We start from the raw sequence: 57,671 nt of genomic DNA, 5'->3' as shown, positions 1-57,671 counted from the left end.
ACGCCATTCAACTGCGTCGTAACTTTGAAAATAGTGAAGAGTTATACATTCCAGAGATAATTCCTGACTTTAGTAATGAAACTGTCATGGTTTCTGAGCGAATATACGGCATTCAAGTTTCTGATATTAAAGGTTTAGCGGCCAACGGCACTAATATGAAGTTGCTTGCTGAACGCGGGGTGAGCGTGTTCTTTACCCAAGTGTTCCGCGACAGTTTTTTCCATGCCGATATGCACCCGGGCAATGTCTTTGTTAATCCCGCGCATCCTGACAATCCACAATGGATTGGCTTAGATTGTGGTATTGTCGGTACCTTAAACAGTGAAGATAAACGTTATTTAGCCGAAAACTTCTTAGCTTTTTTCAACCGAGATTACCGCCGAGTGGCACAATTGCACGTTGATTCTGGTTGGGTTCCACGTGAAACCAACATCGATGAATTTGAGTTTGCTATTCGCGTGGTCTGTGAGCCAATTTTTGCCAAGCCATTGTGCGAAATCTCATTTGGTCATGTGTTGCTAAACTTGTTTAACACGGCTCGTCGCTTCAATATGGAAGTGCAGCCGCAATTGGTCTTGTTGCAAAAAACGCTATTGTATGTCGAAGGGTTAGGGCGTCAGCTTTATCCTCAATTGGACTTGTGGCAAACCGCTAAACCATTTTTAGAAAAATGGATGATGAACCAAGTTGGGCCGCAAGCGTTTATCCGTGCAGTAAAAGAGCGAGCTCCGCTTTGGGCTGAAAAATTACCTGAATTGCCAGAGCTGCTTTACGATAGCCTCAAACAAGGTAAAGCAATGAACCAAAGGTTGGATCAGTTGTACCAAGGTTATCGAGCCAGTAAGCGTCAACAGGCAACAGGAAAGTTTTTATTTGGTATTGGCGCCACTTTGGTCGTATGCTCGGCGATATTAGTGACCAGTGCTTATCAGCCGTTTGCAATAACCAGTGCGATTGCAGGTGTTGTATTTTGGCTACTCAGTTGGAGTGCTTACCGTCGTTAAGCGGTCTTTTATTTGAAATCAATTTGTTGAGAAATTCCTGAGGTGTAGAGAATGGGTGGTATCAGTATTTGGCAACTTCTAATTATTGCCGTGATTGTTGTATTACTATTTGGAACCAAGAAACTGCGTGGTATCGGTAGCGATCTCGGTGGTGCGGTTAAGGGGTTCAAAAAGGCGATGAGCGATGAAGAGCCAGCCAAGAAAGACGCAGATTTTGAACCTAAAAATATAGAGCAGCAGAAGACAGAAGCGACTGCTGAGACTAAAAAAGATAAAGAGCAGGCCTAACACGTGTTTGATATCGGTTTTTGGGAGCTGGTATTAATATCGGTTGTCGCGTTGGTCGTTCTTGGCCCTGAGCGTTTACCTCATGCTATTCGCAGTGTGGCAAAATTTGTTAGCACAGCAAAGAACATGGCGAACAGTGTCAAAGATGAATTAGCACATGAGCTCAAAATTCAAGAGCTGCAAGAAAACTTGCGTAAAGCAGAGCAAATGGGAATGGAAAATTTATCTCCAGAGCTGAAATCTTCTGTGGATCAGCTCAAGCAGGCTGCGCAAGATGTACAACGCCCTTATGCGAACTCATCGCCCTCTGAAACAAAAACAGAGCACGATGAACAAAGTGTTGAAGTGATTCCCGCTACAACGATTTCGTCGCCTGAAACGGCCGATAAGAAAGCCGACTCATCTCTGTAGGAGGAGTTATTGTTACCACTGTAACTCCTCCTCTTATGCTCTATTTATACGAGGTTCGATATGTCTTCCGTTGAGCAGACACAGCCTTTAATCAGTCACTTGCTAGAACTACGCGATCGTTTATTGCGTTCAATAGCTGCGGTGATCGTGATTTTTATCGGCTTAGTCTATTTCTCTAGCGACATCTACGATTTTGTCTCCAAACCATTGGTTGAGCGTTTGCCTGAAGGGGCGACGATGATTGCGACCGATGTTGCCTCGCCCTTTTTCACGCCACTCAAACTTACTTTGATCGCGTCCGCTTTTCTCGCGGTGCCTTTTATCCTTTATCAAATCTGGGCCTTTGTCGCTCCAGGTTTGTATAAGCATGAACGCCGTTTAGTCATGCCATTGATGTTTTCAAGCTCATTGTTGTTCTATTGCGGTGTGGCGTTTGCGTACTTTGTGGTATTTCCGCTGGTGTTTGGCTTTTTTACGGCCATCTCTTTAGGCGGTGTTGAGTTTGCAACGGACATTGCCAGTTATCTCGATTTTGTGCTTGCGCTCTTTTTCGCTTTTGGTATCGCCTTTGAGGTTCCCGTCGCCATCATTTTACTGTGTTGGACGGGGGCGACGACGCCGAAAACCTTGAGTGAGAAAAGGCCTTATATCGTGGTTGGGGCATTTGTGGTGGGTATGTTACTGACGCCGCCTGATATGGTGTCGCAAACCTTGCTCGCCATTCCGATGTGTTTATTGTTTGAGGTTGGACTTTTCTTTGCTCGTTTTTATGTGCGCAAAGATGAGGAAGAGCCGGAAGATGAAAGTCATTAATACATGAAAAAAGCGGCGAATAGCCGCTTTTTTTGTACCTATGATAGTGGACTATTTAATCTTCAAAAGATAACCGCACTGAGAGCATCGATAGACTTCCTTGATACCCAGAAGTTTTTGCCAGAAGGTTCGATGTTGACGTTGTAAGTGATTACCATGTTCACACATATTAGCCACGTTTATGTATTAAAATTTTGCCGCATACTATAGTGTTTGTGTGATTATTTTTGTGATATAGATCACGCTGATGTGTATGTCATTCTATCTATAGTTCTATAAATTATAATTTAAACAGTGAGTTAGCATTAGTGTTTGTAATGTTATTCACCTCAACCAACGAGAGTTCGGTGAGTTCTGCGATGCGTTTGGCAACTAGCGTTGTGTAAGCTGGTTCGTTGCGCTTACCTCTGTGAGGGACAGGGGCTAAATAGGGACAATCTGTTTCTAGCAGAACAAAGTTCATATCGAGATGCGGTAATACTTTATCCATACCGCCATTTTTAAACGTTGATACACCACCAATCCCAAGATGAAACCCTAGCTCATTAATGGCTTTAGCTTCTTCAAGCGTGCCGCCAAAACAGTGGAATACACCGCTAAGTGAGCCATCTTGCTCTTTTTCCAGCAGTTGTAGAGTTTGAGTGATGGAATCACGGGTGTGGATGACAACAGGCAAATCGCGCTCTTTGGCCCAATTAAGTTGAGTGACGAAAGCCATCTCTTGTTCGGCCTGAAAGGTTTTGTCCCAATATAGATCAATGCCAATTTCACCAATGGCGATAAAGGGGTGTTTATCTAGCCAAGATTCGATAACCGCTAGCGTTTGCTTCACATTTCCATCCACATAGCATGGGTGCAGCCCCATCATCGTTCGGCAAAGTTCAGGGTAAGCCGCTTCTGTTTTAAGCATAGGCTCAATGGAGGCAAGATCGATATTGGGCAACAAAATAGCCTCAATGCCTTGCGCCTTAGCGCGTTGCACGACCTCATCTCGATCGTGATCAAATTCAGCGGCATAAATGTGAGCGTGAGTGTCAATCATGGTGTGTCTCGATAAACAGAGAATGGGAGAGCAGTATACGGAAGTGTGAGCCTGAGGTCATTTTTCTGATTTTTGTCGATTGGCGCTAGCGTCAAAAAGCGAGAGTGATATGATTTCGCCACACTTGAGCGATAGCGGTAGTGAAGAAAGAATGCTTTCTCACACCGCGTATAAACAAGGAGAAGAGAGTGTCAGTATCCATTCAAGGTCAGTTCCCAGGGCGTCGCATGCGTCGCTTACGCAAGCATGATTTTAGCCGCCGTTTGATGGCTGAGAATCAGTTATCGGTTAATGATTTAATTTATCCCATGTTTATTTTGATGGGTAAAGATCGCCGCGAGCCAGTGGAGTCTATGCCTGGTATTGAGCGTCTCTCTATCGACTTAATGCTCGAAGAAGCGCTGTATTTGGCTAATCTCGGCGTGCCAGCCATCGCACTTTTTCCAGTGGTTAACCAAGATGCTAAAAGTTTGTGTGCTGCTGAAGCGCATAATCCTGACGGCTTAGTGCAACGTGCGGTGAAATTATTAAAAGAGCATATACCACAAATGGGTGTCATTACCGACGTCGCGCTGGATCCTTTCACGACCCATGGCCAAGATGGCATCATCGATGAAAGTGGCTATGTGATGAATGATGAGACCACCGAGGTGTTGATCAAACAAGCGCTGTCTCACGCTGCAGCCGGTGCCGATGTGGTTGCCCCTTCCGATATGATGGATGGACGAATTGGTAAGATCCGCGAAGCGCTTGAAGAGGCGGGTTTTATTCATACACAGATCATGGCTTACTCTGCGAAATACGCGTCATGTTATTACGGCCCATTCCGCGATGCGGTTGGTTCCTCTTCGAACCTGAAAGGGGGAGACAAGAAAAACTATCAGATGGATCCGGCCAACAGCGATGAAGCCATTCACGAAGTGGCGATGGATATCAATGAAGGGGCTGACATGGTGATGGTGAAGCCCGGCATGCCATACCTTGATGTGGTGCGCCGCGTGAAATCTGAATTACAAGTTCCTACGTTTGCGTATCAAGTGTCTGGCGAATATGCGATGCATAAAGCGGCCATTTTAAATGGTTGGCTTAAAGAACGTGAAACCGTAATGGAGTCATTATTGTGCTTTAAACGCGCTGGGGCAGACGGCATTTTAACCTATTTTGCTAAAGACGTTGCGCAGTGGCTGGCAGAAGATAACGCCAAAACGGCACAATATTTACATCAAGCTAACTAAGTTGTGAATTTAGGCAGGGGAGCGAATTTTTCTATCTATTTGAAAATCAATTAAAAAAAGATTTCATGAAATAGATGGGTAGGTGTTTTTAGCATGATTAGAAAATAAATGAGATTTTTTCTCATTTAGGGGTTGATAATTAAATGAGAATCATTATTATTAACCATGTCTTAGGGAATGGCGAAGTTCACAAGGACGTCGAGTTTACGATTAACGAATTGCTAGGTGTTAAAAGTAACAAGACAAATTGGCGACGAACTTGCGCAAGTTCTTTTTGACACGACATTGCTCACATTGCTTCCAGTGTAATTTATAGCTTTATCGTAAGGCTGAATGAATCACTTCACTTAGTTTTACCTGTTTTTGCTAGGCGACATCCTCGGGTGTCGCTTTTTTTATCGCTCATTTTCAAGAGGATGCTTTTGTTGTGAATAAAAGGCCATCGATAGTCTTTTCCACAATCAATGATCGTAAAAAGATCATGATAGGAATGTTCGATCTTTGTTTTATTCATTTATAAACAATAAGTTAATGTCATTGTTTTCCTCGTTAATCACTGTTTAATAACCAGTGGATAAAAACTATGAACAGAGTTATCCACAGAATGTCATTTGCGGTGGTGGACAAATCAGCAAAATGTTTCGTTGCTCAAGGTGCATTGGCGTGGAATCCTCAAGACAGTCATGGCATCCTTAGTCATTACATTTCGTACTCGCTTTGGATTGCAAAAGACTATGGCTCGCATACCTGACAACCCGTTCATTCTGATTGATGGCTCTTCTTACCTTTACCGTGCATTTCATGCCTACCCAGGCACCATGAGTAATGGCGAAATTCCAACTAATGCTGTCTATGGCGTGGTCAATATGCTCCGTAGCATGATGCGCCAGTTTTCCGCTGAGCGTATGGTGGTTATTTTTGACGCGAAAGGAAAAACCTTCCGCGATGATATGTACCCACAATACAAAGCTAACCGTCCACCAATGCCTGATGATCTACGTTGTCAGATTGAGCCGTTGCACAATGTTATCCGTGCGATGGGGCTACCGCTGATATCGATTGAAGGTGTCGAAGCCGATGACGTGATTGGTACGCTAGCCTCTCAAGCATCACAAGCCGGCATGCCAGTGCTGATCAGCACTGGTGATAAAGACATGGCACAGCTGGTGGACGAGAATGTCACCTTGATCAATACCATGACGAATGTGGTACTTGACCGTGAAGGGGTGATTGAAAAATTCGGTATCCCTCCTGAGCTTATCATCGATTATCTGGCCTTGATGGGCGATAAAGTCGATAACATTCCTGGTGTACCGGGTGTCGGTGAGAAAACAGCGATTGCGTTACTACAAGGCATTGGCAGCCTAGAGCAAATTTACGATAACCTCGATAAAATTGCGCAATTGGGTTTTCGCGGCTCTAAAACCATGGCGCAAAAACTGGCGGATAACCGTGAAAACGCTTTTCTCTCTTACCAATTGGCCACCATCAAGCTGGATGTCGCTTTGGAAGAGAAACCAGAGACCTTGTGCAAAACCCAGCCCAATATTGATGAGTTGATTAAGCTTTATGGTCAGCTCACGTTTAAATCTTGGTTAACAGAATTGCTGGATGGTGGTAATGGGGTGATTGACGCTGATGAAAAAGTGGGTGCGGTAAACACTTCTTCTTCACAAGCAAGGGAGATGGATACAACCGCCGCCACGATTGATCGCAGCCAATATCAAACCATTTTAGATGAAGAGACGTTTAATGCTTGGTTAGAAAAACTGAAAGCGGCAGAAGTGTTTGCGTTTGATACGGAAACCGACAGTCTCGATTATATGGTAGCGAATTTAGTTGGCCTCTCTTTTGCAATCGAAGAGGGCGTTGCAGCGTATGTTCCTGTTGCGCATGACTATCTTGATGCACCAAAGCAACTGGACCGTGATTGGGTACTCGCCCAACTTAAACCCATTTTAGAAGATGAAAGCCAAGCCAAAGTGGGGCAGAACCTAAAATACGATGCCAGCATTGTTGCGCGTTACGGTATCAATATGAAAGGCATCAAGCACGATACGATGCTCGCATCTTATGTGTACAACAGCGTCGGTGGCAAACATGATATGGACAGTTTGGCGCTACGATTCTTGCAACACAGCTGTATTTCATTTGAACAGGTGGCGGGCAAAGGTAAAAACCAGCTGACCTTCAACCAAATTGAACTTGAGCAAGCGGCACCGTACGCTGCGGAAGATGCTGATGTGACTTTGCGACTTCATCACCGTTTGATGAGTCATATTGAGCAAGATGAGAAGCTCAATCGCATCTACCAACAAATAGAAGTACCTCTTGTTCCCGTGTTGTCACGTATGGAACGTACTGGCGTGATGATTGATGATATGTTGCTTGGCGCGCAATCGCATGAAATCGCTGCTCGTTTAGAGCAACTAGAACAACAAGCGTTTGATATCGCGGGTCAACCTTTCAACCTAAGCTCACCAAAACAGCTGCAAACCATTTTGTTTGAACAGATGGGGCTACCGGTGATTAAGAAAACGCCAACAGGTACACCTTCCACCAATGAAGAAGTACTGCAAGAGCTGGCACTCGACGGTTATCCTCTGCCTAAAGTGATCATTGAACATCGTGGTTTAGCTAAGTTGAAATCAACCTATACCGATAAACTGCCTAAAATGATCAACCCAACCACAGGGCGAGTGCATACCTCGTATCACCAAGCTGTAACCGCCACTGGTCGTTTGTCTTCAACCGATCCAAATTTGCAAAACATTCCGATCCGTAACGAAGAAGGACGCCGGATCCGTCAAGCCTTTATCGCTCCTCATGGCTGGAAAATTCTGGCCATCGATTACTCGCAAATTGAGCTGCGGATTATGGCGCACTTGTCCGGCGATAAAGCGCTGCTTGAAGCATTCCAGCAAGGGAAAGATATCCATGCAGCGACCGCGGCTGAAATTCTTGGAGTGAGTATTGAGCAAGTCAGCAGTGAGCAGCGTCGCCGTGCGAAAGCGGTTAACTTTGGTTTGATTTACGGGATGAGCGCCTTTGGTTTAGCCAAGCAGCTCGGCATTCCTCGTTATGAAGCTCAAGAATATATGGATAAATACTTTGAGCGTTATCCTGGCGTGATGCAATACATGGAAGATACACGCTCTACGGCTAGTGAACTTGGCTATGTTGAAACTTTATTTGGTCGCCGTTTGCATCTGCCTGAAATTAAATCGCGTAATGGGATGCGCCGCAAAGCCGCTGAACGTGCCGCGATCAATGCTCCAATGCAAGGTACGGCGGCAGATATCATCAAAAAAGCGATGCTATTAGTCGATGCTTGGATTGAGGAGCATGGACAGGGACGCGTTAAACTCTTGATGCAAGTGCACGATGAACTGGTGTTTGAGGTGCAAGAGACGGCTTTAGCCGAAATTGAAATTAAAGTACAACAATTGATGGAATCAGCGGCAACGCTAGCGGTGCCATTGGTCGCGGATACTGGTCATGGAGACAACTGGGATCAGGCGCATTAGTTGTTTTTTAAGCAAAATTAGCTAATTTATATGAGCCGACGCACAAATGTCGGCTTTTTTATGGCCTAGAAACAAGTGTTCTTGATTTTAAACTTTGTGTTGTTTAACAAAATTTTCATGAAAAAAAACTACAAAAATAGTTTTCATTTCTGACCATTTGTTATACATTAACTCTCGTAGGGTACAGAGGTAAGATGTTCTATCTTTCAGACCTTTTGTTTCACGTTATTGGATTAGGCTGATTCAGCCGCCCCAGTCAGTATTTGACTGGGGCGTTTTTTATTGGGCCAAAGAAAATATCCATCACTGTTTTTTACGAGAATTTAGGTGATAAAAACACACTATTCTATTGCTGAGTAGTTACTTTATTTCTTTTATAAACACCCAATTCTGTAACTGGCTAACAGTCACACTTTGATTATTTCTAATGAGAAATCAAGTTCGCCTCAAACACAAAGAATATGTTTAAATATCATTAGTATTCATTATGTTATGTTGATTTTATTGGGATGAGCCAGAGGAGTGTTCTGTGGGTGAGTGAATTGATGACTCTTTGACCTATTGAAAAGTTGGAGGGATTAAGGAATGCTTAGCAAAACAATAATAAATTACCTCCTACTTCTCTCCCGTTGCCCCACCAGGATGGTGGGGATTTTTCTCTTTGCCGTTCGCATTTGGATTTAAAGCCTATAAAAAAGCCCCACGATTAGGTAGGGCTCTGTTGGAGTCACGATGTTTAGTGTTCTTCAGAATGGTCTGGATTCTCTTCTATCTCTTCTAAGTGAGTTGAGTCACACTCATCCATCTCTTCCACTGCTTGTTGCTCGGCTAAATGTGTGAGTGCGGGTGCAAACCACGTATCTAATTTGTTACGCAGCACATCGACGCCTAAGCCTTTCAATGATGAAAAAGCATCGACAGTGACATCGCCGCCAAAAGAGCGTGCCTCTTCACGAATTTTTAACACTTGAGCTTTACGTGCGCCACTTTTTAGCTTGTCCGCTTTAGTCAGTAGTACTAGTACTGGGATGTAGCAATCGACAGCCCAAGAAATCAATTGTTGGTCGAGATCTTTCATCGGATGGCGAATGTCCATTAGCACAACCAGCCCTTTTAAGCTCTTGCGCTTTTGTAGGTATTCACCTAATGATTTTTGCCATTTTTTCTTTAGTTCCAAAGGAACTTGAGCAAAACCATAGCCCGGTAAATCCACAATATGACAACCTTCAGTGACTTTAAATAGGTTGATCAGTTGGGTTCGACCCGGAGTTTTACTGGTTTTAGCCAAGCTCTTCTGATTCGTTAAGCGATTCAACGAACTCGACTTACCTGCATTGGAGCGTCCTGCAAACGCAATTTCGATCCCTTCATCATCAGGTAGATGACGAATGTCAGGCGCACTGGTAATGAAATGCGTGTTTTGATAATGAATTTTTACGCTCACTGTTAACTCCATCTCGACTTTGTGTAGTCGATTGATTACTTTTTTGTGAAATTGTGTAAAATAACCGTGCTCGGCATAAGGTCGCCTATTGTACCATGAGTCGCCACTGAGAGTGAGTAGCAACTGCAAAGTGGTACTGGAAGCTTGATAATTATAAATGGAATGTCATGAAGAAATTAGCGCTAATCTTGAGTCTTTTAGCCAGCTGCTCAGTGTGGGCCCAAGGCAGCATTGAAGCTGGTAAAGCAAAATCCCAAACGTGTGTTGCCTGTCACAGTGCTGATGGCAATAGTCTACTTACAATCTATCCTAAAATTGCTGGTCAGCATGAGAAATACATAGAGAAGCAATTGCATGATCTCAAGCTAGGAATGACAAGCGGTGGCAAACAAGGTCGTTACGATCCCGTAATGAGTGCCATGGCGATGCCTCTTAGCGACGAAGATATAGCTGATCTTGCAGCGTATTTTGCATCACAAACTATTTCAGCGAACTCAACGCCTGAAGACGTTGCAGTGAAAGGAAAAGCACTTTATAGCGCAGGTGATGCAGAGCGTGGTTTAACCGCTTGTATTGCGTGTCATGGTCCGCGTGGTAATGGTACTGAGCTTTCAGGTTTCCCTAAAATTTCTGGTCAGCATGCTGACTACATCAAAGCTCAACTGCAAAAATTCCGCGATGACGCTCGTAATAATGATATGAATGCCATGATGCGTGATGTCGCGAAAAAGCTCAGCGACACTGACATCGAAATACTTTCTAAATACGTTGGCGGCCTTCACTAAACCCTACACCGTTCGAGCACTGTTGTTTGAAAACGCCTTAGCACTGAGCTAGGGCGTTTTCTTTTGTGCTGAAGAAAACGTAATTTTTTGCTCAATGATCGGCTTACCTATCGCTTTTTTTATCTTTTTTTGCCTAGCTGGTGAAAAAATACGCGCTGACTCTCCACTCTAATGCCACTTTCTGGTATGTTGCGCATCCCTGTTTGAGGATGTTACATGCACATTTGCCCATTATGTTTTAGTGAACAAATAGTTCCTTATTTTGCCGATAAAGTTCGCCCTTATCTGCAGTGCCAACACTGTGCACTTGTGTTTGTTAGCCCTGAACATCGTCTTGACGAAAAAGCGGAAAAAGCATTTTATGATTTGCATGAAAATAACCCGCAGGATAGGGGTTATCGTCAGTTTTTGTCACGCGTTTGTGCGCCGATGTTGGAGAGGCTTTCTCCGGCATCTAACGGGTTAGATTTTGGTTGTGGGCCGGGGCCAACCTTATCCATTATGTTGGAAGAGGCTGGGCACACAATGTCGTTATACGATATCTTTTTTCATCCAGATGAAAAGGTGTTGCAGGCGACCTATGATTTTATGACTGCCACTGAAGTGATTGAGCATTTACATAAGCCGCACCAAGTTTGGCAGCAATGGTTAAATTTAGTTAAGCCAGGAGGCTGGATTGGGTTAATGACCAAACTAGTCAAAGACGTGGAGGCGTTTGCTGGGTGGCACTACAAAAATGATCTCACACATGTGATCTTTTTTAGTCGTGAAACCTTCCAGTACTTGGCCAAGCGGGATGAGCTTGAACTTGAATTTATTGGTAATGATGTAATTTTACTGAGGAAACCCCAGTAATGAGCCGTAGTAAAAAATCGAGAAAGCCGGGTTCAGCCGGTGAAGGCGACGTGATTGTCACGCGTAATCGCAGTGAGGCAGATGTTGAAGGCCGTTTGCGTAAGCGAGTTAAAAAACAGAAAGGTCTGAAAGCGGGTAGCCGCCATTCCGATGGTTCAGATCAGCAGCAGCGAGAAGCCGCTAAAGCGCGCGATCCACGTTTAGGCAGCAAGAAAAAAATTCCTCTGGTGGTTGAGCCAGCGAAGAAAATGACCAAGCAAGAGCGTCGTTTGTCGGCTGAGCAAGAGCTCGAAATGCTGGAAAATGATGCGCAATTGAACGTGTTGCTCGATCGTATTGATAATGGCGAAAACCTAGGTGCTGGCTTACAAAAATACGTTGATGAGAAACTCGATCGTATTGAAGCACTGATGAAGCAACTTGGTCTGTATGCTGAAGAGCAAGAAGATGTTTTCGAGCCAATCGTGACTGGCGGTAGTGCCAAAAAATCACGTTCAGATGATGATTTATTATCAGATTTTGAAGGCTTCGACCTAAATGATTTAAAAGGATAGAAAGTGCCATGAATGTAACCTTGTTAGCCATTGCTGGTGGAATCATTATTCTCGGCTTAGCGTCTTACGCTGGTTACCTTCTGCTGCAACTGAAAAAGCAAAAGGATTTGCAGCTTCAACATCAAACATTGGCCATTGAAAAACGCAATGCAAATATTTTTGATAGCGTAAATACGCTTTGCATGGCTGGGATTCAAGGCCAATGTGATCTCTCCGAGATCAGCATCCGTGTCTACTGCATTATGGATTATGTTCAAGGCGAACAGAGAATCGACTTTGATAGTTCGTATCCCGCTATTTCCGAACTGTATTATATAGTGAAGGATATGCCGCGTGGCGAAGAGCGCAGCCAACTCGCTAAACAAGAGCGAATGAAGCATAACTTAGTGCGCCAAAAGGCGGAGGCCCGTTTAATGGATGCGATTGTTGAAGAGTTAAAAGTTCTGCAAAAACGCATTGCCCCTTTGAATAGTCAAATTCCGATTCAAATGATGTAATGGCTCGACTGCCTCTTTCGAGTGAGTGATCGCGTTAGCAGTTTAGAACATTTATACACAAATTTCGTTTTGTCACCCGACGTCCATCATTGTCATGTGGCAAAATAGCCCGTCAAAGTTTCGAACGGAAAGCACAGCATGTCTTCGCAAGTCGTACCCAGCCAACAGATCGTATGGGATCAAGCTGTTTTAGATAAGTATAACTATTCAGGCCCGCGTTATACCTCTTATCCTACAGCACTTGAATTCCATGAAGCATTTACTATTGCCGATTATGATATGGCGTGTGCCCAATACCCTGACAGGCCACTTTCGCTTTATATTCATATCCCGTTTTGTCACAAACTTTGTTACTACTGTGGTTGTAATAAGGTGATTACCCGTCATTCGCATAAAGCCGACGACTATTTGGATGTGCTCGAACATGAGATTCGCCAACGAGCCTCTTTGCTGCATGACCGTAGAGTCACACAACTGCATTTCGGTGGCGGCACACCAACCTTTTTAACTCAATTGCAAATTAGCCGTTTAATGGCCATTTTGCGTGGTGAGTTCCGCTTTGAAAATGACGCAGAAATCAGTATTGAAGTTGATCCGCGTGAAATTGAGTTAGAGATGCTTGATCACCTGCGCAGCGAAGGATTTAACCGCCTGAGCATCGGCGTACAAGATTTCAACAAAGAAGTGCAAAAGCTGGTGAACCGCGAGCAAGATGAAACCTTTATTTTTGCTATGGCGGAACGAGCTAAACAACTGGGTTTTCGCTCAACCAACCTTGATCTCATATACGGCTTGCCTAAGCAGACTAAAGGCTCTTTTGCTAAAACATTAGCGCAAGTGTTGGAGATGAAGCCGGGGCGATTGTCGGTATTTAACTACGCGCACATGCCGCAGCTGTTTGCTGCGCAGCGTAAGATTAAAGATGAAGATCTACCTACGGCGGAAGAAAAACTGGCCATATTACAAGACACGATCGCGACCTTAACGGGTGCTGGTTATCAGTTCATTGGCATGGACCATTTTGCTCTGCCCAATGATGAGTTGGCCGTCGCGCAGCGTGAAGGCATTTTACATCGCAATTTTCAAGGTTATACCACGCAAGGTAACTGCGACTTAGTTGGCTTTGGTGTCTCAGCCATTTCAATGATTGGGGATGCGTATGCGCAGAACCAAAAAGAGCTGAAAAAATACTATGAGCAAGTTAATGAGTTACGTCATGCACTCTGGAAAGGGGTGGCACTGGATAGTGATGACTTACTTCGTCGCGAAGTGATCAAGCAGCTTATCTGCAATTTCAAACTGGATAAAAGCCAAATTGAAGCACAGTTTAACGTGACGTTTAATCACTACTTCAAGCAAGATCTTGAGTTACTACAAACTTTTATTGATGATGAGTTAGTGGAAGTCGATGAAAAAGAGATCCGCGTTACTTTGCGCGGGCGGTTGTTGATCCGCAACATCTGCATGTGCTTTGATAAATACTTGCGTGTTCGTGCTCGTCAGCAACAATTTTCGCGGGTAATTTAACGCCCTTACCATGAATCAAAAAGCCACTGCTCGTCAGTGGCTTTTTCTTTGAAAAGAGGGATGAGTTATGGCGTCAGGTATTTATTCGCTGCAACATCCCACAATGCTTTGATTAATGGGTTATCAAGCTGTGAGCGTTTGCAGCACACACCGAGCTGAAATGGTTTTACGGGGGCTAATTTAAGGCGCTGGATCTTATCTCTCACCGGGCTATTGTTGATCACTACATCCGGCGCAATGCCGATACCGCAACCGAGCGCGACCATGCTGACAATCGCTTCATGCCCTGAGCTCTGCGCGTAAATATTGGGTTTGATCTTCATTTTTTTAAACCATGCATTGGCTCTATCTCTTGCCGTTCCTGCTTCAGGAACAATAAAAGGGACAACTGACCAATCGGGTGTGTCATTTTGCAGTTGTTCGATAAAGCTACTGATCCCGAGCGGCGCGATCACCGATAAGGGTATTTCACCAATCGTTTCAAATTCAACGCGAGCTGGTAGCTGTTCGGGCATGGCCGAAATGGCAATATCCGCTTCATCATTCAAAATCTTATCAATCGCTTGAGCAGGATCGCCAGTCAAGAGTTTGAACTCAATATACGGATGGCGAACTCGAAAATCGGACAGTAACTGAGGCAGGTGACTATAGCTGGCGGTAACTGAGCAAAACAAACGAATTTCCCCTTGTAATACGCTGTTTTGGTTTTTCATTTGTACGTTATATTGCTGCCACTCTGTAATGATTTTGAGTGCAACAGGAACCAGTTTACTGCCTGCTGGCGTTAGCTCAACGCTACGATTATCACGCACAAATAAGCTTTGGCTAGTTTCTTCTTCCAGCTTCTGGATCTGCCGGCTGAGCGCGGATGGGCTGATGTGCATCGCGGCGGCGGTCTTACTGAAGTTTTTACTCTCACACAGATGGATAAACATCTGCAGGTTTTTAATGTTCATAAGTTAATCACATCACGTTGCATAAATTGCAATAACTAATTGTGAATATATCACTTTAAGCAACTTGATGTCTGCTTTAGTATCAGTTTATTCGGTTCTAGAAACCGACCTGATGGAAAGAATCTTTAAAGGAGAGCGCTAACATGGCTAACTATTTCAATACCCTAAATCTACGCCAACAACTTGACCAACTTGGTCGTTGCCGCTTTATGGATCGCTCTGAGTTTGAAAGCGAAGCCGAGTACCTCAAAGGTAAGAAAGTGGTGATTGTCGGTTGTGGTGCACAAGGTTTAAACCAAGGCCTGAATTTACGAGACTCTGGCCTTGATGTCTCTTATGCATTGCGTCAAGCAGCGATCGACGAACAGCGTCAGTCCTATAAAAATGCTAAAGAGAACGGTTTTGAAGTGGGTAGCTATGAAACGCTCATCCCTCAAGCAGACTTGGTCATTAACCTAACGCCAGATAAACAGCACAGCAATGTTGTCGAAACCATCATGCCGCTGATGAAAAAAGGTGCAGCATTAGGGTATTCTCACGGTTTCAACGTGGTTGAAGAAGGGATGCAGATCCGTAAAGACATCACGGTTGTGATGGTGGCGCCTAAGTGCCCGGGAACCGAAGTGCGTGAAGAGTATAAGCGTGGTTTCGGCGTGCCGACTTTGCTTGCTGTTCACCCAGAAAATGACCCTCAAGGTGAAGGTTGGGATATCGCAAAAGCTTGGGCGGCGGGAACGGGCGGTCATCGTGCTGGCTGTTTGGAATCCTCTTTCGTTGCCGAAGTAAAATCGGACCTTATGGGCGAGCAAACCATCTTGTGCGGCATGCTACAAGCGGGTTCGATTGTGTGCTATGAGAAGATGGTAGCAGAAGGTATTGACCCAGGTTACGCAGGTAAACTGCTGCAATACGGTTGGGAAACGGTAACCGAAGCGCTGAAATTTGGTGGCATCACTCACATGATGGATCGCCTATCAAACCCAGCAAAAATCAAAGCGTTTGAGCTGTCTGAAGAGCTTAAAGACTTGATGCGCCCACTGTACAACAAACATATGGATGACATTATTTCTGGTCATTTCTCTAGCACTATGATGGCTGACTGGGCCAACGATGATGCTGATTTGCTGGGCTGGCGTGCTGAAACCGGTGAAACTGCGTTTGAAAACTACCCACAGTCTGATGTACAGATCACTGAGCAAGAGTACTTCGACAAAGGTATTTTGATGATTGCCATGGTTCGCGCTGGGGTTGAGCTGGCATTTGAAGCTATGACGGCTTCCGGTATTGTTGAAGAGTCAGCTTACTATGAATCCCTGCATGAGCTGCCACTGATTGCCAACACAGTAGCACGTAAGCGTTTGTATGAAATGAACGTGGTTATTTCTGATACAGCAGAGTATGGTAATTACCTGTTTGCCAATGTCGCAACACCGTTACTGCGCGAAAAGTTCATGCCAAAAGTATCTACTGATGTGATTGGTAAAGGCCTTGGTGAAAGCTCGAATTTCGTTGATAACGCGACCTTGATTGAAGTGAACGAAATTCTTCGTAACCATCCGGTTGAGTACATCGGTGAAGAGTTGCGTGGTTACATGACAGATATGAAACGCATCGCTGTCGGTGGCTAAAGGCTAATTAACCTTCCGGTGGTTAAGAAGGGGCCGAGAGTTCGCTCCTTTTCAATGACGAGAATGATGACGTAAAGCTCCAGACTGACTGGAGAGAATAAATACAAAAATAAACACAATATAAAACAAAAGGCTTGGTCGCCGTTGACCAAGCCTTTTTTATTGGGAAATTTTTATCTCAACCGGGCAATATTATTTGGCGGTGATTTTCGCTTCTAGCTCGGCCAATTTTTGCTCCATCTCAGAGAGCTTTTGGCGAGTACGCATCAATACTTGAGTCTGTACATCAAATTCTTCACGGCTCACCACGTCCAATTTATTTAATTGGCCTTGGATCACTTGGCGGATTTTTTGATCAACGTCGGCACCCAAATCTTTTACAGGTTGAGGCATTGAATCGTGAATTTGTTTGGCAATTTGCTCAAGTTTTTTAGGGTCAAACATAGCGGCTTACACTCCTGTCAGTTTGTTTCCATTCTAAGCAATTGAGCTGAAAATGTCGTTATTCAAGGTAAGAAAAAGGCCACTGAGGTGGCCTTTTTTGAAGCAGTCTTAATTATATTGTGTTATTTATTTTCAGCGAGTCGGCGTTGTGCTGCTTTGGCCTCGTCAACTCTGGCTAGCTTTTCGAGGTCTTTATCCTCAACAAACACAGGCAGTGGCTTATGTTTTTCGGCTAGATAGCTGTAAATTACAGGCAGTACGAATAGCGTAAATAGTGTACCAATCGCAAGACCTGCCACAATCACAATACCAATACTAAAGCGCTGAGCTGCACCTGCACCCGTTGCGTACATCAACGGGATCAAACCTGCAATCATCGCTGCTGTCGTCATTAGAATTGGGCGAAGACGCACTTTGGCTGCCTCCATCACCGCTTCGATGCGAGACTTGTTATGGTGTAGCTGCTCTTCTTTCGCCACTTCACAAATAAGAATACCGTGCTTGGTGATAAGACCAACCAGTGTAATCAACCCTACTTGCGAGTAGATGTTCATGGTTGCTGCGCCCCAAGCCAGTGCAATTAATGCTCCGCAAATGGCGAGAGGAACAGATACCATGATAACCAATGGATCTTTTAACGACTCAAATTGAATCGCCAGTACCAAGAAGATGATGGCGAGTGCCAAACCAAAGGTCGCGTAGAGTGCGCTTCCCTCAGTCACGTATTGACGCGCTTCACCCATATAATCGTGGTTGTAGCCTGCGGGCAGTTTAGTCGCGGCAACATCCTCAAACCACGTAATCGCATCACCCATTGCAACTCCTGGGCCCGGTACACTTCCGACGGTTGCCGAGTTTAGCTGGTTAAAGTGCGGCAGTGAGCGCGGCTCTGCAATCACATCAATGGTAATTAGGCTTCCTAATGGGATCATTTTTCCGTCAACGGCACGCACAAAGTAGTGATTCATCGATTCAGGGTTGAGGCGATATTTACGTTCAACCTGTGGGATCACTTCATAAGAGCGGCCATTGAGATCGATGCGGTTGACATAGCCATCCGCCATCATGGTCCCTAATGTCGTGCCAATATCCTTCATCGTGATGCCATAAACCCCAGCTTTATCTTTGTCGATATTGATTTTCATCGTCGCAGAATCGTAATTGAGGTCTAAATCGGAGTACACAAACATCGGGCTTGCTTTTACTTCTGTTAGCACTTCAGTGGCAATAGCAAACAAACTTTCAAAGCTATTGGGTGTAGTGATGACAAATTGAATTGGCAATCCAGAGCCTGCGCCGGGAAGTTCAGGCATTTGGAAGGCCGTCACGGCCATGCCTGGAATATCTTGCACTAAGGTGCCGACTCGAGTGGCAACCTCAGCTTGGCTTGCCTGGCGTTCACTCCAAGGTACCATCGAGGCAATACCAAACGCTTGGTTGGAGCTTGGAACACCGGTAAAGACTTGAGCAAACTGGACTTCTGGCTGTTCAGACAGAATCGTATTCACGTCATTCATGGTGTTTTGTAAATAGTCCAAGTTCGCATTCGAAGAACCCGTACCAATTAACATGACCACGCCTTTATCTTCAGAAGGGGCAAGCTCACTTGGAATGAATTTGAACAGCATAGGCAGGCTGGCAAACACGATCACCGCAAAGGCAATCACGACAGGACGGCGCTGCATTACTTTCTCGAGTAATTTCGCGTAGCGGTTACTCATTGAATCAAGCAATCCATGCACTTTTTGTTCAAACTTGTTGGGCTCTTCGTGCGCTTTAAGCATTTTAGAGCACATCATGGGTGAAAGTGTCAGTGCAACAATACCTGAAACAAATACAGCACCAGCCAGTGTGAGTGCAAACTCTTTAAAGAGTGAGCCTGTTATGCCACCCATCATCGCTATCGGTGCATAAACGGCGCCCAGTGTCAGCGTCATCGCAATTACCGGAACGGCGATTTCACGAGTACCAATAATCGCGGCACGAAATGGTGATTCACCCAACTTAATGTGGCGGTCAACGTTTTCTAGTACAACGATTGCATCATCCACCACAAGGCCGATAGCCAATACCATCGCTAGCAGTGTCATCAAGTTCCATGAGAAGCCCATTCCCTGCATTACCATAGCAACACCAACTAAGGATAGTGGAATGGTAACAATCGGGATGATAACGGCACGTAAAGAGCCTAGGAATAGAGTAATGACGACAAGTACGATCAAGGCGGCTTCAGCGATGGTTTTTATGACCTCGTGGATCGATTCATTGATCGCCACCGTGGAGTCATACATCACGTTCATTTCGATGTTACTTGGTAGATTACGCTTTAACTGCGGTAACAGATCCAACACATCTTGAGCAATGTTGATTGGGTTTGCGCTAGGTGCTGCGTTGATGGCTGCTACAACCGCTTCTCGGCCGTTTGCACTTGCGCGGTAAACATCATGGCTTTTTTCTAGCGTGACGTTTGCAATATCACCTAGGCGAATAACATTGCCGTCGCCCGTTTTAACCACCAGGTTTTTCAGCTCATCGACATTTGACACTTGCGTATCGGCACTACCGTTATACAGCACGAATTCGCCAGTGGCTTGTCCTGTTGCTGATTGATAGTTGTTGGCATTCAGCACGTTCATCACATCGCCCGCAGTGAGCTGTAGTCCTGCCATTTTTGCTGGATCAAGCCAAATGCGAAGGGCGTATTTCATGCCACCATACAAGTCAATCTTAGAGACGCCGTTGACAGTGAATATTTGAGGGTTAAATACACGCTCAAGATAGTCAGTAATTTGGCTTGAACTAAGTTCATCACTAGTGAAACCAATATACAGCACCGCGGTGGTTGAGCCGGTAGACATAGTTACCGTCGGATCTTCGGCCTCTTTAGGAAGCTGTGAGCGTACCGAGTTCGTTTTTGCTAACACATCTGAAAGTGCAGCGTTGGGATCGGTATTGAGCTTCATCGTTACGGTAATCGTTGATTTACCCAATACCGAAGAAGAAGTCATATAATCAATGTTGTCGGCTTGTGCGACTGCTTGTTCCAAAGGTTGAGTGATAAAACCTTGGATTAAGTCGGCACTTGCACCGTAATAGCCTGTACTCACTGTAACAACGGTATTCGTCATTTCAGGGTATTCACGAACCTGCATTTTGAAAATAGCTTGAAAACCAAGCAGAGCTATCAAAAAGCTGATCGATACCGCGAGCACTGGACGTTTTATAAAAACATCAGTAAAACGCATGATTCCTCCAATTACAGCATCGGTGTTTCAGCAGGTGGTGTAGTCGCATTACTTTCGACTACCCGAACTTTCGAATGGTTACTTAAGCGCACTTGACCTGAAGTGACCACGATGTCTCCATCTTGTACACCCTCTAAAATATGCGCCACAGCACCTTTGCGTTCACCTACTTTTACAACGCGCTGCTCTATTCGTTTAACGCCATCTTCTTCTTTCAACACGTAAACATTATCACCATACAGGGTGAAGGTAATGGCGGTTTGAGGAAGCGTGACTTGGTTTTCTAATTTCGGCAGGATGATGTTGGCACGAGCAAACATACCGCTGCGTAGTTTACCGTCACTATTTGGAATATCGGCTTGCACTTGGATTAAACCACTTTGAACGCTAACGGCAGGCTCAATCGCAGTAATGGATCCTGTAAACGCTGCATTAGGATAAGCATCGATAAAAATATCCACTTGCTGGCCTAATGAAATACGTGAAATATCCGTTTGTGGAACGGTAAAGCGCAGACGCATTACACTGGTATCTTCCAAGCGAACAATATCGGTGCCTGGCTGTAGGTATTGGCCTAAATACACATTACGGATACCCACCACACCAGCAAAGGGAGCTTTGATTTCACGACGATCAATGGAAGCTTTTAAACTTTCAATATCTGCAGACAAAGAGTAGTAGTTTGCTTCGGCGTCATCATAAGCTTCTTTTGAAATCGACCCTTTAGCGAATAGACCTTTATAGCGTTCGTATTTCGCTTTTGCAGCAGGTAGGCGAGCTTGTGAGCTTTTTAAATTCGCTTTCTCAACCGCAGAATCAAGCAAAACTAAAGGTTGGTCTTCCTCAACTTGTGTCCCTGATTCAAATGAAATCTTATCGATCACGCCACTTGTTTCAGATGTCAGTGTCACGCCTTGATTGGGTTCAATAAAACCAATCGCTTCAATCACTGGGATCCAATCAACAGGAGTTACATCAGTCACTGTCACTGGAAATTCAGGTTCAGGACGGTTGGCCATGAATTCGGCAATTTTTTGTTGTTTAAACAGATTAAAACCTATCACGCTACCAAACAGTAGGAAGGCGATAAGTAACATAAAGAATGTCCACTTTTTCATTCTAGTCAGAACTCCAAGTTAGTGTTGAGTAATTGCATCCCAACTGGCGTCAATCACAGCACTGAGTGCGCTGTCATCCAGTTGATAACATTCCATCGCTTTTTTACGGGCAAGGGCGACCGTTGTTTCGAAGCTTAAAGCAGACAAAATCTGGTTATCCAACGGCTTGAATAATCCCTGCTCTTTACCTTGATCAAATAGTAAATCCACTTTGGCAAACATTTTTCGCTCAAGTTCCTTAACATTGCAACTGATTGTTGTTGGCAATGATTCATATTGAACTCGGTTGCTGAGTGTTGCACTGCTTGATTGTGCTAATTCCCAGATATTAAGCCACATCATTTTAAAGCGTTCTTTCAAAGGCATCTCATCATCAATATTGGCTTGCACCGCGTCAGCAATATGCTGACAAACGTGTAAGCGAACTGTCACAAGAAGATGATCTTTGTCATCAAAGTAACGGTAAATTGTTCCCGTTGCGACACCGGCTTCTTTGGCTAATTTGTGCATCGATAAGCCTTGAAATCCAGATTCAGCGATCAGCTTTTCAGCAGCCACCAATATCTGCTGGTACTTATCCACGTGAATACAGTTAGACATGCTGACATCCCACAGTGAATGAACGTTCATTCATTATAGACCAAACTATAGCCCCTTATGCAATACACTAGTGTAGTAAAATGACAAAAATCTTATGGTGAATGACGTAGTAATCAGTAAAGCGCGGCATTATCATAGACGGCCCAAATAAAAGTGATACGAGTACCTCATGAAGCTGAATCCAAGACAAGACGAAGCCGTCAAATATGTATCGGGCCCATGTCTAGTATTGGCGGGGGCTGGCTCGGGTAAAACGCGCGTAATTACCAACAAGATCGCTTACTTGGTTCAACAGTGTGATTATAAAGCGCGCAACATTGCTGCCGTTACATTTACTAACAAAGCCGCTCGAGAAATGAAGGCGCGGGTAGCACAAACGCTTGGAAAAGCTGAGTCAAAAGGGCTGCTCGTTTCCACATTTCATACTTTAGGCCTCAATATTATCCGTCGGGAATATAAATTTTTGGGCTTGAAAGCGGGGTTCTCTCTGTTTGACGACCAAGATCAGCTTGCGCTGCTCAAAGAGTTGACAGAGAAACAGCTCGAGGGCGATAAAGATCTGCTGCGCCAATTACTCAGCACCATCTCCAACTGGAAGAACGATATGTTGACGCCAGAGCAAGCGAAAGGTTTTGCTCAAGGTGAACAACAACAGCTGTTTGCTTACTGCTTCGATCTTTATCAAAAGCAAATGAAAGCGTATAACGCGCTCGATTTTGATGATCTTATTTTAATGCCGGTGCTGTTATTGCAAAACAACGCCGAAGTTCGTCAGCGTTGGCAAAACCGCATTCGCTACTTGCTGGTGGATGAATATCAAGATACCAATACCAGTCAATACGAGTTAGTGAAATTGTTGGTTGGAGAACGTGGCCGTTTAACCGTGGTGGGTGATGATGATCAATCCATCTATTCTTGGCGAGGGGCGAAACCGCAAAACCTCGTGTTGCTGGGGCAAGATTACCCAAATCTTAAACTGATTAAGCTTGAGCAGAACTACCGTTCAACCAGCCGTATTTTGAGAGCGGCCAATATTCTGATTGCCAACAACCCACACGTGTATGAGAAAACGCTTTTTTCTGAGATCCCTGAGGGTGAAAAACTCAAAGTTCTGCTGGCGAAAAATGAAGATCATGAAGCGGAGCGGGTCACTGGTGAACTGATTGCGCATAAATTTCTCAATCGCACCGAATATCGTGATTACGCGATATTGTACCGCGGTAATCATCAGTCACGCTTAATTGAAAAATCGCTGCTGCAAAACCGCGTGCCTTATAAGTTATCCGGTGGAACGTCATTTTTTGCCAGAGCCGAAATTAAAGACATCATGGCTTACCTCAAAGTGTTGGTGAATCCTGACGATGACAATGCTTTTTTACGCATTGTGAACACGCCAAAACGAGAAATTGGCCCAGTCACGTTAGAGAAATTGGGTAGTTACGCCAATATGCGTGGCAAAAGCTTGTTTTCGGCCAGTTTTGAACTTGGCTTAGAGCATCATTTGTCTGGAAGAGGGCTCGACAACTTGCGTCAGTTTACGCAATGGTTAGTAGCTATCTCAGATCAAGCTGAACGAGGCAATACCGTTGAAGCGGTGCGATCATTAGTCCGAGATATTCATTATGAAGATTGGCTGTATGAAACCTCTTCCAGCCCCAAAGCGGCCGAAATGCGTATGAAAAACGTCTCTGATCTCTATTCTTGGATTGTTGCCGACCTTGAAGGTGACAACTATGACCAACAAGAAAAATCGCTCAAAGAAGTTGTACAGCGCTTAACCCTACGCGACATGATGGAGCGAAGTGAAGAAGAGGATGAGAGTGATGCCGTTCAGTTGATGACACTACATGCATCGAAAGGTCTTGAATTTCCTTACGTTTATTTGATTGGCACTGAAGAAGGTATTCTTCCTCATCAAACCAGTATCGATGAGGACAACGTCGAAGAAGAACGTCGTTTGATGTATGTCGGGATAACTCGCGCGCAGCGAGAACTGACTTTCACTATGTGTAAAGAACGTCGTCAATACGGGGAACTGCTTAAACCCACACAAAGTCGCTTTTTGGATGAATTACCCTTTGACGATGTTGAGTGGGAACAGAGCAAAAAGCCAGTAAGTCAAGAAGAGCGCATGGCGAAAGGGCAAAGTCATATTGCTAATTTGCGCGCTGCCATGTTTAAGAAATAGTGCTTAAAAAATAATAAAAACAAAGGTTTGGAATTAAAGCCAACCCTTTGTTTTATAGGACTTAATGTATTAAAGACCTGCAATCATATGCTCAATGGCGGCAACGATTTCGTCGTCAGAGCAATCCATACAGGTTCCTTTAGCTGGCATGGCATTAAAGCCTTGCAGTGCATGATTTTTCAATACATCTTTACCTTGGGCGATACGTGGAGCCCACTCTTCGGCATTGCCAATTTTAGGTGCGCCACTGATGCCTGTAGAGTGGCAAGCGATACAGAATGTACCATAAACTTGCGCGCCATCACGAGGGCCTGTCGGCTCTGCCGCAACGGGTTCACTACCCGCTAAGTAAACATCACCTACAGGTTTAATGCGATCAGCAATGGCATCGTATTCAGCTTGGCTGGTTGCCAATGCAACACTAGAAAAGGTTAAAGCAGCGAATAACACGCTTATGATTCGTCGAGACATATCCATTAAACTCACTTTATATTCCAAAGGTAAGTTCATGCTTACCTATTTATATTTAGATTTAGAGTGTGGCTGATTTAAAAGCCATTCAAGCTGTTAAATCAATGTAAATATTGGGTGATTATATCCCGATAAGTTGTTGCAATAAACAACAAGTTGCGATCTTCAAGGGGTGAGTCACATCCTTATTATAGAGGTAATAATGGTTATCTGATGAAAAAGGCGTCAAACGATAAAAAAAGTTGAAAAAGTACTAGACGCCCTAGTGTGAACTCCGTATTATTCCACTCCGCCGATAGGGCATGCGCCCGTAGCTCAGCTGGATAGAGCGTTGGCCTCCGGAGCCAAAGGTCGAAGGTTCGAATCCTTTCGGGCGCGCCATCCGGATGCTTATGTAAATAAGTAGCAAATTGGCAAAACAGTGGTGGCTATAGCTCAGTTGGTAGAGCCCCGGATTGTGATTCCGGTTGTCGCGAGTTCAAGTCTCGTTAGCCACCCCATTATTTGGTAACTTCGGTTTCCTTTCTTGGTGAAAGTCGAGAAAAAAGATTTACATCGATGAATAGACTAGTTTGATAGTGCATCATGATGTTAGGAATAGCGGAGCAGAGAGTTCTCTCTCGTTTATTCCAAAAAATGAATTTGTATCGGTGAATAGCGCAGCTTGGTAGCGCATCTGGTTTGGGACCAGAGGGTCGGGGGTTCGAATCCCTCTTCACCGACCACTTTTCTTTTCTTCTCATTGGTTAAAAATGAAAAGAAAAATAACGGCAAGCAAGCGGTTATTGCAAAGTTTGATGGTGGCTATAGCTCAGTTGGTAGAGCCCCGGATTGTGATTCCGGTTGTCGCGAGTTCAAGTCTCGTTAGCCACCCCATTATTCGGTAACTTCGGTTTCCGTTCTTGGTGAAAATCGAGAATAAAGAGATATATCGGTGAATAGCGCAGCTTGGTAGCGCATCTGGTTTGGGACCAGAGGGTCGGGGGTTCGAATCCCTCTTCACCGACCACCTTAATAAGCCTCAGTCGAAAGACTGGGGCTTTTTAATATCTGATGTTTGGAGCCTTAATCAAGGTAATGAGAGCCAAAGTGGGGTTCGTCTGATCTTCAAAACCGGGCTCTTCATCGACCATCTTAAAAAGCCTTGGTCGAAAGACTGGGGCTTTTTAATATCTGATGTTTGGAGCCTTAATCAAGGTAATGAGAGCCAAAGTGGGGTTTGTCTGATTTTCAAAACCGGGCTCTTCACCGACCACCTTAAAAAGCCTCAGTCGAAAGACCATTCTCTCTATTCAATGTTCGATTCCTTATTGACTCCTATCTCATTAAGTCAGTGAATTATCATGTTTAAAGGCTAAACCCTAAATTTTTTGTTCAGATGAATTCACTGCTTTTCTGCTTTATCATTGGTTTTTAGTCTGGCATTTTGTTGGTTATTCTGGTTTTTGTTTCTAATGTGTTACGTGATATGCCGCAATATAATTTGAAATTTTATTCTGCATTCATTTTTAGAATGCATGGTAAATTGGCGTTTTCTTAGGCTTAACGTCTATGTTTTGGGGTATGTTACTGCGTGCTAGAATATTGGTCATACCAATGATTAATGCATATGTGGTGCATAAAAATACGATGTTACTGCTTTGGTTTGATTTGATATCGACTTTTTATCCTATCGATGTTGCTTTTCTGTGAAATATTTGCCAAATTGATGGCCTTGTTAATTACCAGAATATTGTACTGGTATGAATGGATTCATTTTTACTACCTTTGAACGCTTTGTTGTTCAAAGGTAGTTACAGACAGGGCACAACACTGCTCAAGTCGTAGAGGTCTGGGATGTCACTTTTAGAAGTAAAAAACCTGCGTATTGAATACCCATCGCGTCATGGTGTTCACGTTGCTGTGAAATCGCTTTCGTTTAATATCGAGAGGGGTGAAATTGTTGGGGTTGTGGGAGAATCAGGCGCCGGAAAATCGACCGTAGGTAACGCGGTTATCGATTTATTGAGCCCACCCGGTCTCATTGCCAGTGGCGATGTGTTCTTAGATGGTGAGAAGATTTCAGGCCTATCGCCTGAGCAGATGCGCCAAGTTCGCGGCTCTAAAATTGGCTTTATTTTTCAAGACCCAATGACGTCGCTTAATCCGCTATTTACTGTTGAACATCAACTGACAGAAACCATCCACGCCAATATGAAAGTGACTGAGGAAGAAGCGTATCAACGTGCACTTTCTTTGATGAAGCAAGTAGGTATTCCTCAGCCTGAAAACCGTTTGAAGCAGTACCCACACCAATTCTCTGGTGGCATGCGTCAACGTGTTGTGATTGCCATTGCGCTGGCGGGTGAACCTGATCTTATTATTGCCGATGAACCGACCACTGCATTAGACGTTTCTATTCAAGATCAAATCTTGAGCCTCATCCGCGAGCTATGCATTAAAAACAATGTTGGTTGTATGCTGGTCACCCATGATATGGGTGTGGTCTCGAATGTGACGGATCGCGTCGCGGTGATGTATCGCGGTGACTTGGTTGAATTTGGACCGACAGCTAAAGTGTTGGGCGCTCCGGATCACTCCTATACGCGCAGTTTGATTTCCGCCGTTCCTCGTTCAGATAAAAAACTCGATCGCTTTCCGCTGGTGAGCTATATCGAAGAGGCAAGTGAGTTAAAACCACTGGATGTTAAAAACCATTGGTTAGGTCAGAGCCAAGATAATCGCCAATACACAGGCCCACTGCTGACAGTAGAAAACGTGAATTTACGCTTTACGACCAAAGACTCATTGTTTGAAAGTCGCCGTGAATATGTCCAAGCTTCAAATGACGTCAGTTTTGAGGTGTTTGAAGGGGAAACTTTTGGTTTGGTTGGGGAATCAGGTTCCGGTAAATCAACCATCGCACGCGTGATTGCGGGTCTGTACGTTCCAAACTCAGGCAAAGTCTGTTTTGAAGGAATTGATCTTACTGCGCTGAAATCGGAAAACGAGCGCCGTCCGATGCGCCGCCAGATGCAGATGGTGTTTCAAAACCCTTATACCTCAATGAATCCGAGAATGAAGATTTTCGATATCATTGCCGAGCCGATTCATTTTCATAAATTAACCCGTAGCGAAGCGGAAACACGGCAAATTGTGCATGATCTTTTAGAGCACGTAGGCCTAGGTAAGATGGCGGGAGTGAAATATCCGCACGAGTTTTCCGGCGGTCAACGTCAACGTATTTCGATTGCTCGCGCACTCGCCACGCGTCCTCGCTTATTGATTTGTGATGAACCTACGTCCGCGCTCGACGTGTCTGTGCAAGCGCAGATCTTAAACCTATTGAAAGATCTGCAAGATGAGCTCAATTTGACCATGCTGTTCATCAGCCATGATTTACCTGTGATCCGCCAAATGTGCGATCGTGTCGGGGTCATGCAAATGGGGACCTTACTGGAGGTCGCCCCTACAGAGCAGTTGTTTAAGTCACCTCAACACCAATACAGCCAGCATTTGATTTCTTTAATGCCTGAGTTTACGGGCTTAAGAGAAGATGCAGTAACGGCGTAAGCCAAAAAAGTTACAGATAGAGATATCATGACCAAGCGTGCTTGGAATGAATAAACAGAAGCAATTACAACAACTAGGGATTTGGATTCCCGCATAAGGAGTTATGCAATGAAAACCATGAAAAGCAAACTAACAGTAGCTTTGATGGCGGCAGGCTTAAGCTTTGCAGCTAGCGCGGCCAATATTACCGTCGCTTATGATGCTGACCCAGTGTCACTTGACCCGCATGAGCAGCTATCTGGTGGTACGCTACAAATGTCTCACATGGTGTTTGATCCTCTCGTTCGTTACACCCAGACATTTGATTTTGAACCTCGCCTTGCTGAAAAATGGGAACGTGTCAACGATACAACGTTCCGTTTTATGCTGCGCAAAGGGGTAAAATTCCATTCTGGTAACGAAATGACGGCAGACGATGTGGTCTGGACGTTCGATCGTTTACAAGATTCTCCTGATTTCAAAGCTATTTTTGAACCGTATGAAAAGATGGTCAAAGTAGATGATTACACCGTCGAGATCGTATCCAAAGGCGCTTATCCTCTGGTTCTGCAAACCGCAACCTACATCTTCCCTATGGACAGCAAGTTCTATTCGGGCAAAGCGGCTGATGGTAAAGAGAAATCTGAAATTGTGAAGCACGGTAACTCGTTTGCTTCGACCAACGTTTCTGGTACTGGCCCATTTAGAGTGACTTTCCGCGAACAAGGCGTAAAAGTGGAATTTGAACGCTTTAAAGATTATTGGGATAGCGCATCAAAAGGCAACGTAGACAAACTGACCCTAGTGCCGATTAAAGAAGATGCCACTCGTGTTGCGGCGCTCCTTTCGGGTGATGTGGATATGATTGCACCTGTTGCGCCAAACGATCATAAACGTGTGGAAGAAGCCAAAGGTATTGATCTTGTGACCTTGCCGGGTACGCGCATCATCACTTTCCAAATGAACCAAAACAGCAATGAAGCACTGAAAGATGTTCGCGTGCGTCAAGCCATTGTTCATGCCATCAACAACCAAGGTATCGTTGACAAAATCATGAAAGGTTTTGCGACAGCAGCTGGCCAACAAGGCCCAGCGGGTTATTCTGGTTATGACGCGAACCTTGTGCCTCGTTTTGATTTGAAAAAAGCGAAAGAGCTGATGAAAGAGGCTGGTTATGAGAAAGGGCTGACGCTCACCATGATCGCGCCAAACAACCGTTATGTGAACGATGCGAAAGTTGCACAAGCTGCAGCGGCGATGTTGTCGAAAATTGGTATTAAGGTTGATCTTAAAACCATGCCAAAAGCGCAATATTGGCCTGAGTTTGATAAGTGCGCCGCGGATCTGTTAATGATTGGCTGGCACTCAGATACTGAAGACTCAGCAAACTTCACCGAGTTCTTAACCATGACACGTAACGAAGAGAGTGGTAAAGGCCAGTACAACTGTGGTCACTACTCAAATCCAGAAGTGGATAAGTTGGTTGAAGCGGCAAACGTAGAAACCGATCCTGCGAAACGTGCACAGATGCTGCAAAAAGTCGAAGTGACTTTGTACAACGACGCAGCATTTGTTCCACTGCATTGGCAAAACCTAGCGTGGGGGGCGAAATCTACTTTAGATATCAAACCGATTGTTAACGCGATGGAATTCCCTTATTTCGGCGACCTAGTCGTTAGCGAGTAATTACTTAAGTTGGCCGCTCATGTAATGTGGGCGGCGCTTAAGTCACTCAAGGCATCCGCTTGGATGCCTTATTAAGATCTCTGCACTTTGCTTTATTTCAGTCGGGTCGAGTGTCATTTTTTAGGCTGAATTTTTTCGTTCCTATTAAAGTTAATTCAATTTTAAAAAGAACCATCATGGATAGTTTAAGGGGCAAGGAATGTTTTCGTTTCTGGTCAAGCGCCTGTTTCAGGCACTGATAGTGATGTTTGTGATCAGTCTGGTGGCGTTTGCCATTCAGGATAACTTAGGCGACCCATTGCGTGAGCTTGTTGGGCAGTCTGTTTCAGAAAGCGAGCGCCAAGCGCTGCGCGATGAACTTGGACTGAATGATCCTTTCATTGCCAAATATACTCGTTTTATTACGGCCGCGGTGCAGGGTGATTTAGGCACGTCCTACTTTTTCAAACGTCCTGCGGTAGACGTTATTCTCGATAAATTAATCGCAACGTTAGAGCTTGTGCTCGGTGCGACCGTAATCATCATTGTCTGTTCCATTCCATTAGGGGTTTACACAGCCATTCATCCCAAAAGCTTCTTTACCAAAGTGGTGATGGCGGGCAGCAGTATTGGTATTTCTATCCCAGTGTTCTTAACTGCGATTATGTTGATGTATGTTTTTTCGATCACGTTAGGTTGGTTACCGTCGTATGGACGAGGGGAAACCGCCAATTGGTTGGGTTGGGAATCTGGCTTTTTCACGGCTGATGGCTTAGCACACTTGGTGCTGCCTTGTGTTTCACTGGCGTCGATCATGCTGCCGCTGTTTATTCGTTTAGTGCGTTCTGAAATGTTGGAAGTGCTGAGCTCGGAATACATCAAATTTGCTAAAGCTAAAGGCTTGGCATTGAACAAAATTTACTACCAACATGCCCTTAAAAATACCATGTTACCGGTGCTAACCGTCGGCGGTGTACAAATTGGGACTATGGTGGCCTACACCATCTTAACCGAGACTGTTTTTCAGTGGCCGGGTACGGGCTTTCTTTTCCTTGAAGCGATCAACCGAGTTGATACTCCGCTGATCACCGCTTACGTCATATTCGTTGGCCTGATTTTCGTTGTCACCAACACCATTGTCGATCTGTTATACGGTCTGATTAACCCGACTGTGAACCTTACTGGAAAAGGAGCTTAATCATGAGCCAATTTGCTGCTGCTCCATCTCGTTGGGAGCGTTTTAAACAGTCTGATTTTTTGTACTATTTCTTGCGTGATAAAGTGGCGATGACCAGCTTCGTCATCTTTTTGGTATTCTTAACTTTGTCTGTCGCTGCGCCACTCATTGCCCCCAGTAACCCGTACGACCTATCATCGATTGATCTGATGGATGCAGAATTACCTCCCTCTTGGATGGACGGAGCTGATGAGCGCTTTGTTCTCGGCACGGATGAGCAAGGGCGCGATATTTTGTCGACCATACTGTATGGTTCGCGTCTATCACTGACGATTGGCTTTTTGGCGGTCGGTTTACAGTTGCTACTTGGTATCGTGATTGGCCTTTCCGCTGGCTACTTTGGTGGGCGTATTGATAGCTTTTTGATGCGCTTTGCCGATGTACAGCTATCGTTTTCAACCATGATGGTGGCGATCATTGTTTCGGCAATTTTCAAAGCCAGTTTTGGGAGTGAATTTTATAGTCAGTATGCGGTTGTGATGCTGGTGGTGATTATTGGCGTGGCTGAGTGGCCACAATACGCGCGGACAATTCGTGCGTCAGTGCTCGCCGAGAAGAAAAAAGAGTATGTGGAAGCGGCTCGTGTGATGGGTTTTAAATCGCCACGCATCATGTTTCGCCATATTTTACCTAACTGTTTATCGCCTATTTTGGTTATCTCAACTGTACAAATTGCCAATGCGATCATGTCTGAAGCGGCACTCTCTTTCCTAGGCTTAGGTTTGCCAGTCGATCAGCCATCATTGGGTGCTTTGATTAGCATGGGCTTTAACTACATCTTCTCTGGCGCTTGGTGGATTACGGCTTTCCCTGGTTTTGTACTAGTCACATTAGTGTTGGTGATCAATCTGTTGGGTGACTGGCTACGCGATGTTTTTAACCCAAAAATTTACAAAGGGTGATGTGGCAATTGATTTTTGCTAAAGAAAATCCCTAAACTAAAAGCCGCCGTCAAATGCGGCTCTTTTTTTGCTAGTATTTTTGTTATACCCAATCTAAATCCATTGAACTAGGGAACATTGAATCGGTAATGTTGTCACTACTATTAAGCAAGTATATGGACTCAATATGATGACCCTGATGCGGAAAACGACCCTGTGTGTGACATCAAGCCTAACGGTGTTGGCGTCGCTGGCTTTATTTCAACCCGCTTGGGCGGACGATTTTCTTTGTGATGCGACTCAAGCTTCTGTCGATCAGCTGCCCATTCTTGATAAAGCATGCCCAATAGGGCAAGGTTTATGGGGAAAGAAAAAGCCCAAAGGGCAATCATCCACTTTTTGGATTCAGTGTGGTGTGTTAAATAAGCCATTATCTTTGCTGAAAGCCAAAGCGTTTTATACCCATATTTCTACCGATGTATGGCTAAAACCAGAAGCGAAAACGTATCGTTGCTTAATCGGTCCTTATACTGATTATGAGCAAGTAAAAAAAGAACTGCCTCTTATCCAGCAAATCCCCGGTTACAAAGAAGCTTTCATTCGTGAGGTTGTCAAAGGGCGCCCACAGTCTAGCTCGCCGATAAAAAAGACAACTTCCGCTCAAGCAACGTCTGCCGCAAAACAAATCACCAAGAAGTCTTTACCGAAACCACAAGTGGAAATGGCGAGTTCGCCATTATCAACGAAACCATCAACCAAAGCGCCAGCTCTTAATGTTCCGCCAGCGGTTGAAATTCGTTTGAGCACCACCGCAAACGGTTTGCAGTTTGTGGTGCCTCATTTACGTTCGAGTGATGAACAGTTCTATATGGAACATGGCCTAGCATGGAGCCGCCTAAACTATGAGGTGGCAGAAAAAACCTGCCAAAAAATGGCGATGCGCTTGGTAACGGAAGAAGAGTGGCAACGCCTTTTGGATTCAAAACAGATGGACAGTAACCAATGGCCAATGCACTTACCTTATTGGGGATGGTCGCAAAAAGGGCTTTTTACCAACGGCAAAGTCAGTCAACTGAAAGGTTCCTCATTACTCAATGTGATTTGCGTTAAATAAGTGTCTCAATTTGCCGTCAGAAATGGCGGCAGCGCTACTCTTTCTTTCCTTCTTCGAGTAATTGTAGATAGCGTTGTTCGATAAAATCTTTCTCTTTACTGATGTGATACAACTGTTTTTTCATCGTTTCGACATCGATAGAAGTGCCACCTTGTTTGGCTTGCTCTTTGTATTTCTCAATGGTCTCTAGTAGTTCTTTTTTCTCGGCTTGATAATTTTTTGCCATTTCGTAGAAATCACCCGCTTTACTGATCTTGATGTATTCCGCTTCTAACTGTTCAAACTCTTTTTCGATGGTGGCTTTTTCTTCTTTCAAACTGTCAACGGTATCAGTTTGAGCAAAGAGTTTTTTACGAGTCACTCGTAGCCCTTTCACACTTTTATCGAGATCGCCTTTCAGTTTGCGGATCAACTTATGCGATTTACTCAATTTCTCATTGAGCTCATCAATTGAAGCCTGATCTTCTGCACTAATACCCTGAGAAGAGGAATTTTTGATGAGAGAAACCTGTTGCTCGAGCGCTTTTTGAATGATGATTAAATCATTCAGAGTCGAGCTATGCTCTGCGGTGTAGTTCAACGCATTTTCAACTGCTTGTTGGCATAAATGAAGCGTGTCTTCATCGCTATCACTTTTATTACGAGTCAAACCATGCGCAAATTTCCTAAATTCACGCAGGATCAGCAGTAGGATAAAAAACCAAGCCAACAAGATAATAAGCCCGAGATCGATCGCTAAGAGCGATAAAACCTTTTCGGTGAGGAACTCTTGTATTGGCATCACATAAACCCACTTTTGTTGCTGTATTTTCAGGTAAGTTTAGTTGTTGTAAAAAAATGTGCCTATACTTTGAACAAGTTAGGACATAGAAAAATATGCTGTGAAGATTCTCATTGTTGATGACAGTAAAGCGACACTTGAAATAGTCAGACGAGCCTTAGAGGCGTTTGGCTACCGACGTTTGTCCATTCAAAAGGCAGACAATGGTAAGGCCGCACTCAAGCTGATTGGTAGTTGGCAGCCAGATATTGTCTTAACAGATTGGCATATGCCCGGCATGACGGGGCTGGAGCTGACACAAGCGATAACCAAACGTAAGCTCGGGATAAAAGTGGCGATGCTCACCACGGTGGCCGATGAGCAACAAATCAAACAGGCGCTTGAAGCTGGTGCGTCGTTTGTGTTATCGAAACCGTTTGACGATGGTGAACTACATCAAAAGTTGCTTCCTTTAGTGCAAGGAGCAGAAGAGAGCTACATTGAATTAGATGAAATGGTTGAGCTGCAAGATGAGTTGGCTTTACCAAAGCTTTCGCAGCTAGAGAAGCTGCTAAAAAGAGCGGTAGGTGCTGATATCGTGCTGAATAATATTCGTCGCCAATCGTTTGATGAGAGTAAAATCCCTTGTTTGATGGCAGTCTATGAAGATGGCGAAACGCAAAAGCCACGCGCGGTGGCACTGCTTGATATCTACGCCGTTTGTGTCTTTGCTAAAGGCAACCCCAGCATTACCAAAGAGCAACTACGACAAGCGGTACACAGCAAAATGGTCAGTAAAGATATTCTCGATACTTGCCAGAAAGTATTAAGTGCTTCCGCATTAGCGTTTCTTGATAATCAAACCCGCAAAAGCTTGAAGTTAAAAAATATCAGTTTTATCCCTCAATCGTTTGAAAAGCTCGAAACCCTATTTGCCAAAGAAGCGGATAAACGGGTCGATTTTTCCTGCCAAATGGGGGCGTTAGCCCAAGGGAAAATTACTTTGGTGGGATTTTAATCATCTTTAAGAGCATATTCTGAGGTTATCTTTATGACAGGATGATTTTTGCTATTGGGTATATTCTTAGATGATATTGATGAGCCGTTATTCATGAGATATAAGCAAAATTGCCACTTAGTGACTATACTGAAGTTATTCCTAAAAGTATTTAACATTAGGATTAATTGATTAATTAAAGGAAGCGATATGATAAAGTTTATACGGATATTCATCATTGGTTGCTTAAGCCTATTTATGTCAGCCCCACTTTTAGCGAATGTTACGTGGGAGGGGCATTGCCGAGATAGAAAGCCCTATCTTTATTTTGAAAATGGTGAGTGTAAAGGCCCTGGTGGCGATGTGATTAATCAGGTTATTCTTAAGTTGGGGCATAAAGTCCATTGGACAAAAGTTCCTTGGGCAAGAACCATTGGTGTCGCTCCACAGGGTGGAGTTGATCTTATTCCTCTGCACTCTATGGATGAAGAGAGAGAACAGTTTCTTCACCCATTATTAATGGGGTATGGTGAAAGAGAGGTGTTTTATTTTACTCGGACGAACTCGGATATTGATGCAAATAGTTTTGATGAAATTGTCAGCCGAGGTTTTGTTATTGGTGCACTCAATGGCAGTTTTTATAGTGACCAATTTAACCAAAATACAGACAAATTAAAAATCAGTTTTGTCACTAGCGTAGAACAAATTATTAATATGCTAGAGGCTAGTCGCATCGATCTTGCTATCACCTCTGAACAGCATGGGCTTAATCTTTTTGAAAATGACCCTAAATTAAAGAAAATAAGTTATAAAAACATTTACCTAAATGGTCGTTTTTTTAGTGTGCCTAAACGATCGGCGAACTATCAGTATATCGATCAGCTAGAGAGTATTTTAGCTGAAATGCGTCGTTCCGGAGAGATTACTAGGATATACGAATCTTATAACTTAGAAGCCCCAATTCAGAAAGAGTAGATTGAGGAATATTACATTTTATTTTTATATTTCATTGCGATATATCTATTCGTAATTTAAACAGCAGCGAGGCGGTTTATGACTCGCTGCTATTTTACGATAAAGAATGTTTAGTTTCTCATGACTTTGTTGCAGAAATCGAATGAACTAAATCAGAATTTTACGATCAGATCAGAGACGTGCATTCACTTACTTACTTTGATTTCATGCCAAAACCTCGCTATAAAACCACTAACTGGCGCAAGTATAATAACTCCTTAGTCAATCGAGCTTCATTCACGTTTTGGATTGACGAAGAGGCGATAACTGAGTGGAAACAACCTAAACAAGATAGACGTGAAAGACCGCGATTGTTTAGTGATCTAGCTATTACAACTGCCCTCATGGTAAAGCGCATCTTTTCCTTACATTTAAAGACGCTAGAAGGCTTTATCGACTCTGTTTTTAGATTGGCGAATGTCCCATTGGTTTGTCCCCATTATACCTGCATAAGTCGCCGAGCTAAGGATGTCGAGGTTTGCTCTAAAAGCTTTTCACTAGGCGCCTTCTGGGAAAAGGGGCATCCACGCAATCTAGCGGTTGGCTACCAGAAGCTTTATGGCTCGAACAAGAAGTGGAAAAAGCGGTATGGCTATCATAAGCGCTCGCTATCTGAGACAGCAATGTATCGCGTGAAACAGCTACTTGGAGCCTCACTCACTCTTCGTTATTACAATGCACAAGTTGGGAAGACTTACGCTATGCTCAAAGTACTCAATAAGTTGACTGGGATAGGTATGCCCAAAACTCAATATATCGTTTAAAGGCGAACGATTTAGCTAGCGTTCGCTCTTTAGCAACAAAGCCGTAAATTTGACAAAAATTATAGACATAAGGAGCGAATAGTTCGTGATAAGATTCGTAAAAGTGAGAAAGTTCACTTTTGTGGAGTTATGTCATGAATCGTAAAACTGGTGCAGCACTTCTTTCTGTCTGTTCAAACTGTGGACTTATTGTGATGAAAGTTGTTGCCGGTATCTTCGGTGGTTCGGTGAGTATTATTTCTGAAGCGATACACTCAGCTATGGATTTGATTGCTGCGCTGATTGCCTTGTTTGCTGTAAGACGATCGGATTTACCTCCGGATGCTAATCACCCTTACGGACATAGCAAAATTGAGAATATTTCAGGAGTTTTAGAAGCCTTGCTAATTCTGGGAGCGGCGGGATGGATAGTTTTCGAGGCGGTAGAAAGGTTGCTTGATCCGCAACCTGTCAGTGCAATAGGATTAGGGGTTGTAGTGATGCTGATTTCCGCGTTGATCAACGTTTTGGTATCACAACACTTGTACCGGGTAGCACGAGAAGAAGAGTCTGTCGCTTTGGAGGCAGATGCGTTGCATCTGAAAGTCGACGTTGTTACTTCAGTGGGTGTGGCGGCGGGGCTGGGGCTTATGCTGATCGCTAGTTACTTTGGTTATAACTGGTACTTTATTGATTCAATTGTTGCTATTGGTGTTGCACTATTCATCACCCGTGAAGGCTTTGACATGTTGCGTAATGCGTTTCGGCCTTTGCTTGATCACAGTATTTCTGAACAAGAGCTGACTTTGACTATTGAAACCATACGCAGCGTGTGCGGACCTGGCATAGATTTCTATCGACTGCGTACCCGCTATGCTGGGCGCAGCCGCCACATTGATTTCCATCTTACCGTCCCGAAACAGATGTGCGTTGAGCGTGCACACCAGAAGTGCGATGAAATCGAAGCAGCCATCATGGCAGTGCTGCCGAATGCCGAGGTGCTGATTCATGTTGAACCGACGTAAAGCCATCGAATAACTTAAGCGAACTGTAAATGTCCCATAGTCTTCGTACCGAAATATCGATGTCAGGTGTTCTATGGGGAAAAAAGCAGATAGTAGGTAAAATAGGCTTTGTTGCTGAATTCAGCTAAAGAGCGAACGCTAGCTAAATCGTTCGCCTTTAAACGATATATTGAGTTTTGGGCATACCTATCCCAGTCAACTTGTTGAGTACTTTGAGCATAGCGTAAGTCTTCCCAACTTGTGCATTGTAATAACGAAGAGTGAGTGAGGCTCCAAGTAGCTGTTTCACGCGATACATTGCTGTCTCAGATAGCGAGCGCTTATGATAGCCATACCGCTTTTTTCACTTCTTGTTCGAGCCATAAAGCTTCTGGTAGCCAACCGCTAGATTGCGTGGATGCCCCTTTTCCCAGAAGGCGCCTCCCTCACGTGGAGGGATTAGAGGGATCGCTTTCTTAACTCTAATCACCCTGTGGCACTCCCTTGTATCGTATGCGCCATCTCCCGAGATCTCCTTGATGGCTCGGCGTGTTTGTTTGAGTCGATTGGGGAGTACTTCAGCATCGGTTACGCCTGATAGTGTCAGCTCAGCTGCGATAATTTCATGAGTATCGGTATCAACAGCAAGATGGAGTTTACGCCAGACTCGATAAAGCGCTTCTAGCGCCTTTAAATGTAAGGAAAAGATGCGCTTTACCATGAGGGCAATTGTGATAGCTAGATCACTAAACAATCGCGGTCTTCCACGTCTATCCTGTTTAGGTTGTTTCCACTCAGTTATCGCCTCTTCGTCAATCCAAAACGTGAGTAAACCTCGATTGACTAAAGAGTTATTGTACTTGCGCCAGTTAGTGGTTTTATAGCGAGGTTTTGGCATGAAATCAAAGTAAGTGAATGCACGTCCCTGATCTGATCGTAAAATTCTGATTTAGTTCATTCGATTTCTGCAACAAAGCCGTTGGAAACCCCTTTAGTGAAATGGGAGGAATATCTGGTGATGCTTGCGGGTATATTCTGGGAACATTAACTGGTGATGTGTCAACTACGTAAACCATAAAAATACCCTCAAAAAATAAGCCTTTAATGAGGGTAGTTCACTTTTCCAGACTATGAAAATCTACAGTTTAGTTTTCCATAAAAAGATCTACATAGTAACGAACTCTTCACTACCCGTTGGGTGTATTGCCACAACTGAATCAAAATCGGCCTTGGTTGCGCCCATTTTCATGGCTACGCCAAAGCCTTGAATCATTTCATCAACCGCAAAACCGATGCCGTGTAGGCCAACAACGGTTTCTTCAGGGCCAGCGCATACTAGTTTCATTTTGCATGGTTGACGGTGAGAGGTGACGGCAGTGTACATGGCCGTGAAGCTAGAGGTATATACTTTGACATTCTCTTCGCCATATTGCGCTTGGGCTTCTTGCGTGGTGAGGCCAATTGTGCCGATTGGCGGATGGCTAAAGACTACGGTCGGGACTAGTTTGTAATCCATCTTCGCATCGGTTTTGCCATTAAAAAGGCGCTCTGAAAGTTGACGGCCTGCTTTGACGGCAACTGGTGTGAGCTCGATACCGCCTTCCATGATATCGCCGACACAGTAAATGCCCGCGACGTTGGTTTGCTGGTACTCATCAACCTTAATATAACCTTGTGCATTAGTTGCCACACCCGTTGCTGCTAGGTTTATCGCATCGGTTGCTGGGTGGCGGCCGATTGCCCAAATGAGCGTATCAACGTTTTGGCTTTGGCCATTTTCAAGGTGTAGAGTCAGGCTGCCATCGGCTTCTTTGATCACTTCTTTTGGCACTGAATGAGTATGTAATGTTGGGCCTTCCGCCGCCATGACTTCAGTGAGTGTTTCGATGATCATGGGATCAAAGCTGCGCAGTGGTGATTCTTTGCGCACGTAAAGGTGCGTTTCAGTGCCGAGTGCGTTGAGTACGCCCGCGATTTCAACCGCAATATAACCTGCGCCCACAACCGCGACGCGTTTAGGCTGTTCGGTCAAGTCAAAGAAACCATTGGAATCAATGCCGTATTGCGCCCCTGGGATAGCCGGAATGGTTGGGCGTCCGCCAACGGCAATCAGGATATGGTCTGCTGTGTAGTGTTCACCGTTTACTTCTACGGTTTTTGCATCAACAAAGCGTGCAAAACCGCGGATCACTTCCACTTTATTATTGCCCAATACGCGGTCGTATGATTGATGAATACGGCCAATATACGCTTGGCGGCTCTCAATCAGTTTTGACCAATCTAATCCTTTGACATCGACATCGAAGCCGTAATCTTTGGCATAAAGGTGCATTGCTTCAGCAATTTGCGCGCCATGCCACATCACTTTTTTCGGAACACAACCGACGTTGACACAAGTGCCGCCAAGGTCTTTGGCTTCAATCAGTGCGACTTTCGCACCATACATTGCCGCGCGATTCGCTGAAGCGATACCACCAGAGCCACCACCGATACAGATATAATCAAAATGCGTTGTCATTACTTTCTCCATTATTCTTTTTTCATCCTGTTTGACCTTGGTTTTGTACGGTGTTGGCAACCATAGCAAGGCGAAAAAGGTTCTCTACTTCTTTGATAGATTGGGTCAGTTTATTCTGGTACAACCCATTCGACTTTAAAATGACCGGTTACCGGGGCAATCGCTTGCTGAAGAAACGGTAAAATTTCCTGCATTTGCCCTTCCAGTGTCCACGGTGGGTTAATCACTATCATGCCTGAAGCGGTCATGCCACGTTCATGGGTGTCTGGCGATACGCCCAATTCAATTTGTAAGATTTTGCGAATACCGAGGCTTGCCAGCCCTTCAAGCAAGTCCTCAATGGTGTCGCGATTCACTACGGGATACCAAATGGCGTAGATACCCGTCGCCCAGCGCTTATAACTTTGGGCAATGGCTCTTACGACATCGCTGTACTCTTTGGCCAATTCGTAAGGGGGATCGATCAACACTAAGCCGCGACGCTCTTTCGGTGGCAGGCTACCGATTAAGCGTTGGAAACCATCTTCTTTGTAAATCGATACCTGACGATCTCGGTGGAACTCTTGCTCGAGCAAAGGGTAATCGCTCGGATGCAATTCAGTGAGCACCATACGATCCTGCGCGCGTAGATGAGCACGCGCCACACGCGGTGAGCCGGGGTAGTAGCGTAACTCTTCGCTTTCATTGAGCGCTTTTACTGCCTCAAGGTAGCTTTGAATGGCTGGTGGCGTTACATTTTGTTGCCAAATACGAGCAATCCCTTGTTTATATTCACCGGTTTTTTCTGACCATTCATGGGTCAAGTCATAACGGCCCACGCCAGAATGGGTGTCATGATAAACAAAAGGCTTCTCTTTTTGCTGTAATGCATTGAGGACAAGGCTTTGTACGATATGCTTTAATACATCCGCGTGGTTGCCCGCGTGAAAACTGTGGCGATAACTTAGCAAAATAGGCTCTCAAAACACCCCAAATGGAGTGTGTTTCATCAATCAAACGTATTGGCTGATTATACGCCACTATTGAAAATTGCTGAACCTACCTATATTTACTATTTCAGATAAACAAAATCGACGGTTGCCGTGAAACAATCAGTGACTGTTGCAGAAAAAAGCATCAACGTGCAGGCGCGTCTTAACTTAAAAGGAATGTTTTATGTCTAATCCACTTCTCACTTTCACGGATTTACCGCCGTTTTCCGCCATTAAGCCAGAGCATGTGAAGCCTGCGGTTGAGAAAGCGATAGAAGATTGCCGCACCGAAATTGAAAAACGCCTTGCTGGCAATAGCACCCCAACGTGGCAAAACTTGATTGCACCCATTGAAGAGGTGGATGATCGCTTAAGCCGTATTTGGTCGCCAGTGAGCCACCTTAATTCCGTGCTCAATAGCGATGAAATGCGTGATGCGTACGAAAGCTGTTTGCCGCTGCTGTCTGAATACGGCACTTGGGTTGGGCAACATAAAGGCCTGTTTGAAGCCTATAAGAGCATGAAAGCCAGCGATACTTTTTCCTCGCTCTCTCAAGCGCAGCAAAAAACCATCAATGATGCACTGCGTGATTTTGAGCTATCGGGTATCGGCTTGCCATTGGCAGAGCAAAAACGGTACGGCGAGATCAGTAAACGTCAATCTGAGTTGGGTTCTAAGTTCTCTAATAACGTACTGGATGCCACGATGGGCTGGACCAAGCACATTACCGACGCCAATCAATTAGCGGGCATGCCAGAATCGGCGTTGGCAGCTGCACAAGCGGCGGCGCAAGCCAAAGAGCTCGATGGTTATTTATTAACGCTCGACATTCCTTCTTATCTGCCAGTGATGACTTATTGTGATAACCAAGCTCTGCGCAAAGAGCTTTATGAAGCGTATGTTACGCGTGCCTCGGATCGCGGGCCAAATGCGGGCAAGTGGGATAACAGCGAAATCATCGCTGAGAAGCTCAAACTGCGTCATGAAATAGCCCGTATGCTCGGTTTTAATACCTACAGTGAAAAATCACTGGCGACCAAAATGGCGCAAACGCCCGATCAAGTGTTAGGGTTTTTAAATGATTTAGCCACTAAAGTGAAACCGCAAGGTGAGCGTGAAGTAGAAGAGTTGCGTCAATTTGCGCAGCAAGAGTTTGGCGTGACCACGCTAGAGTTGTGGGATATCGCTTACTACAGCGAAAAACAGAAACAGCACTTGTTTGATATTTCAGATGAAGAGCTGCGCCCTTATTTCCCAGAGTCGAAAGTGGTGAGCGGCCTATTTGAAGTACTCAACCGCGTATTTGGCATGAGCGTAAAAGAGCGCTCTGGGGTTGATACTTGGCATCCATCGGTGCATTTTTTCGATATTTTTGATTCGAAAGGATCACTGCGTGGCAGCTTCTATCTCGACCTGTATGCACGCGAACATAAGCGTGGCGGCGCGTGGATGGATGATTGCCGTGGCCGCCGTATCACTCAAAATGGCGAGCTACAAACACCAGTGGCTTATTTGACCTGTAACTTTAATCGCCCAATCGGTGATAAACCTGCGTTATTTACTCATGATGAAGTGGTCACTTTGTTCCATGAGTTTGGACACGGGATCCACCACATGTTGACTCAAGTTGAAGTGGGTGCGGTATCTGGCATCAATGGTGTACCGTGGGATGCAGTTGAACTGCCAAGTCAGTTCCTTGAAAATTGGTGCTGGGAAGAAGAGGCGTTAGCGTTTATTTCAGGTCATTACGAAACGGGTGAACCGCTACCGAAAGAAATGCTCGATAAAATGCTCGCGGCGAAAAACTTCCAGTCAGCGATGTTTATTTTGCGCCAACTTGAATTTGGTTTGTTCGATTTCACCTTGCACACCACTTACGATCCCGAAGTAGGCCCGCAAGTGTTGGAAACTCTCGCCCAAGTGAAAAAGAAAGTGGCCGTGTTACCAAGCCTCGAATGGAACCGTTTCTCACACAGCTTTAGCCACATCTTTGCTGGCGGTTACAGCGCAGGTTACTACAGCTACTTATGGGCAGAAGTGCTTTCGGCGGATGCGTTTTCTCGCTTTGAGGAAGAGGGAATTTTTAACCCACAGACTGGGCAAAGTTTCTTGAACAACATCCTTGAAATGGGTGGTAGTGAAGAGCCGATGGAGCTATTTAAACGCTTTAGAGGCCGCGAGCCGCAAATTGATGCGTTGCTGCGTCATGCGGGGATCGCCGCGTAGTCACGCGCTTAAAATGCGATGAAGCTCGAATTAGCCCACCTTTGCGGTGGGTTTTTCATTTTTGAATGCCCAGAAAAATGTGATAGAGACGAGCATCTTGCCGCGATTTGAGGTTATAATCTGGGCAATTATGTATAAATAACCAGTAGCTTAGCCATGATGGATCCTTCTCTCTTACTCGACGGTCTCAACGATAAACAGCGCGAAGCGGTTGCCGCGCCTTTAGAAAACTTGCTGGTGCTTGCCGGAGCGGGGAGTGGTAAAACCCGAGTATTGGTGCATCGCATTGCTTGGCTTATCTCGGTTGAAAACGCCTCGCCTTTTTCAATCATGTCGGTGACTTTTACCAACAAAGCGGCGGCGGAAATGCGTGGCCGAATTGAAGAGTTGATGATGGGCAGTGCATCGGGCATGTGGAATGGTACCTTCCACGGTATTTGCCACCGTATTTTACGCGCTCACTATCTTGACGCTCGCCTGCCTGAGGATTTTCAGATCCTCGATTCTGAAGATCAACTGCGTTTGCTGCGTCGTTTAATCAAAGCACAAAACTTAGATGAGAAGCAGTGGCCTACGCGCCAGGTGTGCTGGTGGATTAACGGTAAAAAAGATGAAGGTCTTCGTCCGAAGCACATCGATGCGTACCGCGATCCCGTGACTCAAACCTATTTGCAGCTTTATTCCGCCTACCAAGAGGCGTGCGATCGCGCAGGTTTGGTTGATTTTGCCGAAATTTTGCTGCGTTGCCACGAGATGTTGCGTGATAAGCAGCACATTCGTGAACATTATCAAGCGCGCTTTAAACACATCTTGGTCGACGAATTTCAAGACACCAATAACATCCAATACGCGTGGCTGCGCATGATGGCTGGGCGCGATTGCCACGTGATGATCGTCGGTGATGATGATCAGTCCATTTATGGCTGGCGTGGTGCCAAAATTGAAAACCTCGAAAAATTCACGCAGGAATTTCCGAGCGTTAATACCATTCGTTTAGAGCAAAACTACCGTTCAACCAAAACCATTTTGCAAGCCTCGAACGCACTGATCGCGAACAACACCGAGCGAATGGGTAAAGAGCTCTGGACAGATGGCAGCGAAGGCGAGCCAATTTCTATCTATTCGGCCTACAACGATCTTGATGAGGCGCGTTTTACCGTCAATAAAATCAAAGAGTGGCGAGATAAAGGTGGCGCATTAGAGGATTGTGCGATGCTTTATCGCAACAACGCCCAATCTCGTGTTTTGGAAGAAGCCTTGATTCAAGCAGGCTTGCCCTATCGCATCTACGGCGGCATGCGCTTCTTCGAGCGCCAAGAGATCAAAGATGCGTTAAGTTACTTGCGTTTGATGTCTAACCGCAATGATGATTCGGCCTTTGAGCGAGTCGTAAATACGCCACCGCGTGGTTTGGGTGATAAAACGCTGGAAACCATTCGTTTTGCGGCGCGAGATCGCGGTTGTACCTTGTGGCAAGCGAGCCTTGTGCTGTTGGAAGAAAAAGTGCTCACAGGACGTGCGGCAAGCGCATTAAGCCGGTTTATTGAACTGGTCAATGCCCTTGAAGATGATAGCGCTGAGATGCCGTTACACAGTCAAACCGACCATGTAATCAAAACCTCAGGTTTGTTTGAGATGTATCAGCTTGAAAAGGGTGAAAAGTCTAAAGCCAGAATTGAAAACTTGGAAGAGCTAGTCACCGCAACACGTCAATTTGAAAAGCCAGAAGAAGCGGATGAGATGAGCATGTTGGCGGCCTTTTTAACCCACGCAGCGCTGGAAGCGGGCGAAGGGCAGGCTGACGAATTTGATGATGCCGTACAGTTAATGACACTGCACAGCGCGAAAGGGTTAGAGTTCCCGTTGGTGTTTATGGTTGGCGTTGAAGAGGGCATGTTCCCTAGCCAAATGTCGGCCGAAGAAGCGGGGCGATTGGAAGAGGAGCGCCGTTTGTGCTACGTCGGAATGACGCGCGCCATGCAAAAGCTCTACATTACTTACGCTGAAATTCGCCGTTTATACGGTCAGGATAAATACCATAAGCCGTCACGCTTTATCCGTGAGCTGCCAGAAAAGTGCCTTGATGAAGTGCGCATGAAAGCGCAAGTGAGCCGACCAAGCAGTGCCGGGCGTTTTAGTCAAACAGCGGTCAAAGAGAACTTTAACGAGACAGGCTTTAGCTTGGGCGCACGCGTGAAACACCCTATTTTTGGTGAAGGCACCATCATTAATTTCGAAGGTAGTGGCCCGCAAAGTCGAGTGCAAGTCGCTTTTAACGGTGAAGGCATTAAATGGCTAGTGACTGCTTATGCCAAGCTAGAGAAACTATGATCTTCCTTGTACGAAGAAAGGGTACTTTTCTTTGCTGAGATGGTTGGATTGTTCTCCTCCCTCTTTGAGGGGGAGGCAGGGAGGGGGTGTTTATGGCGTTGTTTAAACCAAATACCTAACCTAGTTGTTCAAGATATGAAAGCTGGATAACTCATCTACTTATCCGATCCAAAAGAAAAACCCCGAGGGCTTGCGCCCTGCGGGGTTATAGTCTTACTTGCAGCAATCCAGCTACGAAAGTGCTCCATGCATCAAATCCATGATAGTGGCTGAATTCCGTCAGCTTAATCCGTTCTTCGCCTTCCTAGCGGTGTCCTTGGTGACTTCCTAGTCTGCTAACCATCCACGTTAGCGCGCTTCACTTGTTCCTTGAGCGGTGTCCTTTACATCATCCTGATGTTCAGTCCTTGCCTCGTCCAGAGGTGTCCATCGTCTTTCCTTAGTAGTAACCATCCTAGCTACTATTGCGTCCATTCAATGTCCAATTTGCTTTCCGTGCCGACCATCCATCCTGAGCAGTCGTCTCTTCATCCTGAAGATGACCAATCCGTGGTGCTTTCCTGTTCCGTGTCAGAATCCTTCCGACAAGGTTCATATTACCCATCTCTAATTTATCGGCAATGCTAGAGAAACTCTTTTTTCGCAAAGGGTTTCTCTATCTGGTTATTATTTTATTTAAAATCAATCAGTTAAGTTTTTTGGTGTTGATTTTCCTACTCAAAAAGCGATATTTGCTCACTCGCTTGTAAGAGATCTCGCACAAAAATGGGCGCGAATCGCTGCATCAATGGCTAAGGCTAAGCAGCGCTTGCAATAAAATAAGTCCACCGATGAGCGTAAAAATGATGCCACATACCGCATCAATATACACAGTGAGTGATTGCAAACGTTTTTGTAGGCGGGCGGTGGAGAGCATCCACGCCAAGGTTGAGAACCACATAAAAGAGAGCCCCCAAAGAATCAGCAAGGCGATACCTTTACCTGAAAAGGACATCCCCACAGGCACTAAACTCGACATTAAGCTGATAAAAAAGACCAAAGCTTTTGGATTAAAAATATTGGTGATAAAACCGCGGGAAAAGGCTTGGCGTTGATTTTCGATCAGCTTGTAGCGCTCATTGTTGACTCCGACAGCTTGTGGCGATCGCCAGGTGGCGTAGATGGATTTGAGTGCGCCCAAGCCTAAATAGAATAAATACCCCCCGCCGGCCAGTTGCACCATCGCAAACAGTGCGGGTTGTTGATGCACCAAATAGCTTATCCCTGTGAGGCTAAGCAATGAGTGAATGACAATGCCACATGATAACCCTAGCGCAATAAAAACTCCGGTTCTGCGACCGTAACGGGTGGAATTTTGTACCACCAGTGCCACATCTGGGCCGGGGCTTAATAATGCCATAAAATGTACGCCAGCCAATGTGGCCAATATGGAAAGTTCGTTCATGTATTCTCCTCATGTTTTACGGTGAGTATGCGTGGAGAAAACGTGCTTGCCTTGTAAATTTCTGACAGTTTGGTTAGTAAAGTGTGCGATTGATGGCGGAGGGTGGCAGGCCAAAGGTTGCTTTGAACGCCTTACTGAAATGGGCTTGATCATAAAAACCGACTTGATAGGCGACTTCAGTGCTAGAGGTGCCGGTTTTCAACAATTTCATCGCTTGCTCTAAACGTAAACGCAATAACCACGCATAAGGTGTGATGCCCGTTTGCGCCTTGAAATGGCGCTGAAACTGAGTGGGTGAAAGCTGGCAAAGCTGAGCGAGTTGTTCAAGGCGGATTGGTTGGTCGAGTTGACTGAGTACCCACTCTTTCAGCGTGGCGAGGTTGCGCTGGCCAAGCGGTTTAACCTCCGGCAGTTTCAAGTGGCTATAGCGTTCAAGTAAAGGTGTGAACCCTTGGTAGGGTAAGCAATCTTTAGCGAGTTGACTGAGCTTATCCTGCTTCATGGTGTGATGAAGTTGCAGCAGTGAGCAAAAAAGTGGCGCGTCATCGACTATTAACTGCTCAAAACCCAGCACTTGTTCAATCTGCTTGGCTTCTAAGGTTTGCTGTAGCCAAGTAGGTTCAATAGCAAACACTTGCACTTGGTAGCCAGAGCCATTGTGCGCTTGCCCATCGTGCAGTTCATCTGGCGACATCAGAACTACGCCGCCCCGTTGTACCTGATGCCAAGCGCCTTGGTGGTAGAAGCGCTGCGTTCCTTGAGTGATAAGGCCAATATGAATATCAAGATGGTAGTGGCGATCAAACGCAAACTGACGATAGTCTGCATCAATCAGACCGATCGCAGGATAGGCCGTTTGGCTGTAGCTCACTTTATCCATAGAGACCAAAATTTAGGGTTGAATAATGCAAGCTTAGCCAGCCATGTCGCCACTGTCTTGTAAAAAATGATCACAGAGCCCTCGATCGCTTTGACGAACGAGGGGAATAAACAATCCTAATTAAACGGATGCCCGTTGAGCGCGTCGCGCGGTTCGGCCTGTTTTTAAACCATCAAAACTGAACAGCAACAATGCAGCCCAAATAAAGGCAAAAGTAATGGCTTTATCACTAGAGAAGGCTTCACCGTAAACCAAGACAGCGAGCAAAAACATCAAGCTTGGGCCGATGTATTGGAAGAAACCCAGCGTTGAAAGTTTTAAACGCGTTGCTGCTCCTGTGAAACAAAGCAAAGGCAAGGTCGTGATGACGCCAGCTGCGATCAGCAGTAGGTTGAGGTTAAGCGGATTGAGCGCCATATCTGAAGTTGGCGAGCTGGCGATAAACAACAGATAAATCAACGCCGCGGGTAACATTACCAAGGTTTCGATAAACAAACCTGTTTGGGCATCAACCGCCACTTTTTTACGCAGTAAGCCATACAAGCCAAAAGTGGTCGCCAAAGCGATGGCGACCACAGGAATCGAACCAAACACAATTAACTGAATGGCCACACCAATGGTGGCTAGCGCTACCGCGACCCACTGCAGTTTGCGTAATCGCTCACCAAGAAAAAGCATGCCGAGCACCACATTGAGCAGTGGGTTAATGTAATAGCCTAAACTGGCATCTAACATATGATTAGCATTGATCGCCCAGATGAAAATTAACCAGTTCACCGCAACCAGACAAGCGGTGGTCATTAGATAGATCATCTTTGATTTATGAGTAATCACACTGCGTACACTACGCCAGTTGCGGCCAAAATGAAGTAGTGCTGCTAACAAGAAAAACGACCACACTACGCGGTGAGTGAGGATCTCAAGTGCAGGAATATTGTTGATTGCTTTAAAATAGATCGGTGCGATGCCCCACATAGTGTAAGCACCAATAGCGAGTAAAACGCCTTGTCTGGAGCGTTGTTGTTCTTCTGCGGTCATGATGAATTCTCAAAGGAGTGAAGTGCTGAGCCAGCGAAACGATTCGACAGTATATACTGTTCCTCAAGTAAGTTGCAGCTTTGTTAATCAACCGCCTACTCGGGAGTTTGAGTGGCGAATAATGGCCGAGAATCAAGTGATTCGCTTTACCGCTACATTTTGCGGTTTTATTCACCATCGAACCCCACTACAATAAGACGCTTTGCGGTATAGCGGTTGCTCTACCCCTTTTGTTCACCCTTGGAAATTTCATGACCGCAACGTTAATGGCTCAACAAACCGATCCTCAACCTGAGACACCGCACAGTATTTTACAGACTGTGTTCGGTTATCAGTCGTTTCGTGTCGGCCAGCAAGAGGTGATTGACGCTTCGTTAGCGGGGCAAGATAGCTTAGTTATCATGCCAACGGGTGGGGGGAAATCGCTCTGTTATCAGATCCCTGCGTTAGTCAAAGAGGGCATCACTTTAGTCATCTCGCCGCTCATTTCGTTGATGAAAGACCAAGTGGATCAGCTCAAAGCCAACGGTGTCGCGGCTGAGTGTATTAATTCAAGTATGTCACGTGAGATGCTGATGTCGGTGTATAACCGAATGAACGCGGGGCAACTGAAGCTGATTTACGCGTCGCCTGAGCGCGTTTTGATGCCCGATTTCATCGAACGCTTGCAGCAGTTGCCATTGGCGATGATTGCCGTGGATGAAGCACACTGTATTTCTCAATGGGGGCACGATTTTCGCCCTGAGTATGCGGCGTTAGGCCAACTTAAACAGCATTTTTCATACGTGCCTTTTATGGCGCTGACGGCAACGGCTGATGACGCCACGCGCGTGGATATTTTGCACCGTTTGCAGTTGCAAGAACCGCATGTCTATCTGGGCAGCTTTGATCGCCCTAATATCCGCTATACCTTGGTCGAAAAGCACAAACCGGTTTCACAGGTGATCCGCTATCTTGATACGCAAAGAGGGCATTGCGGCATCATTTACTGTGGCAGTCGCAAAAAAGTAGAAATGCTGACAGAAAAACTGTGCAACAACCATTTACGAGCAGCCAGTTACCATGCGGGTATGGACGCCGATGAGCGCGCTTATGTGCAAGAAGCATTTCAGCGTGATGACATTCAGATAGTGGTTGCTACCGTCGCATTTGGAATGGGGATTAATAAACCCAACGTGCGTTTTGTGGTGCATTTTGATATTCCGCGCAACATCGAATCTTACTATCAAGAGACCGGGCGCGCCGGGCGAGACGGTTTACCAGCCGAAGCGATGATGCTCTATGATCCAGCCGACATCAGTTGGCTGCGTCGAATGTTAGATGAGAAGCCGGAAGGGCCACAAAAACAGGTGGAAAGCCATAAGTTGGGCGCGATGAGTGCTTTTGCTGAAGCACAAACTTGCCGCCGCCAAGTGTTGCTCAATTATTTTGGTGAATATCGAGATAAACCTTGCGGCAACTGCGATATCTGCCTTGATCCCCCCAAGCATTTCGATGCCACGCAAGAGGCGCAAAAAGCATTATCGTGCGTTTATCGCGTCAACCAAAGTTTCGGTATTGGTTATGTGGTGGAAGTGATGCGCGGTATGCAAAATATCCGTATTCGTGAAAATGGCCACGACAAGCTCACGACTTACGGCATTGGTCGCGATCATAGCCATGATTATTGGGTGAGTATTTTCCGTCAGTTGATCCATAAAGGGTTGTTGCAGCAAAACATTACTCGCAATTCGACCTTGCAGTTGACGGAAGAGGCGCGACCGCTGCTGCGTGGAGAAATGCCATTAGAGTTAGCTATTCCACGCTTAGACACAGCCGCTCGTGCGGCGAAATCAGATAAGTTATCCAACAAAAACTACGACAAACCACTGTTTGCCAAATTGCGTAAATTGCGTAAATCGATTGCTGATGAAGATGGCCTGCCGCCTTACGTGGTCTTTAGCGATGCGACCTTAATTGATATGGCGGAAATATTGCCCACTTCGTACGGAGAAATGTTGGCCGTTAACGGCGTTGGGCAACGCAAGCTTGAAAAATACGCCGACCCATTTTTAGACCTGATTCAGGAGCACTTAACCCACCATGGCTGAGTTCGGTTTAGCACACAATTTACAAGATGAAGGGCGACTCGTCCTGAGTACACCGCGTTTTGATGTCGATACTTTTCCTGCACTAGGCGAGCGTTTGGTCAAGCAGCTTTCGGCTACAGTGATAGAAAAACAGTGGGATGCGGACATTCACTCATGGTTGATTGATTTTGAAGGTTGCTTACTTTTTCTCAAAGCCGAGCATTACAGCGAGTCGGTTTGGCTTGAAGCACTTGCCATCAAAGAGAGCCAAGAAGAGTTGGCGTTTCTCGCGCAATTATTAGCGCGAGGTTTCTAAGCGTATAGATCAACTCTGCATATCCGCCTTTTGGTCCTTCATTATTAAGCCGCCATTGCTTATGATGAGGCAAACATCAAGGAGGCTGGCGTGAAATTTGAGTCGATTCATCAAGAAGTTATCTCCGTTGAGCGTTTTTCATGGCGCTGCTTACGCTATGCGGCGATCGCTGCGTTACTGCTGTTGACTGGCCTCATTCCCGGAGTGGTGGGTTTTGTCTACCTAGCTGATCTCCCGGCGGCGCAAGCGTGGTTGAATGCGCTTTCGATGGTCAGTGGTCTCGAGCTTCCCTACCCAATAATAAATCTGCATCTTGCGCCGAGCTTGCATCTCTTTTTAGCCTTTTACAGCTTATTTATCGAAACGGTCTTTTTCGTTTCATTGGCTACCCTATTTGCACCGATCATTCATCGCGTTTTTCATCGCATGCACTGCATTGAAGAGAGCGATTAATTCCGTTAAAAGATTTGACGAATATCAGATGAAATGTCTTGGATCAATTGACGCGCCGACTCGTCTCTTTGCTGTACAAGAGTAATAAACAACAGGTCGGTTAGAACGTTCTGCGCGGTGCGAGAGGCGATGGATGAGCTGCGATGTTCACTTTCATCGGCAATCGTATCAAAAGAGAGATCGGCTAATTCACGTAATCGATTTTTCTTCGGAGAGGTGAGCGCGATAACGCTTGCTCCTTGCTGCTTGGCCGCTTCGGCGGCAATCAAAATCTCTTTTCTCTCTCCTGAAAATGAAATCACAATTTGAACATCTTGCGCACCCAGCGTGCGTGCGGTGGCGATTTGTACGTGGCTATCTTGTTCTGTGAGCGCTGTGATGCCTAATTTCAGGAGCTTAAAAGCCAAATCTTTTGCGGTGAGCGCAGAGCCGCCGATACCGATAATTTGCACGCGGTTGGCGAGGTTTATCCACCGTACTGCTTGGTTGAAATGGGGAAATGAAAGCGCGTTGGTGGTGTGAAACATCGCCTCTGTTTTCGCTTGCACTAATTTTTGTGCGATCACCGCCAGTGGGTCGTCAGCCAGAATATTGCTGTGCAATGGCGTGGTCTGAAACGCCAATTTACGGCCAAGCTCTTCGGCCAGCGCTAACTTAAACTCACTGTAGCCCCTAAAGCCAATTTTCTGGGTAAATTTGACAATGCTCGATTGGCTGACTTTTGCGTGTTCGGCCAATGCTTGGCTGGTGGCGAGCGCGGCTTTTTCTGGATGAGCGATGATCCAATCGGCGATTTGTAATTCACTGCGAGAGAGTTGAGTGCGGCGGCTGACGATTTTATGCATCACAGACATGCGCGATCCTTGTATTTTTTAGAATAAATTATTCCAAATTTAAAATAACGAACATTAGTGTAGTGTATTGTATTAACTAGCCTTTTGTTCAGAGGCTTAAAAGATATCGGTGCATTGTAGGCCATTATTCCATGCAATGACTGGTCAAAGAATAACCTTTGTTGTGATTTTTGTCACTAAAATGGAATATTTTATTCCATAGAATCGCCCTCAGTTCCGAATTCAAACCGAGAAATAGACGATGAACCTAGACCTAACCCAGTTGGTTACCGAAAGCCGCAACCCTGCCAGTGCTGACATTGACACCCTTTCCACCTTAGAGATGCTGCAAGTCATTAACCATGAAGATCAACTGGTCGCGTTGGCGGTTGAAAAAACCTTACCGCAGATAGCGCAAGCGGTGGATGCCATTACCTTGGCATTTCAAGCGGGTGGACGTTTGATCTACATGGGAGCGGGAACCTCCGGTCGCTTGGGGATTTTAGATGCTAGCGAGTGCCCACCCACCTACGGCTCTGATCCTAAACAAGTGGTTGGGCTTATTGCGGGCGGACACCCAGCAATTCTTAAAGCGGTTGAAAATGCCGAAGACAATGTTGAGCTTGGGCAAAGCGATCTGAAAAATATTAATTTGACCCGCAACGATGTGGTGGTGGGTATCGCCGCCAGTGGTCGCACACCCTATGCGCTAGGCGGCATGGCTTACGCTAAATCACTGGGTGCAACGGTTGTGGCAGTAGTGTGCAACCCAGATTGCGCGATGCAGCACGCGGCTGACATTGCCATTGTGCCTGTGGTGGGCGCGGAAGTGGTCACGGGCTCTTCACGTATGAAAGCGGGCACGGCGCAAAAACTGGTGCTTAACATGTTAACCAGCGGCGCGATGATTCGTTGCGGTAAAGTGTTTGGCAACCTCATGGTCGATGTCGAGGCGACCAACGCTAAGTTGATTCAGCGCCAAAATAACATTGTGGTCGAAGCGACTGGTTGCAGTAAAGAGGAAGCAGAACAAGCACTGAGCGCCTGCCATCGTCACTGTAAAACCGCCATTGTAATGATTCTTGCGGGGCTAAGCGCCGAGCAAGCGACGCAAAAACTGGCCAAGCATAATGGTTTTATTCGCGCGGCACTGAATGATCAATAACCCGACTGGATCTATCCAAGGATGTCCCAATGGCAAAAATAACCTCAAATATGATCGCCAAGCTGCTTAGTGCAGTCGGTGGTAGTGGCAATATCGGTAAGTGTGGCAACTGCATGACGCGCTTACGTTTAACATTAAATAATACGGCATTGGCCGATCAGGCTCTGCTGAAAACCCTTCCCGGCGTAATGAGCGTGGTGGAGAGTGACCAACAACTGCAGATCATTTTAGGCCCAGGCAAAGCGCAAACGGCGGCCGATATGATGAATGAGATGATCGCCAACGGTGACGGTACTGAGACGGATATGGCCGTAACTGCAGATCTATCCGCGATTGCTGCTGAGCAGAAAAAGCAGATGAAGAGTAAACAGACCAGCGGCGTACAACGTTTTTTAAGCAAATTTGCGACCATTTTTACGCCGCTGATCCCCGGTTTCATTGCTGCGGGTTTGTTGCTTGGTTTTGCCACTTTGCTGGAGCAAATGTTCGTTATCGATCAATCGCCTAGCCAGTTTATGCTCGATCTCATTACTTATATGAAAGTGTTTGGTAAAGGGCTATTTGCTTTCTTGAGTATTTTAATTGGTTATAACGCGCAGCAAGCCTTCGGTGGCTCGGGTGTTAATGGTGCCATTTTAGCTTCGCTGTTTGTGCTGGGGTATAACCCAGAGGCGACAACGGGTATCTACTCGGGTATGAGTGAATTCTTTGGCTTCGCCATTGACCCACGCGGCAACATCATCGGGGTACTATTGGCCTCTATTTTGGGCGCGCAAGTAGAACGTAAAGTGCGCCAATACATGCCTGATGATTTGGATATGATCTTAACCTCTGTGGTGACGTTACTCATTATGGGCGCGGTGACTTTCTTGGTGATCATGCCGATTGGTGGTGAGCTGTTTAAAGGCATGTCATGGTTGTTTTTGAACCTCAATGATAACCCGTTGGGCGCGGCGTTACTGTCGGGTTTGTTCTTAATTTCGGTGGTGTTTGGTATTCACCAAGGATTTGTGCCAGTCTATTTTGCGCTGATGGATGTACAAGGTTTTAACTCTCTGTTTCCTATTTTGGCGATGGCGGGCGGCGGCCAAGTGGGTGCGTCACTGGCACTCTATTTCAAAGCGAATAAAGATGCGTTGCTGCGCACGCAAGTGAAAGGGGCGATCATTCCCGGTATTTTGGGGATTGGCGAACCACTGATTTATGGCGTGACCTTGCCGCGGGTTAAACCGTTTGTCACCGCTTGCATTGGTGGGGCGGCGGGCGGTTTCTTTGTCGGCTTAGTTTCTTACCTTGGTTTGCCAGTAGGATTAAATACGGTGTTTGGCCCGTCAGGCATTGTCGCCATTCCATTGATGACTTCCGAGCAAGGAATTTTTGCTGGGATGATGGTATTTGTTGGCGGTCTTTTAATTTCCTACACTGTTGGTTTTCTCGCGACCTACTTTTTTGGCTGCAAAGATGTCGATTTAAGCTAACTCCCCCCCCCTATGTATGGTATGCAAAATACCTAAACTCGAAAGTGAGGGTATTGGGTGAAATAGCGCGGCCTTTAGCACATCTTCTTTCTCTGTTGGATGTGTCTAAAGGCCTTTTATTTGGCCTAAAGAGCATCCACTACGCAAGTTCGCCTATAAAACCACCCGTTTGATGCGCCCATAGCTGAGCATAAACGCCTTGTTGTTGCAGCAACTCTTGGTGTGAGCCTTGTTCAATGATTCGTCCTTCATCCAGCACAATTAAGCGATCCATGGCAGCAATGGTTGATAAACGGTGCGCAATGGCGATCACGGTTTTGTTTTCCATCAGCGTTTCAAAATTTTCTTGAATAGCCGCTTCCACTTCTGAATCTAGGGCCGAGGTGGCTTCATCCATGATCAGAATCGGTGCATTTTTTAATAGCACTCTGGCAATCGCAATGCGTTGGCGTTGGCCGCCAGAGAGTTTGACACCGCGTTCTCCCACTTGAACATCGTAGCCGAGGTTGCCATTCTCATCCTGCAACTGCGCGATAAAATCATGAGCATGCGCTTGACGGCTTGCTTCTATCAGCGCCTCTTCCCCGGCATCTGGGTTGCCATAGAGAATGTTGTCGCGGATTGAGCGGTGCAACAGAGAAGTATCTTGCGTGATCATACCAATGTGTTGGCGCAATGAATCTTGGCTAACCTGCGAAATATCTTGCCCATCAATGCAGATTTTGCCGCCATTCAAATCGTAAAATCGCAGCAGTAAGTTAACCAGTGTGGATTTACCCGCGCCCGAACGACCCACTAACCCCACTTTTTCGCCCGCTTTTAACTCAAAGTTAAGAGCCTCAAACACAGTGTTCTCTTGTCCATAGTGAAAGTGAACGTTATGGAAGCTGATTTGCCCTTGCGTTACTTGCAGTGGCGGCGCATTGGCTACATCCGTTATGGTTACTGGTTGCGACAAGGTATTCATTCCATCCACCACAGTACCGATATTTTCAAATAGTGCACTCACTTCCCACATGATCCATTTCGACATGCCTTGTACGCGCAGCGCAATGCTAATCGCAATCGCAATGACACCGACAGTCACTGAGGCATCGAGCCACAAATTGATTGATAAAGCGGCGATAGAAAACAGCAGTAAATAGTTGATGGCGTCAACACTCCACAACAGGCACGTCACCATGCGCATCTGTTGGTACACGGTGTTCAAAAACCGTTTCATACTGCTTTTGGCGTACTGCATTTCTCGCTGTGAATGGGAAAACAGTTTCACGGTGGCAATGTTGGTGTAACTGTCGACTATGCTGCCCGTCATAGTTGAGCGAGCATCGGCTTGATCGGTCGCTACTTTTTTCATCTTGGGAATGAAATACAATTGAATGATGATGTAGGCCACGAGCCAAATCAGAATCGGGATCATCAAGATGCGGTCAGATTCGCCCATCATCCAAATCATCGAGACGAAGTAGACCGCGATGTAAACCAGTACATCGACCAGTTTCATCACTGTTTCTCGCACGGCGAGGGAGCTTTGCATCACTTTGGTGGCAATTCGCCCCGCGAAATCGCGTTGGAAAAAACTGACGCTCTGTTTGAGTAAGTAGCGGTGGATCATCCAACGTATCGACATCGGGTAATTACCCAGTAGCGTTTGGTGCATGATCATGGAGTGGAAGAAAGCCAGCAGCGGCATAATGACCACCACCAGCGCGGCCATTACCCACAAGCGGTCACTCTGATCAGCCCAGAATGTGGCACGTTGTTGGCTGCCAAGCATATCAACCAATTCACCCATATAGCGAATGAGGGTGACTTCGGCAATCGCCACACAAGCACTGAGCAGTGACATGACCAATAACGGTACTTCAAAACCCCGCGTGTAATGACGGCAGAAGGCTAATAAGGAGTTAGGCGGTTGTTGCGGCTCTTCTTTAGGAAACGCCGTCGTGAGATTTTCAAACCATTGAAACATAGGTGATCAACTTATGGTGATGTGCGAGTGAGATTCATTCTTATTTTTATCTGTTAAATATTGAATTTATCAGTAAAATGACGGGCAATAATAATGATAATAAAAACGTTTCTCAAACTAATTAAAGCAGGAGGTATCCTTTAATGGATCTCATTCGCCCAAGCTTGCTGGGGACAGCAATTCACAACATATTAAAAATCAGCGCATTACCTTGTCTGTTCATGGTTTCGGCTACGGCACAAGCTGAGCAAACACCGCCACCAGTTTTAGACACGATCGTGGTAACGGCATCGGCATCGGCATTGAAAGTCGATACCCCGACACAAGAAACCGCAAAGTCGGTCACTGTCATTGAACGTGATGAACTCGACCAGCATAACGTACAAAAACTGGATGAA

48 protein-coding genes, 5 tRNA genes and 1 pseudogene (2 of these 54 running past the window's edge) are annotated in these 57,671 nt (G+C 45.5%); 37 read left to right on the top strand and 17 right to left on the bottom strand.

The window, feature by feature from the left end; all coding sequences use genetic code 11:
* The 4 genes in view from ubiB to tatC are tightly spaced (at most 60 nt apart) and all read left to right on the top strand, a layout consistent with a single transcriptional unit that may run on beyond the window.
* Positions 1-1,004: the 3' portion of a ubiquinone biosynthesis regulatory protein kinase UbiB gene (ubiB, locus tag AACV20_RS11155; protein WP_170907296.1), read on the top strand. Its footprint begins 631 nt before the window's first position; only the last 1,004 of its 1,635 coding nucleotides appear in the window; the start codon falls outside the window, past its left edge; it ends in the stop codon at positions 1,002-1,004.
* 51 nt (positions 1,005-1,055) lie between these two features.
* Entirely contained in the window at positions 1,056-1,292 is a 237-nt protein-coding gene (gene tatA, locus AACV20_RS11150; protein WP_010319841.1) for a Sec-independent protein translocase subunit TatA, read from the top strand.
* Positions 1,293-1,295: 3 nt separating this feature from the next.
* Positions 1,296-1,703, top strand: coding sequence for a Sec-independent protein translocase protein TatB (gene tatB, locus AACV20_RS11145; RefSeq protein ID WP_013855639.1), 408 nt, complete (start codon positions 1,296-1,298; stop codon positions 1,701-1,703).
* A 60-nt stretch (positions 1,704-1,763) separates the two neighbouring features.
* A complete protein-coding gene (gene tatC, locus AACV20_RS11140; protein ID WP_010319843.1) occupies positions 1,764-2,516 on the top strand; it encodes a twin-arginine translocase subunit TatC in 753 nt (250 codons plus the stop codon).
* 280 nt (positions 2,517-2,796) lie between these two features.
* Here tatC and AACV20_RS11135 read toward each other — a convergent pair whose 3' ends face one another.
* Positions 2,797-3,558 (bottom strand): TatD family hydrolase, encoded by a 762-nt coding sequence (locus tag AACV20_RS11135; protein ID WP_170907295.1) that lies wholly within the window; start codon positions 3,556-3,558, stop codon positions 2,797-2,799.
* Between the two features lie 188 nt (positions 3,559-3,746).
* On the opposite strand from AACV20_RS11135, the gene hemB reads away from it, so the two are divergent.
* From hemB to AACV20_RS17615, 4 genes are all read left to right on the top strand, one after another.
* The gene (gene hemB, locus AACV20_RS11130) at positions 3,747-4,793 is read left to right on the top strand and encodes a porphobilinogen synthase (protein ID WP_170907294.1); all 1,047 of its coding nucleotides are present in this window, start codon (positions 3,747-3,749) and stop codon (positions 4,791-4,793) included.
* Positions 4,794-5,376: 583 nt separating this feature from the next.
* On the top strand, positions 5,377-5,544 hold the full coding sequence (locus tag AACV20_RS11125; protein WP_156117117.1) for a hypothetical protein: 168 nt from the start codon (positions 5,377-5,379) through the stop codon (positions 5,542-5,544).
* Entirely contained in the window at positions 5,528-8,320 is a 2,793-nt protein-coding gene (gene polA / locus AACV20_RS11120) for a DNA polymerase I (RefSeq protein WP_026028799.1), read from the top strand. The genes AACV20_RS11125 and polA overlap by 17 nt, the downstream gene beginning before the upstream one ends.
* 194 nt (positions 8,321-8,514) lie before the next feature.
* Positions 8,515-8,562 (top strand): hypothetical protein, encoded by a 48-nt coding sequence (locus AACV20_RS17615; protein WP_438356636.1) that lies wholly within the window; start codon positions 8,515-8,517, stop codon positions 8,560-8,562.
* 494 nt (positions 8,563-9,056) lie between these two features.
* On the opposite strand, the gene yihA is transcribed toward AACV20_RS17615, so the two are convergent.
* Positions 9,057-9,764, bottom strand: a complete 708-nt coding sequence (gene yihA / locus AACV20_RS11115; protein ID WP_047690296.1) for a ribosome biogenesis GTP-binding protein YihA/YsxC — start codon at positions 9,762-9,764, stop codon at positions 9,057-9,059.
* A 167-nt stretch (positions 9,765-9,931) separates the two neighbouring features.
* Here yihA and AACV20_RS11110 point away from each other — a divergent pair, with 167 nt between their 5' ends.
* From AACV20_RS11110 to hemN, 5 genes are all read left to right on the top strand, one after another.
* Complete coding sequence (locus AACV20_RS11110; RefSeq protein WP_013855644.1) at positions 9,932-10,549, top strand: c-type cytochrome; 618 nt, start codon at positions 9,932-9,934, stop codon at positions 10,547-10,549.
* A 216-nt stretch (positions 10,550-10,765) separates the two neighbouring features.
* Positions 10,766-11,404 (top strand): class I SAM-dependent methyltransferase, encoded by a 639-nt coding sequence (locus AACV20_RS11105; RefSeq protein WP_013855645.1) that lies wholly within the window; start codon positions 10,766-10,768, stop codon positions 11,402-11,404.
* The gene (yihI, locus tag AACV20_RS11100) at positions 11,404-11,958 is read left to right on the top strand and encodes a Der GTPase-activating protein YihI (protein WP_013855646.1); all 555 of its coding nucleotides are present in this window, start codon (positions 11,404-11,406) and stop codon (positions 11,956-11,958) included. Before AACV20_RS11105 ends, yihI begins: the two co-directional genes overlap by 1 nt.
* Before the next feature lie 8 nt (positions 11,959-11,966).
* Positions 11,967-12,455 (top strand): DUF2489 domain-containing protein, encoded by a 489-nt coding sequence (locus AACV20_RS11095; protein ID WP_013855647.1) that lies wholly within the window; start codon positions 11,967-11,969, stop codon positions 12,453-12,455.
* Between the two features lie 138 nt (positions 12,456-12,593).
* Positions 12,594-13,982 carry an oxygen-independent coproporphyrinogen III oxidase gene (gene hemN, locus AACV20_RS11090; protein ID WP_170907293.1) on the top strand — a complete coding sequence of 463 codons (1,389 nt, stop codon included), beginning with the start codon at positions 12,594-12,596 and terminating at the stop codon, positions 13,980-13,982.
* 65 nt (positions 13,983-14,047) lie between these two features.
* Here the strand turns inward: hemN and ilvY are convergent, their stop codons facing one another.
* Positions 14,048-14,938 (bottom strand): HTH-type transcriptional activator IlvY, encoded by an 891-nt coding sequence (gene ilvY, locus AACV20_RS11085; RefSeq protein ID WP_013855649.1) that lies wholly within the window; start codon positions 14,936-14,938, stop codon positions 14,048-14,050.
* Positions 14,939-15,081: 143 nt separating this feature from the next.
* Here ilvY and ilvC point away from each other — a divergent pair, with 143 nt between their 5' ends.
* Positions 15,082-16,566: a ketol-acid reductoisomerase gene (ilvC, locus tag AACV20_RS11080; RefSeq protein ID WP_013855650.1), complete on the top strand. Its 1,485-nt coding sequence runs from the start codon at positions 15,082-15,084 to the stop codon at positions 16,564-16,566.
* A 192-nt stretch (positions 16,567-16,758) separates the two neighbouring features.
* Here ilvC and ubiK read toward each other — a convergent pair whose 3' ends face one another.
* The 4 genes from ubiK to AACV20_RS11060 form a co-directional block, all read right to left on the bottom strand.
* Positions 16,759-17,010 carry a ubiquinone biosynthesis accessory factor UbiK gene (gene ubiK, locus AACV20_RS11075; protein WP_170907292.1) on the bottom strand — a complete coding sequence of 84 codons (252 nt, stop codon included), beginning with the start codon at positions 17,008-17,010 and terminating at the stop codon, positions 16,759-16,761.
* Positions 17,011-17,132: 122 nt separating this feature from the next.
* A complete protein-coding gene (locus AACV20_RS11070) occupies positions 17,133-20,255 on the bottom strand; it encodes a multidrug efflux RND transporter permease subunit (protein ID WP_013855651.1) in 3,123 nt (1,040 codons plus the stop codon).
* A gap of 11 nt (positions 20,256-20,266) precedes the next feature.
* Positions 20,267-21,373: an efflux RND transporter periplasmic adaptor subunit gene (locus AACV20_RS11065; protein WP_170907291.1), complete on the bottom strand. Its 1,107-nt coding sequence runs from the start codon at positions 21,371-21,373 to the stop codon at positions 20,267-20,269.
* An 18-nt stretch (positions 21,374-21,391) separates the two neighbouring features.
* Positions 21,392-22,003, bottom strand: a complete 612-nt coding sequence (locus AACV20_RS11060; protein ID WP_013855653.1) for a TetR/AcrR family transcriptional regulator — start codon at positions 22,001-22,003, stop codon at positions 21,392-21,394.
* A 139-nt stretch (positions 22,004-22,142) separates the two neighbouring features.
* Here AACV20_RS11060 and rep point away from each other — a divergent pair, with 139 nt between their 5' ends.
* Complete coding sequence (gene rep, locus AACV20_RS11055; RefSeq protein ID WP_017048508.1) at positions 22,143-24,161, top strand: DNA helicase Rep; 2,019 nt, start codon at positions 22,143-22,145, stop codon at positions 24,159-24,161.
* Between the two features lie 69 nt (positions 24,162-24,230).
* Here rep and AACV20_RS11050 read toward each other — a convergent pair whose 3' ends face one another.
* On the bottom strand, positions 24,231-24,638 hold the full coding sequence (locus AACV20_RS11050; RefSeq protein ID WP_088718017.1) for a c-type cytochrome: 408 nt from the start codon (positions 24,636-24,638) through the stop codon (positions 24,231-24,233).
* A gap of 298 nt (positions 24,639-24,936) precedes the next feature.
* On the opposite strand from AACV20_RS11050, the gene AACV20_RS11045 reads away from it, so the two are divergent.
* The 10 genes from AACV20_RS11045 (at position 24,937) to AACV20_RS11000 (ending at position 33,060) form a co-directional block, all read left to right on the top strand.
* Positions 24,937-25,013: transfer RNA gene (locus tag AACV20_RS11045), tRNA-Arg, on the top strand.
* 43 nt (positions 25,014-25,056) lie between these two features.
* Positions 25,057-25,132 (top strand) — tRNA-His (locus AACV20_RS11040).
* Positions 25,133-25,280: 148 nt separating this feature from the next.
* A tRNA-Pro gene (locus AACV20_RS11035) sits at positions 25,281-25,357 on the top strand.
* A 75-nt stretch (positions 25,358-25,432) separates the two neighbouring features.
* Positions 25,433-25,508 (top strand) — tRNA-His (locus AACV20_RS11030).
* A gap of 56 nt (positions 25,509-25,564) precedes the next feature.
* Positions 25,565-25,641: transfer RNA gene (locus tag AACV20_RS11025), tRNA-Pro, on the top strand.
* A gap of 827 nt (positions 25,642-26,468) precedes the next feature.
* Complete coding sequence (locus tag AACV20_RS11020) at positions 26,469-28,184, top strand: dipeptide ABC transporter ATP-binding protein (RefSeq protein ID WP_170907290.1); 1,716 nt, start codon at positions 26,469-26,471, stop codon at positions 28,182-28,184.
* Between the two features lie 108 nt (positions 28,185-28,292).
* Entirely contained in the window at positions 28,293-29,849 is a 1,557-nt protein-coding gene (locus tag AACV20_RS11015) for an ABC transporter substrate-binding protein (protein ID WP_026029171.1), read from the top strand.
* Positions 29,850-30,048: 199 nt separating this feature from the next.
* On the top strand, positions 30,049-31,026 hold the full coding sequence (locus AACV20_RS11010; protein ID WP_013855660.1) for an ABC transporter permease: 978 nt from the start codon (positions 30,049-30,051) through the stop codon (positions 31,024-31,026).
* A gap of 2 nt (positions 31,027-31,028) precedes the next feature.
* A complete protein-coding gene (locus AACV20_RS11005; protein WP_010319654.1) occupies positions 31,029-31,967 on the top strand; it encodes an ABC transporter permease in 939 nt (312 codons plus the stop codon).
* Positions 31,968-32,133: 166 nt separating this feature from the next.
* Complete coding sequence (locus AACV20_RS11000) at positions 32,134-33,060, top strand: SPOR domain-containing protein (RefSeq protein ID WP_017046674.1); 927 nt, start codon at positions 32,134-32,136, stop codon at positions 33,058-33,060.
* Between the two features lie 34 nt (positions 33,061-33,094).
* Here AACV20_RS11000 and AACV20_RS10995 read toward each other — a convergent pair whose 3' ends face one another.
* Complete coding sequence (locus AACV20_RS10995) at positions 33,095-33,844, bottom strand: chromosome partitioning protein ParA (RefSeq protein ID WP_170907289.1); 750 nt, start codon at positions 33,842-33,844, stop codon at positions 33,095-33,097.
* A 97-nt stretch (positions 33,845-33,941) separates the two neighbouring features.
* Between AACV20_RS10995 and AACV20_RS10990 the strand changes: the two genes are divergently transcribed.
* The 4 genes from AACV20_RS10990 (at position 33,942) to AACV20_RS10975 (ending at position 37,599) form a co-directional block, all read left to right on the top strand.
* Positions 33,942-34,838, top strand: coding sequence for a response regulator (locus tag AACV20_RS10990; RefSeq protein ID WP_047688459.1), 897 nt, complete (start codon positions 33,942-33,944; stop codon positions 34,836-34,838).
* Between the two features lie 189 nt (positions 34,839-35,027).
* Entirely contained in the window at positions 35,028-35,792 is a 765-nt protein-coding gene (locus AACV20_RS10985; RefSeq protein ID WP_017049808.1) for a substrate-binding periplasmic protein, read from the top strand.
* Between the two features lie 206 nt (positions 35,793-35,998).
* Entirely contained in the window at positions 35,999-36,595 is a 597-nt protein-coding gene (locus AACV20_RS10980; RefSeq protein ID WP_047688462.1) for an IS5/IS1182 family transposase, read from the top strand.
* A 134-nt stretch (positions 36,596-36,729) separates the two neighbouring features.
* Positions 36,730-37,599, top strand: coding sequence for a cation diffusion facilitator family transporter (locus tag AACV20_RS10975; protein ID WP_017049539.1), 870 nt, complete (start codon positions 36,730-36,732; stop codon positions 37,597-37,599).
* Between the two features lie 157 nt (positions 37,600-37,756).
* Here AACV20_RS10975 and AACV20_RS10970 read toward each other — a convergent pair.
* The 3 genes and pseudogenes from AACV20_RS10970 to AACV20_RS10960 all read right to left on the bottom strand — a co-directional run bounded on the left by AACV20_RS10970 (position 37,757) and on the right by AACV20_RS10960 (position 41,046).
* Positions 37,757-38,476: pseudogene (locus AACV20_RS10970) on the bottom strand (IS5 family transposase).
* Between the two features lie 267 nt (positions 38,477-38,743).
* On the bottom strand, positions 38,744-40,096 hold the full coding sequence (gene gorA / locus AACV20_RS10965) for a glutathione-disulfide reductase (protein ID WP_026028187.1): 1,353 nt from the start codon (positions 40,094-40,096) through the stop codon (positions 38,744-38,746).
* A 110-nt stretch (positions 40,097-40,206) separates the two neighbouring features.
* Complete coding sequence (locus AACV20_RS10960) at positions 40,207-41,046, bottom strand: 23S rRNA (adenine(2030)-N(6))-methyltransferase RlmJ (protein ID WP_170907288.1); 840 nt, start codon at positions 41,044-41,046, stop codon at positions 40,207-40,209.
* A 205-nt stretch (positions 41,047-41,251) separates the two neighbouring features.
* Between AACV20_RS10960 and prlC the strand changes: the two genes are divergently transcribed.
* Together prlC and uvrD are read left to right on the top strand one after the other, a co-directional pair.
* A complete protein-coding gene (gene prlC, locus AACV20_RS10955; protein ID WP_170907287.1) occupies positions 41,252-43,294 on the top strand; it encodes an oligopeptidase A in 2,043 nt (680 codons plus the stop codon).
* A gap of 156 nt (positions 43,295-43,450) precedes the next feature.
* Positions 43,451-45,625, top strand: a complete 2,175-nt coding sequence (uvrD, locus tag AACV20_RS10950; protein WP_170907286.1) for a DNA helicase II — start codon at positions 43,451-43,453, stop codon at positions 45,623-45,625.
* Positions 45,626-46,409: 784 nt separating this feature from the next.
* Here the strand turns inward: uvrD and AACV20_RS10945 are convergent.
* The 3 genes from AACV20_RS10945 to rarD form a co-directional block, all read right to left on the bottom strand.
* Positions 46,410-47,069 carry a LysE family translocator gene (locus tag AACV20_RS10945; RefSeq protein ID WP_017048237.1) on the bottom strand — a complete coding sequence of 220 codons (660 nt, stop codon included), beginning with the start codon at positions 47,067-47,069 and terminating at the stop codon, positions 46,410-46,412.
* 73 nt (positions 47,070-47,142) lie between these two features.
* Entirely contained in the window at positions 47,143-47,949 is an 807-nt protein-coding gene (locus AACV20_RS10940; protein WP_026028188.1) for an AraC family transcriptional regulator, read from the bottom strand.
* Between the two features lie 120 nt (positions 47,950-48,069).
* Positions 48,070-48,987, bottom strand: a complete 918-nt coding sequence (gene rarD, locus AACV20_RS10935) for an EamA family transporter RarD (RefSeq protein WP_170907285.1) — start codon at positions 48,985-48,987, stop codon at positions 48,070-48,072.
* A 251-nt stretch (positions 48,988-49,238) separates the two neighbouring features.
* Here rarD and recQ point away from each other — a divergent pair, with 251 nt between their 5' ends.
* The 3 genes from recQ (at position 49,239) to AACV20_RS10920 (ending at position 51,825) form a co-directional block, all read left to right on the top strand.
* Positions 49,239-51,077 carry an ATP-dependent DNA helicase RecQ gene (recQ, locus tag AACV20_RS10930; RefSeq protein ID WP_170907284.1) on the top strand — a complete coding sequence of 613 codons (1,839 nt, stop codon included), beginning with the start codon at positions 49,239-49,241 and terminating at the stop codon, positions 51,075-51,077.
* On the top strand, positions 51,070-51,372 hold the full coding sequence (locus AACV20_RS10925; RefSeq protein WP_013855693.1) for a DUF3630 family protein: 303 nt from the start codon (positions 51,070-51,072) through the stop codon (positions 51,370-51,372). Before recQ ends, AACV20_RS10925 begins: the two co-directional genes overlap by 8 nt.
* Before the next feature lie 90 nt (positions 51,373-51,462).
* Positions 51,463-51,825 carry a hypothetical protein gene (locus AACV20_RS10920; RefSeq protein WP_170907283.1) on the top strand — a complete coding sequence of 121 codons (363 nt, stop codon included), beginning with the start codon at positions 51,463-51,465 and terminating at the stop codon, positions 51,823-51,825.
* Between the two features lie 5 nt (positions 51,826-51,830).
* Here the strand turns inward: AACV20_RS10920 and AACV20_RS10915 are convergent, their stop codons facing one another.
* Positions 51,831-52,679, bottom strand: a complete 849-nt coding sequence (locus AACV20_RS10915; RefSeq protein WP_170907282.1) for a MurR/RpiR family transcriptional regulator — start codon at positions 52,677-52,679, stop codon at positions 51,831-51,833.
* Positions 52,680-52,920: 241 nt separating this feature from the next.
* Here AACV20_RS10915 and murQ point away from each other — a divergent pair, with 241 nt between their 5' ends.
* A complete protein-coding gene (gene murQ, locus AACV20_RS10910; RefSeq protein WP_047688473.1) occupies positions 52,921-53,823 on the top strand; it encodes an N-acetylmuramic acid 6-phosphate etherase in 903 nt (300 codons plus the stop codon).
* A gap of 29 nt (positions 53,824-53,852) precedes the next feature.
* The gene (gene murP / locus AACV20_RS10905; RefSeq protein ID WP_170907281.1) at positions 53,853-55,301 is read left to right on the top strand and encodes a PTS N-acetylmuramic acid transporter subunit IIBC; all 1,449 of its coding nucleotides are present in this window, start codon (positions 53,853-53,855) and stop codon (positions 55,299-55,301) included.
* A 139-nt stretch (positions 55,302-55,440) separates the two neighbouring features.
* On the opposite strand, the gene AACV20_RS10900 is transcribed toward murP, so the two are convergent.
* Positions 55,441-57,273, bottom strand: a complete 1,833-nt coding sequence (locus AACV20_RS10900) for an ABC transporter ATP-binding protein (RefSeq protein WP_017045934.1) — start codon at positions 57,271-57,273, stop codon at positions 55,441-55,443.
* Positions 57,274-57,416: 143 nt separating this feature from the next.
* On the opposite strand from AACV20_RS10900, the gene AACV20_RS10895 reads away from it, so the two are divergent.
* Positions 57,417-57,671, top strand: the 5' portion of a protein-coding gene (locus tag AACV20_RS10895; RefSeq protein WP_170907280.1) for a TonB-dependent siderophore receptor. 1,848 nt of this gene lie beyond the right edge of the window; 255 of the gene's 2,103 nt are visible here — the first part of the coding sequence; it begins with the start codon at positions 57,417-57,419; its stop codon lies off the right edge, out of view.

The organism is Vibrio sp. B4-6 (assembly GCF_963888245.1).
Lineage (GTDB): Bacteria > Pseudomonadota > Gammaproteobacteria > Enterobacterales > Vibrionaceae > Vibrio > Vibrio anguillarum.
Note: the sequence above shows the minus strand (reverse complement) of the source record. Positions and strands in the feature narration are given on the sequence as shown.

Bases quoted from the DNA above. Each gene is read 5' to 3' on its own strand.
- tatA (WP_010319841.1), top strand. From the start codon at position 1,056: ATGGGTGGTATCAGTATTTGGCAACTTCTAATTATTGCCGTGATTGTT.
- tatC (WP_010319843.1), top strand. From the start codon at position 1,764: ATGTCTTCCGTTGAGCAGACACAGCCTTTAATCAGTCACTTGCTAGAA.
- AACV20_RS11135 (WP_170907295.1), bottom strand. From the start codon at position 3,558: ATGATTGACACTCACGCTCACATTTATGCCGCTGAATTTGATCACGAT.
- AACV20_RS11125 (WP_156117117.1), top strand. From the start codon at position 5,377: ATGAACAGAGTTATCCACAGAATGTCATTTGCGGTGGTGGACAAATCA.
- polA (WP_026028799.1), top strand. From the start codon at position 5,528: ATGGCTCGCATACCTGACAACCCGTTCATTCTGATTGATGGCTCTTCT.
- AACV20_RS11110 (WP_013855644.1), top strand. From the start codon at position 9,932: ATGAAGAAATTAGCGCTAATCTTGAGTCTTTTAGCCAGCTGCTCAGTG.
- AACV20_RS11105 (WP_013855645.1), top strand. From the start codon at position 10,766: ATGCACATTTGCCCATTATGTTTTAGTGAACAAATAGTTCCTTATTTT.
- yihI (WP_013855646.1), top strand. From the start codon at position 11,404: ATGAGCCGTAGTAAAAAATCGAGAAAGCCGGGTTCAGCCGGTGAAGGC.
- AACV20_RS11095 (WP_013855647.1), top strand. From the start codon at position 11,967: ATGAATGTAACCTTGTTAGCCATTGCTGGTGGAATCATTATTCTCGGC.
- hemN (WP_170907293.1), top strand. From the start codon at position 12,594: ATGTCTTCGCAAGTCGTACCCAGCCAACAGATCGTATGGGATCAAGCT.
- ilvY (WP_013855649.1), bottom strand. From the start codon at position 14,938: ATGAACATTAAAAACCTGCAGATGTTTATCCATCTGTGTGAGAGTAAA.
- ilvC (WP_013855650.1), top strand. From the start codon at position 15,082: ATGGCTAACTATTTCAATACCCTAAATCTACGCCAACAACTTGACCAA.
- ubiK (WP_170907292.1), bottom strand. From the start codon at position 17,010: ATGTTTGACCCTAAAAAACTTGAGCAAATTGCCAAACAAATTCACGAT.
- AACV20_RS11070 (WP_013855651.1), bottom strand. From the start codon at position 20,255: ATGCGTTTTACTGATGTTTTTATAAAACGTCCAGTGCTCGCGGTATCG.
- AACV20_RS11065 (WP_170907291.1), bottom strand. From the start codon at position 21,373: ATGAAAAAGTGGACATTCTTTATGTTACTTATCGCCTTCCTACTGTTT.
- AACV20_RS11060 (WP_013855653.1), bottom strand. From the start codon at position 22,003: ATGAACGTTCATTCACTGTGGGATGTCAGCATGTCTAACTGTATTCAC.
- rep (WP_017048508.1), top strand. From the start codon at position 22,143: ATGAAGCTGAATCCAAGACAAGACGAAGCCGTCAAATATGTATCGGGC.
- AACV20_RS11050 (WP_088718017.1), bottom strand. From the start codon at position 24,638: ATGGATATGTCTCGACGAATCATAAGCGTGTTATTCGCTGCTTTAACC.
- AACV20_RS11020 (WP_170907290.1), top strand. From the start codon at position 26,469: ATGTCACTTTTAGAAGTAAAAAACCTGCGTATTGAATACCCATCGCGT.
- AACV20_RS11015 (WP_026029171.1), top strand. From the start codon at position 28,293: ATGAAAACCATGAAAAGCAAACTAACAGTAGCTTTGATGGCGGCAGGC.
- AACV20_RS11010 (WP_013855660.1), top strand. From the start codon at position 30,049: ATGTTTTCGTTTCTGGTCAAGCGCCTGTTTCAGGCACTGATAGTGATG.
- AACV20_RS11005 (WP_010319654.1), top strand. From the start codon at position 31,029: ATGAGCCAATTTGCTGCTGCTCCATCTCGTTGGGAGCGTTTTAAACAG.
- AACV20_RS11000 (WP_017046674.1), top strand. From the start codon at position 32,134: ATGATGACCCTGATGCGGAAAACGACCCTGTGTGTGACATCAAGCCTA.
- AACV20_RS10985 (WP_017049808.1), top strand. From the start codon at position 35,028: ATGATAAAGTTTATACGGATATTCATCATTGGTTGCTTAAGCCTATTT.
- AACV20_RS10980 (WP_047688462.1), top strand. From the start codon at position 35,999: ATGCCAAAACCTCGCTATAAAACCACTAACTGGCGCAAGTATAATAAC.
- AACV20_RS10975 (WP_017049539.1), top strand. From the start codon at position 36,730: ATGAATCGTAAAACTGGTGCAGCACTTCTTTCTGTCTGTTCAAACTGT.
- gorA (WP_026028187.1), bottom strand. From the start codon at position 40,096: ATGACAACGCATTTTGATTATATCTGTATCGGTGGTGGCTCTGGTGGT.
- prlC (WP_170907287.1), top strand. From the start codon at position 41,252: ATGTCTAATCCACTTCTCACTTTCACGGATTTACCGCCGTTTTCCGCC.
- uvrD (WP_170907286.1), top strand. From the start codon at position 43,451: ATGATGGATCCTTCTCTCTTACTCGACGGTCTCAACGATAAACAGCGC.
- AACV20_RS10945 (WP_017048237.1), bottom strand. From the start codon at position 47,069: ATGAACGAACTTTCCATATTGGCCACATTGGCTGGCGTACATTTTATG.
- AACV20_RS10940 (WP_026028188.1), bottom strand. From the start codon at position 47,949: ATGGATAAAGTGAGCTACAGCCAAACGGCCTATCCTGCGATCGGTCTG.
- rarD (WP_170907285.1), bottom strand. From the start codon at position 48,987: ATGACCGCAGAAGAACAACAACGCTCCAGACAAGGCGTTTTACTCGCT.
- recQ (WP_170907284.1), top strand. From the start codon at position 49,239: ATGACCGCAACGTTAATGGCTCAACAAACCGATCCTCAACCTGAGACA.
- AACV20_RS10925 (WP_013855693.1), top strand. From the start codon at position 51,070: ATGGCTGAGTTCGGTTTAGCACACAATTTACAAGATGAAGGGCGACTC.
- AACV20_RS10915 (WP_170907282.1), bottom strand. From the start codon at position 52,679: ATGTCTGTGATGCATAAAATCGTCAGCCGCCGCACTCAACTCTCTCGC.
- murQ (WP_047688473.1), top strand. From the start codon at position 52,921: ATGAACCTAGACCTAACCCAGTTGGTTACCGAAAGCCGCAACCCTGCC.
- murP (WP_170907281.1), top strand. From the start codon at position 53,853: ATGGCAAAAATAACCTCAAATATGATCGCCAAGCTGCTTAGTGCAGTC.
- AACV20_RS10900 (WP_017045934.1), bottom strand. From the start codon at position 57,273: ATGTTTCAATGGTTTGAAAATCTCACGACGGCGTTTCCTAAAGAAGAG.